We start from the raw sequence: 57,273 nt of genomic DNA, 5'->3' as shown, positions 1-57,273 counted from the left end.
GTGCAGGCCGCGCTGCTGGTGTGCGGCGTGCTGCCGCTGCTGGCCGGCGTGGTGCGCGGCGCGGGGCGGCCCGGCACCGCCGCGATCGCGGTGCTGACCGCCGCGGTCGGCGCCGCCGTCCTCTCGCTGCCCGGCCCCGCGCACTGGCTCGGGGCGCCGCCGTCGGGCCCGGTGCTGGCCGCCGCGCTCGGCCCGGCCGTGCTGCTGGCCGGGCACGCCTGGCCGCTCACCACCCGGCCGGGCGCGTACTCCGACTTGTCGATCAGATCTCGTTGCCCGGCCGGTGCCGGGCCTGATGGAAGGACTTGGGCCCGATGAGGGTGCTGCTGCTGGGAGCCGACGGGTTCATCGGCCGGCGGGTCGCCGACCGGCTGCTGGCGGAGGAGGGGCTCCAGGTGACCGTGCTGGGCCGGAGCGATTCCGCCGACATCAGGTTCGACCTGGCCTCGGGGAGTCCGGGCGCGCTGGCCCGGTTCCTGGACGCGGTCGCCCCGCAGGTGGTGATCAACTGCGCGGGGGCGACCTACGGGACGTCCCGGGCGCTGATCCGGGCGAACACGCTGGCGGTGGCCACGGTCTGCGAGGCGATCCGGCGCAGCCGGGAGCCCGCCCGGCTGGTGCACGTCGGGTCGGCCGCGGAGTACGGTCCGGCCCAGCCGGGCGGGCCGATCCCGGAGGGCGCGGAGCCGCGTCCGGTCGGGCCGTACGGGGTGTCGAAGCTGGCGGGCACCGAGCTGGTGCTGAGCTCGGGCCTGGACGCGCTGGTGCTGCGGGTGTTCGACGTGGTCGGCCCGGGGTCCCCGACGGCCTCGCTGTTCGGGCGGCTGGCGGAGGGCCTGCGGCGGGCGCTGGAGCAGGACGAGGCCCAGGTGCGGATGCCGGACCTGTCCGGCTACCGGGATTTCGTGGACGTCCGGGACGTGGCGCGGGCGATCCAGGCGGCGGCGGTGTCCGCGGCCACCGGGGTGATCAACATCGGCAGCGGCCACGCGGTGCGGGCCCGGGAGGCGGCACACCTGCTGGTCAGGGCGTCCGGTTTCGAGGGGACGATCAGCGAGGACGCCCGCCAGGTGGTGCTGCCCGCGCAGCAGACGGCCGCGGAGGGCGTCCGGGCGGCCGAGGCGCGGGCGGCCGCCGAGCCGGTGCACTGGCGGCAGGCGGACGTCCGGACCGCCCGGGACCGTCTCGGATGGCGGACACAGGTGCCGCTGGAGGAGTCGCTCGGGGACGTCTGGTTGGAGACCGCCTGCCGGGTCTGATCCGGTTGGGCGCGGCTTGACCAGGGGGTTCGGCGCGGGGTGCGAAGTCTCGCCATCCGGCGCCGGCCATCTCAGCAAATGGACCTGCTGTCTTGGAATACCCCCGGCGCGTGACACTGTTGGCGTAGTCGAACGAGAAACTGACGACCATCGGAGTCCCCGTGTCGCTGCCACCCCTGGTCGAGCCGGCCGCCGAGCTCACTGTCGAAGAGGTCCGCCGGTACTCCCGCCACCTGATCATCCCCGATGTGGGTATGGACGGGCAGAAGCGGCTCAAGAACGCCAAGGTGCTCTGTGTCGGCGCCGGCGGCCTCGGCTCGCCGGCCCTGATGTACATGGCCGCCGCCGGTGTCGGCACGCTCGGCATCGTCGAGTTCGACACCGTCGACGAGTCGAACCTGCAGCGCCAGATCATCCACGGCCAGTCCGACATCGGCCGTTCCAAGGCCGAGTCCGCGCGCGACTCCGTCAAGGAGATCAACCCGCTGGTCAACGTGGTGCTGCACGAGGAGCGCCTCGACAACGACAACGTGATGGAGATCTTCTCCGGCTACGACCTGATCGTCGACGGCACCGACAACTTCGCCACCCGGTACCTGGTGAACGACGCCGCGGTGCTGCTCGGCAAGCCGTACGTGTGGGGCTCCATCTACCGCTTCGACGGCCAGGCCAGCGTCTTCTGGGCCGAGCACGGCCCGTGCTACCGCTGCCTCTACCCGGAGGCCCCGCCGCCGGGCATGGTCCCGTCCTGCGCCGAGGGCGGCGTGCTCGGTGTGCTGTGCGCCTCGATCGGCTCGATCCAGGTCAACGAGGCGATCAAGCTGCTGGCCGGCATCGGCGAGCCGCTGGTCGGCCGACTGATGATCTACGACGCCCTGGAGATGCAGTACCGCTCGGTGAAGGTCCGCAAGGACCCCAACTGCGCGGTCTGCGGCGAGAACCCGACCGTCACCGAGCTGATCGACTACGAGTCGTTCTGCGGTGTCGTCTCGGAGGAGGCCTCGGCCGCCGCGATCGGCTCCACGATCACCTCCAAGCAGCTCAAGGAGTGGATCGACAACGGCGAGGACATCGACATCATCGACGTCCGCGAGGTCAACGAGTACGAGATCGTCAGCATCCCGGGCGCCCGTCTGATCCCGAAGAACGAGTTCCTGATGGGCAACGCCCTGCAGGACCTGCCGCAGGACAAGCGGATCGTGCTGCACTGCAAGACCGGTATCCGTTCGGCCGAGGTGCTCGCCGTGCTCAAGGCCGCGGGCTTCGCGGACGCGGTGCACCTGGGTGGCGGCGTGATCGGCTGGGTCAACCAGATCGAGCCGGAGAAGCCCGTCTACTGACGCCACGCCCCGCGCTGACGCGCAGTCATCGAGCCGCCCGACCAGGGGAATTCCCCCGGTCGGGCGGTTTTGCGTGACCATGGGTGCGGAACAGCACCCCTGCGCCGGCCGTGGCGCGGGCGTTCGAGTTCGAGGGAGCGGGGGAGTCCGATGGGCAAGCATGTGGTGGTCGGGGCCGGGCCGGTCGGTTCGGCCACCGCGCGGCTGCTCGCCGAGCGCGGCGAGGAGGTCGTGGTGGTCACCCGCACCGGCGCCTCCGCCGCCCCGCTGGAGGGCGTGCGCCGCCTGCAACTGGACGCGTCCGACCCGCAGGCGCTCGGCTCCGCCGCCGAGGGCGCCGCGGTCCTCTACAACTGCGCCAACCCGCCGTACCACCGCTGGCCCGAGGTGTGGCCGCCGCTCGCCGCGTCGCTGCTCGCCACCGCCGAGCACGGCGGCGCGGTGCTGGCCACCGTCTCCAACCTGTACGGCTACGGCGCGGTGGACGGGCCGATGAGCCCCGACACGCCCCTGCGGCCGGTCTCCACCAAGGGCGAGGTGCGGGCCACGATGTGGCGCGACGCGCTGGCCGCGCACCAGGCCGGGCGGGTCCGGGTCACCGAGGTGCGCGGCTCCGACTACCTGGCCGCGAACGCGGTCGGCGCGCTCGACGACCGGGCGTTCTCCCGCGCCCTGGCCGGCCGCACCGTCCAGGTCCTCGGCGACCCGGACGCGCCCCACAGCTGGACGGACCCGCAGGACGTCGCCCGCCTGCTGGCCACCGTCGCCGCCGACGAGCGCGCCTGGGGCCGGGCCTGGCACGTGCCGAGCAACGCGCCGCGCAGCCAGCGGCAGGTGGTCGCCGAGCTGTGCGCCGCCGCCGGGCGGCCCGCCGCGAAGGTCACCGGCATCCCCCGCCCGGTGCTCGTCCTGCTCGGCCTGGCCGACCCGACGATCCGCGCCGCCCGGGAGACCGCCTACCAGTTCGAGCGCCCGTTCGTGATCGACGACAGCGCCACCCGCGAGACCTTCGGGCTGGCGCCGACGGCCTGGGAGGAGATGCTCGCCGGGATCGTCGCCGTGTACCCGAAGGGCTAGAGCGCACTCCTGCGCTGGAGGACGTTGTAGGCGATCCAGCCCGGGAGGACGGGGAGCCAGAAGGTCAGCAGGCGGTACAGGAACACCGCCGGGGTGGCCGCCGTGAGCGGGACGCCGGCCGCGGTCAGCGCACCGATCAGGGCGATCTCGACCGGGCCGATGCCGCCCGGGGTGGGGATCGCCGAACCGGCCGCGTTCGCGGTCAGGAACACCACGGCGACGGCCGAGTAGGTGACGTGCCCGCCGCCGCCGAACGCCTGCACCGAGGCGTCCAGGCAGGCGGTGAAGGACAGCGTCAGCAGCAGGATGCCGCCGAAGCCGGTGACCAGCTTGCGCGGGGTCTGCATCAGGTCGAGCATCCGCGGGATCACGCCGAAGAACAGCGAGCGGACCCGGGTCACCACGAACCGGCGCAGCGGGGCGACCGCGGCCACCACCAGGGCGAGCACCGCGGCGGACAGCACCCCGATGATCACCGCCCGGGAGGCGCCCAGGTCCCCGTTGGTCTGGGTGCCGGTGATCAGGCCGAAGGCGAACAGCAGCAGCAGGTGGCCGCCGAGCCCGGCCAGCTGGGAGGCGCCCACCGAGGCGGCGGCCTGCACCGGCCGGATCCCGGCCTTCTGCAGGTAGCGGGTGTTCAGCGCGATGCCGCCGACCGCCGCAGGCGCGACCAGCTTCACGAACGACCCCGCGACCTGCGCCGCGACCGTCCGGCCGAACGGCAGCTTCTCCGGGACGAAACCGGTCAGGCTCATCGCCGCGGCGACGTACGAGGCGGCCGCGGCGGCCAGCGCGGCCGCCGCCCAGGCCCAGTTCATCTGGGAGACCTTGAACTGGTCCGGCCGGATCGTGGTCAGCGCCAGGTAGGCGGCGAAGGTCAGCGCCACCAGCATGATCAGCGTCTTCGGCTTGAGGCGTTCCAGCTTGGCCGGGGCCAGCGGCGCCTCGGGGGCGATCTGCAGGATCTGCCCGCGCAGCTTGGACAGCAGGTCCTCGTTGGCCTGCGCGATGTCCTCCTCGGCCTGCTGCTGGGTGCGTTCGCCCGACGCGACCTGCTTGAGCGCCAGCGCCTTCGCGGCGGCCTTCCGCTCCTTGGTCATCCGTTTCAGGTCGCCGCGGGTCTGCCGACTCAGGCCGACCGGTTGCAGCAGCGGCAGCGCCTCGGCGATCCGGGTCGGGCCGAGCGCCTCGGTGGCGGCGGCCACCGCCCGCTCCGGGCCGGTGCGCAGCGCGAAGGTGGTGAGCAGCTGGGCGATGTCGATGCGCAGCGTCAGGTCGCCGGCCGCGATGTCGCCGCCGGACAGGTTGATCAGGCAGCCGGTGCGGTCGTCCACCACCAGCAGGGACTCGCCGGTGAGCCGGCGGTGGGCGATCCGGCGCTCGTGCAGGGTGGCCACCGACGTCCAGAACGAGGTCATCACCGCGTCGGTGACCTCCTCGTCGGCGAGCTCGTCCAGGGTGCGGCCGGCCACGTTCTCGTAGACCAGGATCGCGGCGTCCGGGCCGAGCTCGGAGGTGGCGACCAGTTGCGGGGCGCGGGCCCCGGAGGCGGCGGCCGCGTACGCGATCAGCGCCTCCTGTTCGAGTGCCTGGCGCAGCGACTGCGGGCTGCGGCGGACCGCGACCGAGCGCAGCCGCAGCCGCCGCCAGGCCCGGTAGAAGAAGCCGGAGGCCTGTTGCTCGCGGTCGATGATGTGCACGTCGAGCAGCGGCCCCTGTTGTTGCACGACCAGGTAGCGGCGGGTGCCGCCGGGGCCGTCGGGGGCGGTGTGCGCGGCGGACGGGGTGAAGCCGACCTTGCGCAGGCCGATCATCAGGTGCTGCCCGGTCGGCCGGATGTTCGGCGAGCCGATCGCGTACAGCGTGCCGTACGCCACCGACCAGCCGATCAGCACGGTGAGCAGCAGCGACAGCGGGGTGGTGTAGCCGTTGACCAGTTCGGTCGCGCCGGAGAGGATCACCACGATCCACAGCGCGACCCGCCAGCGCGGCCGGCTCGACATGCCGACGGCGGTCATGTACGCGATCACCGGGGCGAGGTAGCCGTGCACCGGATCGGTGAGTTGCTCGCCGTCGCCCGGCGGGAACTGGGTCAGCGCGTTGCGGATCTCCTCGGGGGCGCTGGCCGCCACCCACCAGTCGACGCCCAGTGAGACGCCGTACGCGAGCACCGAGGCGAGCACGCCGTCGGCGACCCGCAGGCCGTCGCGTTTGATCAGCCGCTCGACCGCGAACGCCAACGGCACCGCCAGCACCGCGACCGAGGAGACCAGCGCGGCGATGGTGGACAGCAGGTCCGGGATCCGCTTGGCATTGATCGTGATGTCGCTCTCGATGCCGCTGGTGGTGGAGACCGCCACCTGCGCCAGCACGAACACCGCGACGATGCCGAGCAGCCCGGCGAGGAACCGCAGCAGGTCCGAGGGCCGGTGGGCGCGCGGCGGCAGCAGCGGTTCGTCGACCGCCAGGTACTCGCCGCCCGGCTCGCCCGCCTCGGGCTGCTCGTCGTCGGGTCGCTCGTTGTCGGGCTGCTCGTCGTCGGGTCGCTCGTTCTGTCCGTTCCCGTGCTGGTCCGGTCGCTCCGGCGGCCGGTCCGGTGTGTCCGGACGGTCCGACCCGTCGTCCGGCGGCAGCTGAGCGGCCACCGCGTCCTCCCCCGTGTGGTGCGCGTCCCGCGCCCGGTGGCGCAGGTCGACCGGTGGTGGGGCGTCCTTGCCCCGCGGGGCGGAACCGTCGGTGGCGGACTCCTCGGAGCCCTTGTCCACGTTCAATTCAGCCGTCCCGGTCATCTGGTCTTGTTTCCTCGCGTGTCGCACTGCCCCGAAGATGCTGCCATGCCCGGAACCCCGGTGCGGTCCAGGGGCGGTATCCCGCGTGCCGCATCGCTCGCACGGGGTGCTGGAAATCGACCGGATGGGGAAGAATACGTCGGATGACCGAGCCGGACGAGGTGCCCGAGATCCCGCCGTACGCGGAGGCGGTGCTCGACCTGACCGAGCGGATCCCGCCGGGCCGGGTGATGACCTACGGTGACGTCGCCGAGTACCTGGGCCGCGGCGGCCCCCGCCAGGTCGGCCGGGTGATGGCGATGTACGGCGGCTCGGTGCCCTGGTGGCGGGTGATCCGCGCGGACGGGCGGCCGCTGCCCGGCCACGAGCACCGGGCGCTGCCCGAGTACCGCGCCGAGGGCACCCCGCTGCGCACCGTCGCCGGCGAGCCCAGGGTCGATCTGCGGGCCGCCCGCTGGGACGGGACAGCCGCACAGCCCTGACCGGGGAACGTGCGCGGGAGGGGTCTGTGGGTGCAGGATCGTAGGCTCGATGCGGCGGGCCCCACTCTCCCCACCGCCCGCCACTGAACCGCCGTACGACCCTGGACCGCAGTGACCTCACCGTTCCGCCTGGTGCGCAGCCCCCTCGCGCAGCCCGACCCGCCCGTGCTGGACGACTTCCAGCAGGCGGTGGTCGAGCACGCGTCGGGGCCGCTGCTGGTGCTCGCCGGGCCCGGCACCGGCAAGACCACCACGCTGGTCGAGGCGGTCGCCCGGCGGATCGCCGACGGCGCCGCCCCCGAGCGTGTGCTGGTTCTCACCTTCAGCCGCAAGGCCGCGATGGAACTGCGCGACCGGATGACCGCCCGGATCGGCACCACCGCCCCGCAGGCCACCACCTTCCACTCGTTCTGCTACGCCCTGCTGCGCGCCCACCAGCCGGCCGAGGAGTACGCCGAGCCGCTGCGGCTGCTGTCCGGCCCCGAGCAGGACGTGATGGTCCGCGAGCTGCTGGCCGGCGGCGCCGAGGACGCCAAGGCGGGCACCGCCACCATCCGCTGGCCGCTCGACCTGCGGGCCTGCCTGACCACCCGCGGCTTCGCCGACGAAGTCCGCGCGGTGCTCGCCCGCAGCCGCGAACTCGGCCTCGGCGAGCAGGAGCTGCTGCGCTTCGCGGAGGGCGTCCAGCGCCCCGACTGGGCCGCCGCCGCGCACTTCCTGGCCGAATACCTGGACGTGCTCGACCTGCGCGGCGTCCTCGACTACGCCGAACTCGTCCACCGCGCCGTACTGCTCGCCGAACGCGAGGACGTCGCCGGGCAACTTCGCGACCGCTACGACGTGGTGTTCGTCGACGAGTACCAGGACACCGACCCGGCCCAGGTGCGGCTGCTGCAGCGGCTGGCCGGCGGCGGCCGCGACCTGGTCGCGGTCGGCGACCCCGACCAGTCGATCTACGCGTTCCGCGGCGCCGACGTGAACGGCATCCTGGAGTTCCCCGACGCCTTCCGGCAGGCCGACGGCCGGCCCGCCGAGGTCAAGGTGCTGCGGGTGTCCCGGCGCTCCGGCGCGGTACTGCTGGCCGCCTCCCGGGAACTCGCCCGCCGGATGCCGATGGGCCGCCTCCCCGCCGACAAGCTCGCCGCGCACCGCGCCCTGCTGCCCTCCCGCGAGGGCGGCGCCGTCGAGGTGTACACCTACCCGACGCCCGGCGCCGAACTCGACTCGGTCGCCGACCTGCTGCGCCGCGCCCACCTGGAGGACGGCGTCCCGTGGGGTCAGATGGCGGTGCTGGTGCGGGCCGGCTCCCGGTCGATACCGGCCGTGCGCCGCGCGCTGGCCGCCGCCGGCGTCCCGCTGGAGATCGACGGCGACGACCTGCCGCTGCGCGAGGAACCCGCCGTCACCCCGCTGCTGCTGGCCCTGCGGGTGTGCGCCGAGGGCGAGGGCGCGCTCACCGCCGACCTCGCGCACACCCTGCTCACCGGCCCGCTCGCCGCCCTGGACGGCTCCGACCTGCGCCGCCTCGGCCGCACCCTGCGCGAGGAGGAACGCCGGGCGCTGGCCGAGGAGGGCGTGGCCGGCGTGGTCCGCCCCGCCGAGGAACTCGTCCGCGAGGCGCTGGAGCAGCCCGAACTGCTCGCCCTGCTGGACGCCCCGTACGCCCGCCGCGCCTACGAGTTCGGCGTGCTGCTGCGCAAGGTCCGCGAACTGCTGGCCGGCGGCGCGTCCGGCGAGGACGCGCTGTGGGAGCTGTGGGACGGCTCCCGGCGCTGGCGCGAACGGCTGGAACGGGCCGCGCTGCGCGGCGGCGCGGCCGGCCGCAACGCCGACCGCGACCTGGACGCGCTGTGCGCCCTGTTCGAGACCGCCGCCCGCGCCGAGGAACGGGTCTCCGGCCACCGCGGCGCGCTCGACCTGCTCGCCGAGGTCGAGGCCCAGGACATCGCCGCCGACACCCTGCGGGTGCGCGCCGTCCGCCCCGACGCGGTGCGGCTGATGACCGCGCACCGCTCCAAGGGCCTGGAGTGGCGCCTGGTCGTGGTGGCAGGCGTCCAGGAAGGGCTCTGGCCCGACCTGCGCCGCCGCGGCTCGCTGCTGGAGGCCGACCGGATCGGCCGCGACGGCCTCGCCGAACCGCTGTCGGCCGCCGCGCTGCTCGCCGAGGAACGCCGGCTGTTCTACGTCGCCGCCACCCGCGCCAAGGAACGCCTGGTGGTCACCGCCGTCAAGGCCCCCGCCGAGGACGGCGACGAACCCTCCCGGTTCCTGCGCGAGCTGTACCGCGAGACCCTCGACCCCCGCACCGGCCGGGTGCTGGAACGCGTCCCGCAGGTGAAGGTCGCCGACATCACCGCCCGCCCGCGCCGCCCGCTCGCGGTGCCCGCGCTGGTCGCCGAACTGCGCGCCGTCACCGTCGACCCCACCCGCCCCCCGCAGCTGCGCCGGGCCGCCGCCGAACGCCTCGCCACCCTCGCCGCCGCCGTCGACGAGGAGGGCCGCCCGCTGGTCCCCGCCGCCCACCCCGACCAGTGGTGGGGCCTGGTCGACGCCACCGCCGCCCCGGAGCCGCTGCGCGAGCCCGGGCTGCCGGTGCGGCTGTCCGGCAGCGGCCTGGAGCAGCTGGAGTCCTGCGCGCTGCAGTGGTTCCTGGAGAAGGACGTGAAGGCCGGGCACACCGCCTCCGCCGCCCAGGGCTTCGGCAACGTGGTGCACGCCCTTGCCGACGAGGTCGGCTCCGGCCGCACCCCCGCCGACCTGGCCGTCCTGATGGAGCGCCTGGACACCGTGTGGGACGCCCTGGCCTTCGACGCGCCGTGGAAGTCCCAGCAGGAGAAGACCGAGGCCCGCGCCGCCCTGGAACGCTTCCTGCGCTGGCACGTGCTGGAACGCGAGCGCACCACCGTCGCCACCGAGCACGGCTTCGACCTCACCCTGGACGTCGGCGGCGTCGCGGTGCGCATCCGCGGCTCGATGGACCGGGTCGAGGCCGACGCGGTCGGCCGCGCCTACGTCGTCGACTTCAAGACGGGCAAGCAGGTCCCGACCGACAAGTCGCTGCCCGAACACCGCCAACTCGCCGTCTACCAGCTGGCGGTGCGCGGCGGCGCGCTCGACGGCCTGCCCGGCTTCGAGCACGGCGCCGTCCCGGGCGGCGCCGAACTGGTCCACCTGCGGGAGCCCGCCAAGGGCGAGCCGGACGCCCCGAAGGTGCAGCGGCAGCTGCCGCCCGACGGCGACCCGTGGATCGAGAACCTGCTCGCCGACACCGCCGGCCGGGTGCTCGCCGAGCGGTTCACCCCCACTGCGGGCGAGCGCTGCGGCCGCTGCGCGTTCCGCGGCAGCTGCTCCGCGCAGCGGGACGGTCGGCATGTCGTCGACTGAGCTGCTCGAACACCCGGACCAGCTCCGCGAACTCCTCGGCATCCCGTTCAACACCGAGCAGTTGGCGGCCATCGGCGCGCCCATGGCCCCCGGCGTGATCGTGGCCGGCGCGGGCTCCGGCAAGACCACCGTGATGGCCGCCCGGGTGGTCTGGCTGGTCGGCTCCGGCGCGGTGCGCCCCGAACAGGTGCTCGGCCTGACCTTCACCAACAAGGCCGCCGGGGAGCTCGCCGAACGCGTCCGCGCCTCGCTGCTGCGGGCCGGCGTGCGCGAGGACGACTCGCTCGGCGACCCGCAGATCTCCACCTACCACGCCTTCGCCGGCACCCTGCTCAAGGAGCACGGCCTGCGCCTGGGCATCGAACCCGACGTCCGGCTGCTCGCCGACGCCACCCGTTTCCAGCTCGCCGCCCGGGTGCTGCGGCAGGCCCGCGGCCCCTACCCGGCGCTCACCGGCACCTTCTCCGCGCTGGTCGCCGAACTGATCGCGCTCGACTCCGAACTCGCCGAACACCTGGTCGAGCCGTCGCAACTGCGCCACTGGGACGAGGAGTTGCTCGACCACCTGGCCACCGTCAAGCTGAGCAACGAGGACCTCCGGGCCGTCCCGAAGGCCGCCCGCGGCCGGCAGGAGCTGCTGCACCTGGTCGAGGACTACCGGGCCCGCAAGCAGAAGCTCGGCCTGCTCGACTTCGGCGACCAGATCGCCGCCTCCGCCCGCCTCGCCCAGCAGCGCCCCGAGGTCGGCCGGCTGCTGCGCGAGCAGTACCGGGTGGTGCTGCTGGACGAGTACCAGGACACCTCGGTCGCCCAACGCCTCATGCTGGCAGGCCTGTTCGGCGGCCCCGACAGCGCCGGACACCCTGTCACCGCGGTCGGCGACCCCTGCCAGGCGATCTACGGCTGGCGCGGCGCCTCGGTCGCCAACCTGGACGACTTCCCGCAGCACTTCCCGCAGGCCGACGGCAGCCCGGCGCACCGCTTCGCGCTCAGCGAGAACCGCCGCAGCGGCGGCCGGCTGCTCGCCTTCGCCAACGAACTGGCCTTTGATCTACGCGAGATGCACGAGGGCGTGGAGGCGCTGCGGCCCGCGCCCGGCGCCGAACTCGACGGGTACGTGCGCACCGCGCTGCTGCCCACCCACGCCGAGGAGGTGGACTGGCTGGCCGATTCGATCGCCCACCTGGTGCGCACCGGCACCGCGCCCGGCCGGATCGCCGTGCTCTGCCGGGCCGGCACCGCCTTCCCCGACATCCACGCCGCGCTGGTGGCGCGGAGCGTCCCGGTGGAGGTGGTCGGCCTCGGCGGACTGCTCCAACTCCCGGAGGTCGCCGACCTGGTGGCCGTCTGCGAGGTACTCCAGGACCCGACCGCGAACGCCGCCCTGGTACGCCTGCTGATCGGCCCGCGCTGGCGGATCGGCCCGCGCGACCTGGCCCTGCTCGGCCGCCGCGCCGCCGACCTGGTGCGCACCGCCCGGCTCGGCGACCAGGACCCCCTCGCCGCCGCCGTCGCCGAGACCGACCCCACCGAGGTGGTCTCGCTGGCCGACGCGCTGGAGACCTTCGTCGACGCCGAACAGCCCGACGAGCTGCCGTTCTCGCCCGAGGCCCGGGTGCGCTTCGCCCGCTTCGCCCGGGAGATCCGCGACCTGCGCCGGGCGCTCGCCGAGCCGCTGATGGACGTGCTGCACCGGGTGCTGACCGTCACCGGCCTGGAGGTCGAACTGTCCGCCTCCCCGCTGGCACTGGCCGCCCGCCGCCGGGAGACCCTGCACTCCTTCCTGGACATCGCCGCGTCCTTCGCCGACCTGGACGGCGACCCCGGCCTGGCCGCCTTCCTGGCCTTCCTGCGGGCCGCCCAGGAGTACGAGCGCGGCCTGGATGCCGGGCTGCCGGGCGGCGAGGACACCGTCAAGGTGCTCACCGCGCACAAGTCCAAGGGCCTGGAGTGGGACGTGGTGGCCGTCCCCGGCCTGGTCAAGGGCGGCTTCCCGTCCGGGCAGGGCCGGGAGCGCTGGACCTCCACCCGCAAGGTGCTGCCGCACGCGCTGCGCGGCGACGCCGCCACGCTGCCCGCCGACCCGGCGTGGAACGCCAAGGGCATGGGCCTGTTCAAGAAGGAGATGGCGCACCACGCCGAGGTCGAGGAACTGCGGCTCGGCTACGTCGCGTTCACCCGCCCGCGGTCGCTGCTGCTGGCCTCCGGCCACTGGTGGGGGCCATCGCAGAAGCGGCGGCGCGGGCCGTCCGAGTTCCTGCTGAAGCTGCGCGCGCACGCCGAGCGGCCCGGCAACGGCGAGATCGAGCACTGGGCCGAGGAGCCTGCGGGCGATGCGCAGAACCCGGCGTTCGACGTGTCCGTGGAGACCCCCTGGCCGCTGCCGCTCGACCCGTCCGCGCAGCGCGCCCGCCGCCGGGTCGCGGACGTGGTCCGCCGCCGGCTCGCTGGGGCGCCCGCGCCCGAGGCCGAGCAGATGGGCGTCGAGGACCAGCGGACGGTGGCCTCCTGGGACCGCGATCTGAGCGCGCTGATCGGCGAGTTGGAGCGCTCCCGGCGCACCGTCCGGGAGGTCGAGCTGCCCGCCTCGCTGTCCGCCACCGAGCTGATGCGGCTGGCCGCCGACCCGGACGGCTTCGCCCGCGAACTCGCCCGCCCGATGCCCCGCCCGCCCGCACCCGCCGCCCGCCGCGGCACCCGCTTCCACGCCTGGGTGCAGGCCCGGTTCGACCAGCCGCTGCTGCTCGGCCCGGACGCGCTGCCCGGCCTGGACGTCGACATCGACGAGATCGAGGACGAACGCGACCTGGAGCGCCTCAAGGAGGCCTTCCTGCGCGGCCCGTACGCCGGCCGCACCCCCTACCGGGTCGAGGCGCCGTTCCAACTGGTGCTGGCGGGACGGGTGGTGCGCGGCCGGATCGACGCGGTCTACCGGGACGCGGACCGTGGCGCAGGGTCACCGCGCTACGAGGTGGTGGACTGGAAGACCGGCCGGGAGGACAGCGGCGACCCGCTGCAACTCGCCGTCTACCGCCTCGCCTGGGCCGAGCAGGCGGGCGTCCCGGTGGAGCAGGTCACGGCCTCGTTCTGCTACGTGCGCAGCGGCCGGATCGAAACACCGTCAGGACTTCCCGGCCGAAAAGAGTTGAGCGATCTTCTGATCGGGAATAGGTAGAAAAGAGTCACTCAGAGCATTCAACCCGTCACGAGATCAAGTGAAACCTGTGCGCCCTGCACGTTTCGTGCCTATTGTGGGGTCGGTAACCGGTCATCCTCCCGTACTCCGGCCGCCGTCAGGGCCCCGACCCCCTGACCTCCCGTCAGACCCGCAGGTGCCGAGCAGCACCCGCACCTTCCGCTGGAGAGACCGACGTTGAGCGCGACCGGATGGATCAGGGACGTCCTCCACGGCCCCACCCCAGGGCCGGTACCCAACACCGTCACCGGTACATGGCCCAAGACCTCGCACGCCCTGCCGCTGATCGGCATGGCGCTGGTCGTCTCCCTCGACCTGCTGACCAACAGCCACGTCACCGTCGAACCCGCACTGACCGCCGTCCCCGCCCTCGCCGCCGTGGTCTCCCGGCGGACCTGGTACCCGCTGCTGACCGGCGCGCTCGCCGAAGTGTGCGCCTTCGGCATGGCCTGGTACAACGGTGTGCTCGGCCAGTCCGTGCACACCGCCACCGTCGCCGCGATCGTGCTCATCGCCGGCATCGGCCACCTCAGCGCCACCCTCCGGCTGCGCCAGGAACTCGCCCTCGCCGAGGCCCAGTTGGTCGCCGAGGTCGCCCGCCGGGTGCTGCTGCGCCCGGTGCCCGAACGGGTCGGGCCGGTACGGGCCGCCGTCCGCTACGCCGCCGCCGCCGCGCACGCCTCGATCGGCGGCGACCTGTACGAGGTGGTCAACACCCGGCACGGGGTGCGCGCCGTGATGGGCGACGTACGCGGCAAGGGCCTGGCCGCGGTGGAGACCGCCGCCGCCGTGCTCGGCGCGTTCCGCGAGGCCGCCCACCAGGAACCCGCGCTGGACCGGGTGGCGGGCTGGCTCGCCGTCAGCCTGGACCGCGCCCTGCACGAGAACGACCACCCCGGCGTCGAGGAGGAGTTCGTCACCCTGGTGCTGATCGGGGTCCGCCCCGACGGCGCCCTGGAGATCGCCAACTGCGGCCACCCCGCGCCCGTCCTGCTGCGCGGCGAGGACGCGCCCCGGCTGCTGACCGCCGACGAGACCGTCCCGCCGCTCGGGGTGCTCGACCCCGTCGACGTCTGCCCGCCGCTGCAACTGCTCATCACCGAACCCGGCGACCGCATCCTGCTGTACACCGACGGCGTCATCGAGGCCCGCGACCACCTCGGCGCGTTCTACCCGCTCACCGACCGGCTGCCGCTGCTCGCCGACAGCGGCCCGGTCGAGGTCCTGCACCGCCTGCACGAGGACGTCGTCCGGCACGTCGGGCACAAGCTCGGCGACGACGCCGCCATGCTGATGCTCCAGTTCGATCCGGTGCAACTGCCCGCGCAGCAGCAGGCCGAGGCGCCGGTCGGGCACATCCTCTGAACGCCTAGACGTCGATCTCCACCACCAGCGGCCGGTGGTCGGACACCCCGGTGCGCGGCGCCGACACCGAGCCGACCGTGCTGCGCGGCACGCCGATGCCCAGGATGTGGTCGAACTGCACGGTCGGCCGGTGCGCCGGGTAGGTGGGGGTGCGGGCCAGGTCGTACCAGCCCTGCAGGCGGGTGCGGCGGGCGGTGCGGACCCGGTCGCGGGCCGCGGTGCGCTGGATCGCGTGCGCCGAGCCGAGCACGGTGCGCGGCACCGCGCCGATCAGGTTGAAGTCGCCGAGCACCAGGTACGGCTGCGGCAGGTCGGCGATCCAGCGCCGGATCGCGGCCAGCTGCGCGACGTTCCAGCCCGGCACGAACGACAGGTGCGCGGCGACCACGGTGAACTCCCCGGCCGGCCCGGCCAGTACCGCCGCCAGCGCGGCCCGCGGCTCGTCCGGCACCGCCGTCAGCCCCCGCCGCCCGGCCACCCGCAGCGGCAGCCCGAACGGGGCGGGCGCGAACCGGCGGGCCCGCCAGTGCAGCACCGGCAGCCTGGTCAGCAGCGCGGTGCCGTACGACGGGCGGTCGGCGCCGTCGTCCGCCTCGGCGGGCCCGTACACCTGGAGGCCCGGGACGGCCGGGTCGGTGACCCAGCCGGCCGACCGGGCGGGGGTGCCGTGCAGGGCGGCGGCGAAGCGCCAGTCGGCGGCGCCCATCGCCTTGGCGGCGACGGCGGCCTGGTCGGTGCGGCCGGAGCGCTCCTGGCCGCGGTCCACCTCCTGGAGGGCGAGGACGTCGGCGTCCAGCGCGGCGACGGCCTCGGCCAGCGGGCCGCCCGGCTCGACCGGGTAGGGCGCGGGGCTGCCGTCGGCGGCGAGCGGCTGGCCGTGCAGCAGGTTGTACGTGGCGATCCGCAGAGTGGTCACGGAGCCGACGGTACCGGGTGGGTGTGACCGGGGTGGCGGCTTGAGCAGGTCAGGCCATACCGGGTATACATACTCAGTATGTCGATCCGTCACGGCCTGCTCGCCCTGCTCGACCAGGGCCCGCGCTACGGCTACCAGCTGCGATCCGAGTTCGAGGCCCGTACCGGGGCGACCTGGCCGTTGAACGTCGGCCAGGTCTACACCACCCTGGGCCGACTGGAGCGCGACGGCCTGGTCGAGTCCGCGGGGGAGGACGACGAGGGCCACCAGTTCTACGCCGTCACCGACGAAGGACGCGCGGAACTGCTCCGCTGGTTCGACACCCCGGTGCCGCGCACCAACCCGCCGCGCGACGAACTGGCCATCAAGCTGGCGATGGCGGTGACCGTCCCGGGAGTGGACGTCACCGGCGTCGTCCAGGGCCAGCGCCGGCACAGCATGCAGGCGCTGCAGGACTACACCCGGCTCAAGGGCCGGGCGCTGGCCGCCGACACCGGCGACGGCGCGGACCTGGCCTGGCTGCTGGTGCTGGAGCAGCTGATCTTCCAGACCGAGGCGGAGATCCGCTGGCTGGACCACTGCGAATCCCGACTCGGCAAGCACGCCGAGCGACAGGCCGCTGCCACGGCCGAACCCGCCGCCGCGCCGCCCGCGCGCCGCGGCGTCAAGAGCCGCGCCCGCGGCCGCCTCTGAAACTCCTGGGGGAGCGATGACCGAACAACTCAAGCCGGCCCAGCCCGTGCTGCACCTGGACCGGGTGAGCCGCGTGCACGGCCACGGCGCCGCCGAGGTGCACGCGCTGCGCGCCGTGGACCTGAAGGTGTACCCCGGCGAGCTGGTCGCCGTGATGGGGCCCTCCGGCTCCGGCAAGTCCACCCTGCTGACCCTGGCCGGCGGCCTCGACAGCCCCAGCGACGGCCAGGTGCTGGTCGAGGGCATCGTGCTCGGCAGCCTCGACCGCAAGAAGCTCGCCGCGGTCCGCCGCCGCTCCGTCGGCTACGTCTTCCAGGACTACAACCTGATCCCGGCGCTCACCGCCGCCGAGAACATCGCGCTGCCCCGCGAACTCGACGGCATATCCGCCCGCGCCGCCCGCAAGGAGGCGCTCGCCGCGCTCGAGGAACTCGGCATCCCAGAACTCGCCGACCGCTTCCCCGACGACATGTCCGGCGGCCAGCAGCAGCGCGTCGCCATCGCCCGCGCGCTGATCGGTGAGCGCCGCCTGGTGCTCGCCGACGAGCCCACCGGCGCCCTCGACTCCACCACCGGCGAATCCGTGCTCGCCGTCCTGCGCGCCCGCTGCGACGCCGGCGCCGCCGCCATGATGGTCACCCACGAGGCCCGGCACGCCGCCTGGGCGGACCGGGTGGTGTTCCTGCGCGACGGCCGGCTGGTCGACGAGACCGCCCGGCAGGACGCCGGCACCCTGCTGGTCACCGCCGCCGCCAACGCGCTGAAGGGCGAGGACCAGTGAGGCTGACCGCCTGGCGGGCAGCCCTGCGGATCGCCCGCCGCGACGCGATGCGCGCCAAGGGCCGCAGCGCCCTGGTGGTGGCGATGATCGGCCTGCCGATCCTCGGCGTGGCCGGCGTCGACGTGGTCGCCCGCAGTGCCCAGCTGGAACCGGGCGAGAAGGTCGCCCGGGTGATGGGCACCGCCGACGCCCGGATCGCGGTGAGCCAGCGCGGCGACATCGTCCTGCAGGCGCCCAACCCCGACGACGAGACCCAGACCGGCGGGCCCGGCCCCGACGGAAAGCCGCGGGCGAAGACGCCCGAGGAGCAGCGCAGCGCGAGCACCGAGCCCGCCGACCTGATCAAGGAACTGCTCCCGGCCGGCACCAAGCTGGTGCCGATGCCCGCCGGACCGCGCACCACGGTCACCACCAAAGAGGGCCGGATGACGGTCGAGGCCGTCGAGGTCGACCTGTCCGACCAGGTCTGGCACGGCATGGTGAACAGGATCCGCGGCACCGCCCCGGCCCAGCCGAACGAGATCGCCGCCACCCAGGAGTTCCTGAACCAGTCCGGGCTGCGGCTCGGCGACTCCACCGCGATCCACGGCCTGGAGTCCAAGCCGTTCACCATCACGGCCGTCGTCGAGCTCCCCGCCGAGCTCAAGCGCGCCGAACTGTTCGCCCGCCCCGGCAGCGTGATCGCCCCGCTCGCGCAGGCCGACCCGGACCGGGCGGTCGTCCCGGAGAGCCGCGACAGCTGGCTGGTCCAACTGCCCGCCGGAGCGGCCGCGCTGGACTGGCCGAAGGTGCTGGAGCTCAACAAGTACGGCTTCGCGGTCGCCTCCAAGGCAGTCCTGATGAACCCGCCCGCCCGCTCCGAGGTGCCGCTGTACCAGCAGCCCGGGCGGCAGGACTACGGCGGCATCGACAAGGTGACCGTCGCGATCGTCGGCACCGTGGTCGGCATGGCCCTGCTGGAGATCGTGCTGCTCGCCGGACCGGCCTTCGCGGTCGGCGCCCGCCGCTCGCGCCGCCAGCTCGGCCTGCTCGCCGCCGGCGGCGGCGACCGCGGGCACGTGCGCGCCGTGGTGCTCGGCGGCGGAGTGGTGCTCGGCGTGACCGGCGCGCTGACCGGCCTGGTGCTCGCGATCGTGCTGGTCGCGGTGTTCCGCGACAACGCCGAACAGTTCGCCGGACGCCGCTTCGGCCACTTCGACCTGCAGCCGCTCGACCTGTTGGCGATCGTCGTGGTCGGCCTGGTCACCGGCCTGCTCGCGGCCGTGGTGCCCGCCGTTCAGGCCTCCCGGCAGGACGTGGTGGTGGCGCTCACCGGACGCGGCGGCAGCAAGCCCCCCAGCCGGATCGTCGCCGTGCTCGGCCTGATCATGATCGGCGGCGGCGCCGCCCTGGCGCTGGCCTGCGCGGCCACCGGCACCGCCGTGGTCTACGGCCTGCTCGGCGGCTCGGTGATCGCCGAGATCGGCATGCTGATGTGCACCCCGATGCTGATCGGCCTGTTCGGCCGGCTCGGCCGTCACCTGCCGCTCAGCCCGCGCCTCGCGCTGCGCGACTCGGTGCGCCACCGCGGCCGCACCGCCCCGGCGGTGGCCGCGGTGATGGCCGCCGTGGCCGGTGCCGTCGCCGTGGGCATCTACACCACCAGCAGCACCGAGCAGCAGCGCCGCGAGTACATGCCGTCGGCGCCCCCCAACACCGTCGCGCTGTTCGCCGGCTGGGGGCCGACCGCCGACCAGAACCGGCTGCCGATGATGCGCGAGGTGATCGAGGGCAACATCCCCGACCTCGGCGAGCGCGCCGACGTGTGGGACGCGACGCCGACCGCCAAGTGCAACCCCGGCGCGCCCTGCGGCTGGGTCCAGGTCGTGCTGCCGGAGTCCAAGCGCTGCCCGGCCGACGCGGCCCGCTCCTCCGAGGAGTACGAGCGCCTGCACACCGACCCCCGCTGTGAGGTGAACCGGAACCGGGAGTCGCGCCGGAGCACCATGTTCGGCGAGACCCTGGTCGGCGACGCGGCCCTGCTGCACACCCTGTTCGGGGTGCGCGACCAGGCCGCCGAGAAGGCCCTCGCCGACGGCAAGATCCTGGTGTTCCGGCCCGACTACGTGGAGAACGGCAAGGTCGACCTGCTGGTCACCGACCCCTTCGACCAGAAGAAGATGCGCGAGGACAACAACTACCGGCCGGCGGAGCGCCACCTGCTGGCGGACGCGGTCGAGGTGCCCGTCCAGGCGCCGTTCGGCAACGCCATGATGACCCGCCAGACCGCCGAGAAGATCGGCCTGGGCGCCCGGGCGGCCGGCTCGCTCTGGATGCCCACCGCGGAGCCGTCCGACAAGGCGTACCAGAAGGCCAACGGCGCGCTGGCCAAGCTGGACGACAACGCGATGATCACGGTCGAGCGGGGCTTCCACCCGGACGTCGACCTGATCACCGTCGGCCTGACGGTGTTCGCCGGACTGGTGGCGCTCGGCGCGGCCGGCATCGCCACCGGCCTGGCCGCCGCGGACTCCCAGCAGGACCTCGCCACGCTGGCCGCGGTCGGCGCGAGCGGCGGCATCCGGCGCCGGCTGTCCGGCTTCCAGTGCGGCGTGATCGCCGCGATGGGCGCGGTGCTCGGCCTGTTCTGCGGTGCCGTCCCGTCCATCGCGCTGCGCATCTTCCAGGCGCAGGACCAGGCGAAGTGGGCGATGCCGGGCCAGCCCGCTCCCGAAGCGGTGATCGCGATCCCGTGGGGCGAACTCGCGGCGATGGTGATCGGCCTGCCGGTGCTGGCGGTGCTGCTCGCGGCGGCGCTCACCCGCTCCAAGATCGCCATGGGCCGCCGGGCCGCCTGAGGCCCGGCAGAGGCAGGGTGACCGTGCTCACGGCTGAGGGAGGCCGTGGGCACGGACCCATCCGGGCGAACTAAAGTCGTCCGCATGACGAAAACCCCGGACAGCGCCGTCCGCTCCTTCATCGACCAGCACGAGGACACCTTCCTGGCCGACCTCGCCGACTGGCTGCGCATCCCCTCCGTCTCGGCCGACCCCGGCCGGGCCGGAGAGGTCCGCCGCTCCGCCGAGTGGCTGGCCGACAAGCTGCGCGCGACCGGCTTCCCGGTCGCCGAGGTGTGGGAGACGGACGGGCTGCCCGCGGTGTTCGCCGAGTGGCCGTCCGGCGACGAGGGCGCGCCGACCGTGCTGGTCTACGGCCACCACGACGTGCAGCCCGCCGCCAAGGAGGACGGCTGGGACACCGAGCCGTTCACACCCACCGTGGTCGGCCGCCGGCTGTACGCGCGCGGCGCCGCCGACGACAAGGGCCAGGTCTTCTTCCACACCCTCGGCGTGCGCGCCCACCTCGCCGCCACCGGCCGCACCGCGCCCGCCGTCAACCTCAAGCTGCTGATCGAGGGCGAGGAGGAGTCCGGCTCGCCGAACTTCGCCGCCCTGGTGCGCCGCGAGGCCGACCGGCTCGCCGCCGACGTGGTGATCATCTCCGACACCGGCATGTGGTCCGAGACCACCCCGACCGTGTGCACCGGCATGCGCGGCCTGGCGGACTGCCAGATCGACCTGTACGGCCCGGACAGCGACATCCACTCCGGCTCGTTCGGCGGCGCCGTCCCCAACCCGGCCGACGTGGCCGCCGCGCTCGCCGCCGGCCTGCACGACGCGGACCGCAAGGTCGCGGTGCCCGGCTTCTACGAGGGCATCGTCGAACTCACCGACGAGGAGCGGGCGCTGTTCGCCGAACTGCCCTTCGACGAGGCGCAGTGGCTGAAGGTCGCCAAGTCGTACGGCACCCAGGGCGAGGCCGGCTACACCACCCTGGAGCGGGTCTGGGCCCGTCCGACCGCCGAGGTCAACGGCATCTGGGGCGGCTACACCGGCCCCGGCGGCAAGACCATCGTCCCGGCCGAGGCGCACCTCAAGCTGTCCTTCCGGCTGGTAGCCGGCATGGAGGTGGAGAAGGTCCGGGAGGCCGTCGCCGCCTGGGTTTCCGCGCAGGTCCCGGCGGGCATCCGGTACGAGATCGTCTTCCCGGGCGCCACCCGCCCGTGCCTGACGCCGCTGGACCACCCCGCCCTGCAGTCCACCGTCCGGGCGATGGGCCGGGCCTTCGAGCAGAAGATCCTGTTCACCCGTGAGGGCGGTTCCGGCCCGGCCGCCGACCTGCAGGACGTGCTGGGCGCGCCGGTGCTGTTCCTCGGCATCTCGGTGCCCTCGGACGGCTGGCACTCGATCAACGAGAAGGTGGAACTCGACCTGCTCCGCAAGGGCGTCGAGACCTCCGCGTACCTGTGGGGCGACCTCGCGGAGAACTTCCGGCCGTGAGTGCGCGTCCCGAAGCGGCGAAGGCGCCGTACCTGCCGTACCGAAGCGAACGGGGATGGACGAGTTGAGCAGCGCCCCTGACACCAAGCACCTCGCGCTGACCCGCGCCGGGGTGGACCGGTCGGCGCACCGCCGACTCGACGAGCCGTGGCTGGCCGCGGCCTGGAGCCACCCCACCACCAAGGTGCTGCCGATCGCCGGCGGCGAGGCGTTCGTGGTGGACACCGGCAGCGGCACCGAACTGGTGCTGCTGCCCTCCTTCGAGGCCCCGCAGAACGGCTCCCGCTACTTCCTGGGCACCGACGACGACGGCGTCCACTACTTCGCGCTGGACTGCGAGTCGCTGCCCGGCCGACTGGACGGCGACGCCCGCCCGGCCGGGCTGCGCGAGGTCGGCGGCTCGCTCTCCGACCGGGACTCCGGGCTGCTGGTGCACGCCGTCGCCCTGGAGCACTGGCACCGGCTGCACACCTTCTGCTCCCGGTGCGGCCACCGCACCGAGAAGGCCGGCGCCGGCCACCTGCGCCGCTGCACCTCCTGCGCGGCCGAGCACTACCCGCGCACCGACCCGGCGGTGATCATGCTGATCACCGACGGCGAGGACCGCTGCCTGCTGGGCCGGCAGGCGCTCTGGCCGGAGGGCCGCTGGTCGACGCTGGCCGGGTTCGTCGAGCCCGGCGAGTCGATCGAGCAGACGGTCGGCCGCGAGGTGCTGGAGGAGGCGGGCGTCCGGGTTGCCGAGGTCGAGTACGTGGCCAGCCAGCCCTGGCCGTTCCCGTCCAGCCTGATGCTCGGCTTCCTCGGCCGGGCGCACCCCGACGGCACCGGGATCACCGTGGACGGCGAGGAGCTGTCCGAGGCCCGCTGGTTCACCCGGGAGGAAATGCGGGCGGGCATGGCGGCCGGCGAGATCCTGCCGCCGTCCGGCATCTCGATCGCCCGGCACCTGGTCGAACTCTGGTATGGCGAACCGCTTCCGGCGGCCGCCCGCTGGTGAGCGAAAAGCGGTACCTGTAGGGGCGTGCGGAGCACTCCGCACGCCCCTGCGGTGCATCCGACCGACCCGGGGGGCCGGCCGGGTCCCGCTCCGCCGAGCGGAAATGTTCGAATCTCCCGGGGCGGAATCGCCAGGGTTTCCCGAACAGACCCGCGACCATGGCTGCCCGGTTCGGCTGAAATGCCACAAAAGGCCTGACTACATTCGCTCGCGTGACGATCCCCCGCGCCGCCGCGACCCCGCCCAAGTACCAGCGCATCGCCGCCGACCTGCGCCGCCGCATCGACTCCGGCGAATGGGAGGACGACGGCCGGCTCCCCGTCGAGAGCGAACTGGAGGAGCAGTACCGGGTGGCCCGCAACACCGTCCGCCTCGCCGTCGACGTCCTGGTCAACGAGGGCCGACTGGTGCGCGTCCAGGGCAAGGGCACCTTCCTGCGCCGCCGGGCCCGGCACGACCACCGGGTCTACCCCCGGCCGCACCGCCGCGGCGCCCTGCCGGCCGGCGGCGAGACGTACGCCGCCGAAGCCCGGGCAGCCGGACTGGACCTCAGCTTCGAGTACGAGGTGTGGGCCGTCCGGGCCCGCCGCGACATCGCCGACTGGCTCGGACTCCAGCCCGACGACAGCGTCATGATGCGCCGCCAGCTCTGCCGCGTCGCCCAGGAGCCCTACGCCATCGAGGACAGCCACTACCGGCCCGGACTGGCCGCCGGCACCCCGCTGATGGAGGACCTGCCCGCCCCCGGCGGCGACGAACGGACACTGGCCGACCTCGGCCGCACCGAGACCGCCGCCACCGACCACCTCACCGCGCGGATGCCCGACCCCGCCGAGGCCGCCTGGTTCGGACTCGGACCCGGCGTGCCACTGCTGGTCAACACCCGCGTCACCCGCGACCGGCGCGGCCCGATCCGGGTGGTGGAGACCCGCTACGCAGCCGACCGGGCCCGGCTGCTCTACGAACTCGGCGACCCGGCCCCGGCCGGCTGACCGGGGCCCGGGCGCCCAGTGGTCAGACCAGCGCGGCCTGGACCTGGCGCAGGCTCGGGTTGGTCATCACGCTCTGCTCGCCGGAGGCGCCGACCACCACGACCGTCGGGACCGTCTGGTTGCCGTCGTTCACCGACTCCACGTAGGACGCCGAGGCCGGGTCCTGCTCGATGTTGACCTCGGTGTAGGCGATGCCCTCGCGGTCCAGCTGGCTCTTGAGGCGGTTGCAGTAGCCGCACCAGGTCGTGCTGTACATCGTGACGGTGCCGGACATGGTGAGGGACTCCTTCGGTCGACGAACGGGGCGTGCAGCCCACGGAACAAACGTCCGGCGGGCCGCCCCCATTCCAGGACGGGTAACAGTGGCACGATCCGATCATCCGAGCGGGCCTGTGGACAACACCGTCCGGACTGTCCGGCGCGCCTGCGAGGATGGAAGGCATGCAGGATGACCTCCCCGGCCTCGGCGGCCCCAGCCAGCAGCACCGCCCCGGCGGCTTCGCCCCCCTCGGAGCGGACGCCGTGCTGGCCGGACTCGACCCCGAACAGCGCGCCGTGGCCACCGCCCTGCACGGCCCGGTCTGCGTGCTGGCCGGCGCCGGCACCGGCAAGACCCGGGCCATCACTCACCGGATCGCCTACGGCGTGCGCAGCGGCGTCTACCAGCCCGCCCAGGTCCTCGCCGTCACCTTCACCGCCCGCGCCGCCGGCGAGATGCGCGGCCGGCTGCGCCAGCTCGGCGCCGAGGGCGTCCAGGCCCGCACCTTCCACTCCGCCGCGCTGCGCCAGCTCCAGTACTTCTGGCCGCGCGCCATCGGCGGAGACGTCCCCCGGCTGCTGGAGCGCAAGGTCCAGCTGGTCGCCGAGGCGGCCGGCCGCAGCGGCCTGCGCGTCCAGCGCACCGAACTGCGCGACCTGACGGCCGAGGTCGAATGGGCCAAGGTCACCCAGGTCGTCCCCGACGACTACCCGACCGCCGTCGCCAAGTCCGCCCGCGAGGCCCCGCGCGACCCGGCCGAGATCGCCCGGGTCTACGCCGCCTACGAGCAGACCAAGCGCGACCGCGGCCTGATCGACTTCGAGGACGTGCTGCTCCTCACCGCCGCCATCCTGGAGGACCGCCCGGAGATCGCCGACCGGGTCCGCGCCCAGTACCGGCACTTCACCGTCGACGAGTACCAGGACGTCTCCCCACTCCAGCAGCGCCTGCTGGAGCAGTGGACGGGCGGCGACGGCGGCGCCAGCCTCTGCGTGGTCGGCGACGCCAGCCAGACCATCTACTCCTTCACCGGCGCCACCCCCGACTACCTGCTGAACTTCCGTCAGCGCCACCCCGAGGCGACGGTGGTCAAGCTGGTGCGCGACTACCGCTCCACCCCGCAGGTGGTGCACCTGGCCAACGGCCTGCTCGCCCAGGCCCGCGGCCAGGCCGCCCAGCACCGCCTGGAGCTGATCTCCCAGCGCGAGGCCGGCCCCGAGCCGGTCTACCGCGAGTACCAGGACGAGCCCACCGAGGCGGAGTCCACCGCCCGGCTGATCCGCGACCTGCTCGGCACCGGCGTGCGGGCCAGCGAGATCGCCGTGCTGTTCCGCACCAACAGCCAGTCCGAGGTGTACGAGCAGGCGCTCGCCGACCTCGGCATCTCCTACCAGCTCAAGGGCGCCGAGCGGTTCTTCGAGCGGCCCGAGGTCCGGGAGGCCGGGGTGCTGCTCAAGGGCGCAGCCCGGGCCGCCGACGACCCGCTGACCGCCGGCGCGCCCGACCTCGCCGCCCAGGTCCGCGCGGTGCTCGCCACCCGCGGCTTCTCCGCCACCGCCCCGGCCGGCTCCGGCGCCGTCCGCGAGCGCTGGGAGTCGCTGAACGCGCTGGTCCGCCTCGCCGAGGAGTTCGAGACCGCCCGCACCGCCGCCGGCGAGCGCGCCGACCTCTCGGCCTACGTCGCCGAACTCGACGCCCGGGCCGCCGCCCAGCACGCCCCCGCCGTCGAGGGCGTCACGCTGGCCTCGCTGCACGCCGCCAAGGGCCTGGAGTGGGACGCGGTGTTCCTGGTCGGCCTCACCGAGGGCACGCTGCCGATCATCTACGCCAAGACCGACGAGCAGGTCGAGGAGGAGCGCCGCCTGCTGTACGTCGGCGTCACCCGGGCCCGCCGCTTCCTCACCCTCTCCTGGTCGCTGTCCCGCTCGCCGGGCGGCCGCGCCTCCCGCAAGCCCACCCGCTTCCTGGACGGCCTGCGCCCCGGCTCCTCCAGCTCCGGCCCGCGCACCCGCGGCGGGCGCGGGGGCATCGAGCCCGGCGCGGAGCGCCCGGCCGCGCGCCGGGTGCGCGGCCCCGTTAAGTGCCGGGTCTGCGACCGCACCCTGACCGAGGGCCGCGAGCTCAAGCTCCGCCGCTGCGAGGGCTGCCCCTCCAACATGGACGAGGCGCTGTTCGAGCGGCTGCGCGAGTGGCGCCTGGCCAAGGCCAAGGAACAGGGCGCCCCGGCCTACGTGGTGTTCACCGACGCCACCCTGGAGGCCATCGCGGAGGACGTGCCAGGCAGTCTCGCGGAGCTCTCCCGGATCTCCGGGGTGGGGGCCATGAAGCTGGACAAGTACGGCGCCGACGTGCTCTTGTTGTGTGCGGGGGAGAGTCCGGAGCTCGTGGGGGAGCCCGACGGGGAGCAGGTGCAGGACTCACCCGGGGACGAGGCCGCCGAGCAGGCCGAGAACTCACCGGAAAACTCGCCGGAAAAATAGTTTGCGCGCCGCGCGTACGGCGCAATAGCCTGCCGGAGCGGTCAAGGGGACGAGACCGCAACGCTCGCAGAGGGCTTGTTTCTGCGTGCGCTGACCATCAACCAGATATCGGAGCCCGGGGGACTGGGCACCGCGAGACGCCGAGAGGAGGCGAGTTCAGTGTCGACGAAGACGATCACCAAAATGATTGACCCGATGTCCACCCTCGCCATGCCCGCGCGCGTCCTCGTGCCGGGTCTGGGTCTCGACGTGGCCGGCGGCAACGCCGGAGTCCTGCTGATTGCTGAGCACTGCCTTGTCAGTGGTCGTGGCAATGCTGAGGGCACCAGTGTCGAGGCGGGTCCGTCCCGTGACCGGTCCATGTTTATCGATGGCATCACGCTGTCCGATGAGCGACCGACCAAGGCACCGAAGGCAGTAGTGGCAGAAGCGGCCCATGGTCGCTATGCGGCCGTCGTCGGTGCCGGAGTCAAGCAGCAGAAGCAGCAGAGCATTCTGGCCACGGCCGCCGTTCACGGCGCCGGAGCCGTCCGGAAGCAGGCTTTCCGCGGGCCTGGACCCTGGAGCGAACGACCCTGACGCAACCCGTCAGGGCGGTGCCTCCAGGGCCGCGGAAACCCAGCAACCGGGTTCCGCGGCCCTTCTGTTTTGTCCGGTACGCACGACCCACCCAGGCCCCACGCGGGCCTCCGGCCGAACTCGAACAACGAGCCCGGCCGGACCCATCAAAAGACGAGGAAGACGCCCACAGTGTCCACGGTCATCACACCGCCGCCCCTCCCGTCCGTACCCGACAAGACCATCAAGGCCGACCAGGCCGACCCCCCGGAGGTAACACTCATGCAGCTCACCGCCATCGACGAGGCTGACTCGCTCGGGCTTCCCATTCCGTGCCGGGCCTTCGACCCGGAGGTCTTCTTCGCGGAGACGCCCGCCGACGTCGAGTACGCCAAGTCGCTGTGTGGCACCTGCCCCGTCAAGGCCTCCTGCCTGACCGGCGCGCTCGAGCGCCGCGAGCCGTGGGGCGTCTGGGGTGGCGAGCTCTTCGTCCAGGGCGTCGTCGTCGCCCGCAAGCGTCCCCGTGGCCGTCCGCGCAAGACCGAGGTCATGGCGTGAACCCCGCAGCCCGTTCCCGCACCGAAGCCGCAGCCGTCCGCAGGGGAGAGCAGCCCCCGCTGGACACCGCACTGCGCGACTCGGTACGCCTCGCGGCCGCCAAGGCCGACTCCGAACTGACCCGTCCCTTCCCGACTACGCACCACGAGCAGGACCACCACATGAACCCCGCCGGCATCGATCCGACCGTCCGCTCCGAGCAGACCACCGAACTTCAGATCCAGAACAGGACCCTCGAGATGAATCTCCTCCAAGAATCCCTGGCGCGTGCGCATATGCAGGAACGCCTCCACGAGGCCGAGGAGCAACGCCTCGGCCTGCGGGTGATGCGCGCGACGCGACTGCGTCGTAAGGCCGAACAGGCCTCCCTGCGCGCCCGCAAGGCCCTTGCCGTCGCCCTGATGTGACGGACGCTCCACCCCCGCCGACCGGGCCCGTGCCCACGTCGGTGACCAACCCCTGAACGCCGATGGCCGACTCCTCTCCCGGGAGCCGGCCATCGGCGCGTCCAGTCGTTTCCCCGTCCAACTCCGCAGGGTCGTACTGTCGTTCGTCGCTCGAACGTGACGTGCGAGGATGTGCCGCATGTGGTCCTCCCTTCCGCTCGGCGAGCGGCTGCGTGCCGAGCTCGGTTCGCCGCGCAAGGTCCGCCGCCTGGCCAGCAGTCCGCGCTCCCGGGTCTGGCGGGCCGAACTGTCCGGCGCCCCGGTGGTGGTGAAGCAACTGGTCGACTCGCCCGGCGCCGACGACCGCTACGCCCGCGAGGCGGCCGCACTGTCCCTCGCCTCCCGGCGGGCCGGCCGCGCCGGTCGCCCCGTGGTGCCCACGCTGCTCGGTACCGACCCCGACGCGCGCATGGTGGTGCTGGAGCGCCTGGAGAACCGCACCCCCGGCCCCGGCTGGCAGATCGACTACGCCGTCGCGCTGGCCGGGCTGCACGCGAGCGCCCCCGCCGACCTGGACGACCTGGCCGGGACGGCCCCCGGCACCGCGCTGCCCGCCTGGACCGGACCGACCGGCCGCGACCTCGGCTGCTTCCTCGCGCTGGCCCGCGCCCTCGACGTCCCCGCCCCGCCCGGCGCCCGCGCCGAGGCCGAGGCACTGCTCGCCCGGCTCTCCGCCACCCCCGTCCGGCACGCGCTGCTGCACGGCGATCCCTGCCCCGGCAACGACCTGCACACCGCCGAGGGCGTCCGGTTCATCGACTTCGAGCAGTCCTCGCTCGGCCCGGGCGCGGCCGAATTCGCCTATCTGCGAATAGGTTTCCCCACCTGCTGGTGCTCCACCGCCCCGCCCGCCGACGTACTCACCGAGGCCGAGGCCGCCTACCGCACCGCCTGGCGAGCCGCCACCGGCACCGCGGCCGCCACCGACGCCGAGCTCGCCGACGCCTGCGCCGGCTGGCTGCTGCGCGGCGACGCCCTCGTCCCCAAGGCCGAACGCGGCCTCGCCGACCAACTCGCCCGCGTGCACCACGCGGACTGGACCTGGGGCAACGCCACCGCCCGCCGCCGCCTGGCGCACCGCCTCCGGGCCGTCGCCGCCCTGGCCGGCGAGGACAGCGCCCTCCCGGTCTTCGGCCGCTTCTGCGCCACCCTCGCCACCCGCGTCCGGACCGCCTGGCCGGCCGCCGGGCCGCTGCCGAGCGAACGCTCCTGACCCGCCGTCGGCTCCCGCCCGCCGGGCGCTCCCCGGCGGACCGTCAGGCGCGGACCACCCGCACCTTGCGGTACTCCATCGCCCTGGCCAGGAACTCCGGGTAGCTCCGCCCCGCGGGCAGGTCGGTCTCTTCCGCCAACTCCCGCTCCGTCGCGGCGAAGTCGTGCCAGACCAGGGTGAACGGCGGGACCGCGCCGAAGCCGCCGCCCAGGCAGTCCTCGAAGCCCATCGACTCCCGCCCGTAGTAGCCGCCCGGGCCGTTGATCGCCTCGCCCAGGGCGCAGTGCAGGCCGGTCTCGTCCTCGACGCCCGCGCCCGCCAGGTGGTACTCGCCGCCGGAGCGGTCCGGCTCGGGATCGCGCCGATTCAGCGCCAGCGACTGCCACTCCTCCTTGGCGGCGACGCTCAACCCGCGCCAGCTGCCCGGCTGCTGCGGCGGCCCGGGCTGCCACTGCCGCCAGACCTCGCGGGCGGCCGAGCCGGGCAGCAGGCCGGGCGAGACCGACAGATCCACGTCCAGCAGGCCGCCGCGGAGCACCGACGGCGAGGTGCCGTCGATGCTCAGCCCGGTGGGGACGCGGGCCATGACCCGGCCGGTGTCGTCCAGTGCCCACAGCTCGGTGTAGGCGGGCCAACGCTGACTCCCGCTGTCCAACTGCGCCCGCAGCGGCTCGGTGGGCTCGAAGCCGATCAGCCGCACCGGCAGCGACGTGCACCCGGGCCGGCTCTTCAGCAGCCCCGCCACCAGCACGCACGTCGTCAGGGGCTCGTCCTGGCTGCCCACCAACTCGAAGCTCTCGCACGGGTCCTGGGCGAAGCGGAAGTCCTCCACCTTGCCGATCGCCGCCGAGACCACCAGGTTGACCAGCGCCGGATCAGCGGAGTACGGCCCGACCACGAGGACTTCCGCGTCCAGCAGCTCCCACCAGTGCTCCCGCCCGGCGTCCGACCGCCCCCTGATCACGGCCGACCCGAGCCATCCCGCCGTCACGCCCGGCGTGCAGCCGCGCAGTACCAGGACCTCGCGCGGTGGCGGCGGCGGGTCGGCGAACAGCCCCTCGACGGCGGCGCACCGGCCGAGCAGCAGGTCCACACCGATCGCGTCCTCGTCGTCGCGCTCGCCGACGATCAGGAACCGCACCGGGAACGGCTGTTCCCACCGGGTGTGGTCCGCCACCTGCATGCCCGTGCCCTCTTCCGTCCGTGCGGCCGGCGTCTATTCGGGCTCGGCGAAGCCGGGCAGCCAGTGGAGGAGTTCCTCGTGCAGGCGGACAGTGGCGCCGAGCTGGCAGAGCACACCGATGGTGGAGAGCGTAACGCGGTGAATCAGCAGGTAGGAGGGCGGGAGGTTGAGCTGCTTGCCGAGGTTGTAGGCGGGGGAGCGCGGGTCGGCGATTCGGGCGGCCTGGGTGCGCATCCACTCGCGGCTGAAGGTGAACTGCTCGGCACGGGTGGGTTCGATGATGGGCACCAGGTAGTCGAGCACCGCGTCCGGATCGAGCGAGATGGTGGGGCGGACGAAGCCCTCCTGCTTGAGCAGGTCGTAGACGGCGCCTGCGTCGCCCGCCAGGGCGAGCCGCAGGGAGGTGCCGATCGGGCGGGGCAGACCGCCGGGGAGGCGGTCGACGGTGCCGAAGTCGAGCACGCCGAGCTGCCAACTGGAGGCGGCCCGGCCGGTCTTGACGAGCCGGAAATTGCCGGGGTGCGGGTCGGCGTGCAGCAGGCCGGTGCGGGCCGGGCCGGCGAACAGGAAGCGGGCGAGCAGCTGCCCGGCCCGGTCGCGTTCGGTCCGGGTGCCGTCGGAGATGACCTGGGACAGCGGCTTGCCGTCCAGCCACTCGGTGACCAGCACCCGCCCGGACTGGGCGACCACCCGGGGCACCCGGATGTCGGCGTCGTCGGCGAACTCCTGGGCGTGCAACTGCTGCGACTCGGCCTCCAACTGGTAGTCGAGCTCCTCGGTGACCCGCTCGCGCAGTTCGGCGATCAGCGGCTTGATGTCCATGCCCGGGATCAGCGGGCCCAGCATCCGGGCCAGCCGGGCGAGTTGGCCGAGGTCGCTGAGCAGGGCGTCGCCCGCGCCCGGGTACTGGATCTTGACCGCGACGTCCCGCCCGTCCTGCCAGACGGCCCGGTGCACCTGGCCGATGGAGGCGGCGGCGGACGGCTGGTCGGAGAAGGAGCGGAAGTTGGCGGCCCAGCCGTCGCCCAGGTCGGCGGCCAGCACCGAGTGCACGGTGCGGGTCGGCATGGCCGGGGCGGAGTCCTGGAGCTTGGTCAGTGCGGCCCGGTAGGGGCCCGCCACGTCCTCCGGGAGGGCCGATTCGAAGACCGACATGGCCTGCCCGAACTTCATCGCACCTCCCTTCAACTTGCCGAGCGTGGCGAAGAGTTGCTCGGCGGTCTGGGCCTGGAGCTCGGCCGCGACCTCCTCCGCCGGACGCCCGCCGAGCCGCTTGCCCAGGCCGAGCGTGGCACGGCCGGCGAAGCTCAGCGGCAGCGCCGCCAGCCGGGCCGTACGGGAGACCGCCTTGCGCGGCATCTCAGACATCGGCCGTCTCCGTTCGGACCGTGCGGTCAACAGCGGCCGTCGCCGTCGCCAAACCAGCCGTCGCCACATGCCGCCGGGCCGCCGCCGGGCGCGGGTGGGCGACCGGTCGCGCCGTGCCGGTCACTGCCTTGCGCGGTAGATCGCTCACCGGACCTCCAGATCAGCCGGACCGACCGGCGGCCCCCCGCCGGCGGTGGTGCGTGGACTCCCGGGGCCCGCCCGGCGCTCCTCCCCGCCGGGCCGCGCGCTCCGGAGGTGTGCACCGGGCAGGGCGTGCGGTGGATCGGCTGGGTCTCGCCGGACGGACCCGAAGGCATGTCCTATGCCATTGTGCCCGCTTGGGCGGGTGTGACGGACTGCCACAGGCAACCGCAGTCGGGGTGACTGCGCAGCCGCAGCCTCCGCACCATGCCGTCGGCCGCGGACAGTTCGCACCAGCCGTCCACGCTCGGTGGCAACACCCCGTCCAGGTACAGCTGGACGTGCAGGGCGGCGAGCCCGGCGATGGAGGCGGCGACCGCGCCGTCGCAGGCCGGGGCGCGGGGGCGGCCGGGGCCTTCGTCGATCAGCTGGGCGAGCAGCCGGGGCCAGGCCTCGTCCTCGTCCCGCCGGGCCAGGGTGGCGCAGCTGCCGCAGGCGGAGGCCCCCGGGACGACCAACGGGCCGACCACACCGAGGTGTTCGAGCACCCCGGTGTACAGGTGCGGAATGCCGGCCCGCATCAACTCCTGGGCGTCGACGGCGGCGCCGGTGTACGCGGCGGAGCCGTCCCGCGGGGCGAGCACCACCAGGGTGGGCGGTGGGGGAGTGGCGGGCGGCCGCTTGTAGCGCTCGCCGACCGGGGCACCGATGGCGCGGTGCACCAACTCGCGGGCGGCGGTGGCACGCAGCCGCCCGACGTCTCCCGGCGGGAAACCGCCGGGTGCGCAGTCCCGGACGGTGACCCGGCCGCGGTCGAGTACGGCGACCTCGCCGATGCCGCCGGCGGCCAGCGCGGTGCCGACGGCCGCGCCGACCCGCCCCGCACCGCGCACCTCGACCCGGGCCGCGGCACGGCTCTGCACCACGGCGGCGGCCTCCTCGGGCGCGGGGTGCACCAGGGAGAGCGAGGCGAGGTCGGGCCCGAGCAACTCCCGGCGGGCCGGCGGGTGCAGCTCCAGCACGTTGGCCAAGGCCTCGGTGTCGTCCAGCAGTTCACTCCGGGCGAGCGAGTCGAGCATGCCCTGGCAGTACTCGGAGCTCAGGCCGATCCGCTTCCCGGCGGCGACCAGCGCGGGCCCGTCCCGGGTGCCGTCGATCAGTTCCAGGAACATGGCGAGCTTGCGGTCGACGCCTTCGATCAGGCGGGCGTGCCGCCGGACGGTGCCGAACTGCAGGGTCTGCTTCTCCCGCCAGAGCCGGGACAGGGCGGGCTTGATCACGGGGCGCATGTCGGTCCTCCAAGCGTCGGTCTCCGGCGTCCCGGTCGAGGCGTCGGATCAACTGGTGACCGCAGCATGCCCGCGACCTTCCGTACACGAAAGCGCGTTGTCCACAGGCCCGTACTGACAATCCGGTCATCACCGTGCACAGCCTGTGGACAACGCGCCCGGGTGGTCCCCGGGGCCGCGCCGTCCCGGTGCCGGACTTCTGTCGCGAGGACGGGGTAACGTCCATGCCATGGCAGCCGAACGCGACTCCCATCGGTCGGCGTCGCGTAGGCGTGCCCGGGCGGCCTCCGGGTCCACGGCCGCGGCGCCCGGTGCGCATGCCAGCACCGAGGCCGACCGGGCCCGCGGCCCCGAGCGGGGCATCGACCGCAGCAAGGTCGAGGTGCGCCGCAGCGCCCGCCGCAGCCGCACCGTCTCCGCCTACCGCGAGGGCGACCGCACCGTGGTGCTGATCCCGGCCCGGATGTCGCACGCCGAGGAACAGCGCTGGGTGGCGCAGATGCTCGACAAACTGGCCGCGCAGGAGAAGCGCCGGGTGCTCGGCGACGAGGCCCTGCAGGCCCGGGCCACCGAGCTCTCCGAGCTGTACCTGGGCGGCCGCGCCGAGCCCGACCAGGTCCGCTGGGTGACCAACCAGAACTCCCGCTGGGGCTCGTGCACCCCCAGCGAGCGCACCATCCGGCTCTCCCACCGTCTCCAGGGCATGCCCGAGTACGTGGTGGACTACGTGCTGCTGCACGAGCTCGCCCACCTGCTGGTGCCCGACCACGGCCCCCGGTTCTGGGCGCTGCTGGACGCCTACCCGCGCACCGAGCGGGCTCGCGGCTACCTGGAGGGCGTCGCCTCCGCCGCCCGGCTGCCGCACATCCCCGGCGCCCGGAACACCTGACGGTCTCCCGGACGCGCGACGCCCCCCGGACGCGCGACGACCCCCGCCGGACCCGTCAGGGCCCCGCAGGGGTCGAAAGCGAGTGGCCTCGGAAGCGAGTGGCCGCGAGTGGCCTCAGACCAGCGCCCGGGCCCGCGCCACCAGGTCGCGCACCGAGTGGTCGGTGTCGGCCGGCAGCTGCTCCCAGCCGAACCAGCGCAGGTCCAGCGACTCCTCGCTGATCAGCTCGCGCGCCCCGGCCGGGGCGAGGGCGACGTACTGCACGTCCAGGTGGATGTTCTCCGGCCGGTCCTTGCCCAGGCAGTGCACGTGGTGCCGGTCCAGCTTCACCGGCGCGGTGCGCCCGCCGACCGCGAGCAGCTCCAGTTCGGCGATGCCGGACTCCTCGACGGCCTCGCGCAGCGCCGCCGCGGCCAGCGTCTCGTCCCCGGGCTCGCAGTGGCCGCCCATCTGCAGCCACCTGCCGACCTTGGGGTGCAGCGTCAGCAGCACCCGCCCCTCGGCCGGGTCGACCACCAGCGCGCTGGCGGTGATGTGGCCGGGCAGGCAGGCCCGCCACAGGCCGTCGGGGTGGGCCGCCAGGTGCGCCAGGTAGTCGCGGCGCAGCTCCTGCTGGCCGTCCTCGTCGGGCGCCCAGTCGGTCAGCGCGCGGACGGCATCGGTGTGCAGCGACGTCACTTGGTGTCGCCCTCCGTGCCGTCGTCGTCCTTGTCCGGGGCGGACTTGCCCGAAGCGGGCTTGTCGGAGTCGCCCTCGGTGGAGGCGTCGCCCTCGGTGGAGGCGTCGCCCTTGGTCAGGTCGGGCTTCCCGGCGCCGCCGCCCGCGGCCTCGCCGAGCAGCTTGTTCAGCGCGTCGAAGTCGAAGCCGCCTTCGGTCTCGGCGGTGGTGTCGCGGTGCACGAAGCCGTCCGGGTCGTCCAGGTCGGCGGCGGTGGGCAGCATGTCGGGGTGGCTCCAGAGCGCGTCCCGGCCCTCGACGCCGCGGGCGTCGGCGAGCGAGGCCCACAGGCGGGAGGCGTCGCGCAGGCGGCGCGGGCGGAGCTCCAGGCCGACCAGGGTGGCGAAGGTCTGCTCGGCGGGGCCGCCGGTGGCGCGGCGACGGCGGAGCGTCTCGCGCAGGGCGGCGGCGTGCGGCAGGTGCGGGGTGGCGGCGGCGTGCACGACGGCGTCGACCCAGCCCTCGACCAGGGCGAGCGCGGTCTCCAGCCGGGCCAGCGCGGCCTTCTGCTCGGGGGTGTCCTCGGGCTGCAGCAGGCCGCCGGCCAGCGCGTCCTGCAGGGCCTCGGGGTTGCTCGGGTCGAGCTGGCCGACCAGCTCCTCCATCCGCGAGGTGTCGACCTTGATGCCGCGCGCGTACGCCTCGACGGCGCCGAACAGGTGTGCCCGCAGCCACGGCACGTGGGCGAAGAGCCGCTGGTGGGCGGCCTCGCGCAGGGCCAGGTAGAGCCGGACCTCCTCGGCGGGCACGTTCAGGCCGTCACCGAACTCGGCGATGTTCTGCGGCAGCAGCGCGGCCTTCCCGGCGGGGGCGAGCGGCAGGCCGACGTCGGTGGAGCCGAGCACCTCGGCGGCCAGCGCGCCGAGCGCCTGCCCGATCTGGGTGCCGAACATGGCGCCGCCCATGGAGCGCATCATGCCCATCAGCGGCCCGGCCATGGCCTGCATCTCCTCGGGCAGCACGCCGCCCATGGCGTTGCCGACCCGCTCGGCGACCGGGTCGACCAGGTCCTTCCACACCGGCAGGGTGGCCTCGATCCACTCGGCGCGGCTCCACGCCACGGCCGCCGAGGAGGTGGACGGGAACTCGGTCGCCGAGTCCAGCCACAGGTCGGCAAGCCGGACCGACTCGACGACGGCGGTGCGCTCGGCGGCGCCCACCGAGCGGTCCTTGGTCTTCCCCTCGGGCTGCTCGGCGACCACGGTCTGCCGGGCGATGTTCTTGGCCAGCTCCCAGTTCACCGGGCCGCCCTCGAACGAGAGCATCTGCCCGAGCTGCTGGAACGCCGCGCCCAGGTCGTTGGGGTTGAAGCCGCCCATCATCGCGGCGAACGGGTTGTCGCCGCCCGCCCCGCCGGCGCCGCCCATGCCGAACAGCGCCCCGAAGGGGTTTCCGTTGCCGAAGCCGAACGGCTGCGGGGTCGAGTCGCCCTGCTCGCCGTCCTTCTTGCCCTTGTTCTTGCCGTCCTCGGGCTCCTCGGGGGGAACGCCGAATCCGAAGGGGAGGTCGCTCACGGGGTCCTCGATCTGATCGGCCGTCACGCGGGTGTGGCGGGAAATTCTGTTGCCCGGAGGCTCCGGGCAGTTTCAATAGTCTCGCGGCCAATGGTCTCGCGGCCGACCGCGCCGGGTGCACCGCTGGGGCCGAGCCTCGGGCAGGATGGACAGTGCGTGACACTCGTGCGTACGCACTTAAGCTAACCGTGGAGGATGGCCGGTGAGTTCCCCGCCTTCGGACGTTCGCTCTGGGCTGACCGAGGGCGAGGACGTGCCGGCCGACGCCGGTTCGCCGCCTCCAGCCTACGGCGGCAAACCGCTCACCGTGGCCGTCACGGGCGCCGCCGGCGTGCTCGGCGAGCGCGTCGCCCAGCGCCTGGTGGCCTCCCCGCACGTCCGCCGGGTGCTCGCGGTGGACGACCGCCGCGGCGAAGTACCCGGCGTGCACTGGCGGGTACTCGACGTGCGCGACCCGGCGGTGGCCGAGCGGCTGTCCGGCGTGGACGTGGTGGTGCACCTGGCGATGGACCTCGGCATGGAGTCCGACCCGCGCACCCGCAGCGCCTACAACGTGCGCGGCGCACAGACCGTGCTGACCGCCGCCGCGGCGGCCGGCGTGCACAGGGTGGTGCTGTGCACCTCCGCGATGGTCTACGGGGCGCTGGCCGACAACGAAGTCCCGCTCGCCGAGGACTCCGAACTGCGGGCCACCGAGGAGGCCTCGCTGGTCGGCGACCTGCTGGAGATCGAACGGCTCGCCCGCCGCGCCCCGCGCGCCCACCCCGGGCTGCAGATCACCGTGCTGCGCCCGGCCGTGGTGGTCGGCCCCGGCATCGACACCGTGCTCACCCGCCACTTCGAGGCCCCGCGCCTGCTGGTGGTGGCCGGCTCCCGCCCGTGCTGGCAGTTCTGCCACCTCGACGACCTGGCCTCGGCGCTGGAGTACGCCGCCCTCGGCCTGGTCGAGGGCGAGGTGACGGTCGGCTGCGACGGCTGGCTGGAGCAGGAGGACGTGGAGGAGCTGTCCGGGATCCGCCGGATGGAACTGCCCGCCTCGCTGGCCCTGGGCACCGCCGCCCGGCTGCACCGCCTCGGCCTGACCCCGGCCCCGGCCGGTGATCTCGCCTACACCATGTACCCGTGGGTGGTCTCCGGCAGCCGGCTGCATGAGGCGGGCTGGCGGCCCAAGCACACCAACGAGGAGGTGCTGGCCGAGCTGCTCGCCCAGGTGTCCGGCAAGCACGCGGTGGCCGGTCGCCGGCTGGGCGGCAAGGAGGCCGCCACCAGCCTGGGCGCGGCCGGTGCGACGGTGGCCCTGATCGGTACGGCGGCGCTGGTCCGCCGGGCCCGCAAGCACCGCCGGATCTGACCGTCGGGTTCGTCGCACCGCGGACGGCCGTTCCGCGGTCCGAAGCCTGCTGCCGGGGCCCGGGTCGGATACGGAATGATGAGGGGCATGTCCGAGAACCACGACCCGATCCGGCTGCTCGCCGTCCGCGAGACGCCGCTCTCCCTCGACGAGGTGCACGCGGCGGTCGGTGACGACGCGGCGGGCGGCACCACGCTGTTCGTCGGCACGGTGCGCGACCACGACGGCGGGAAGGCGGTCACGGCGCTGGAGTACAGCGCCCATCCGACCGCCGAGCGGGAGCTGCGCCGGATCGCGGAGAAGGTCTGCGCGGACTTCCCGGTCCGGGCGCTGGCGGCTGTGCACCGTACCGGACGGCTGGAGATCGGCGACGTCGCGGTGATCGTCGCGGTGTCCTGTCCGCACCGCGGCGAGGCGTTCGAGGCCTCGCGTCGGCTGATCGACGACCTCAAGCACGAGGTGCCGATCTGGAAACACCAGGTTTTCGCCGACGGCGAGGAGGAATGGGTCGGAGCGGGGTCCTGCTGACCGCCCGTGTCCGCTCCGCGTCCCGCTCGTTCCCCGTTCGGGGGTATCTCGGAACGGTGGGCACGCCACGCCGTCCCGTAACTCGGACACCGCACGCGCCGTTCCCCCAGTAGGCGGCTAATCTGCTGATACGCATGACGAGCCTGTGGGGAGTTCGAAGATGGCTGCGCTTGCCTGGTTGATCATTCCTGTAGTGGCCGGACTGCTGGCCTCCGTCTGGGCGGGATGGGCGGCACGACCGCCGCGCTCCATCACCGACCCGTCCTCGCTCGCCGAACACGAACGCTTCCGCGCCGCGATGGAGCGCAGCACCGGCAGCGAACGTTCCGGCGGCAAGTAGCGCCGCGGGAGGCGCTGGTAGGAGCACGACGACGGGCCGCAGAGCGGTGCATCGCGACCCGGACTTCCCGTACTGTCGTGCCATGCCACGCCGATCGGCGACGATGCTCGCCGCCACCCTGCTGCTGATAGGCCTGCTCTGTGCCTCGGTCCTGATGAAGGTGCCGTTCACCGAGATGAGCCCGGGGCCGACGTACAACACCCTCGGCGTGCAGGACAAGACCGGCACCCCGGTGATCACCATCACCGGGCGCGACACCTACCCGACCAGCGGTCACCTCAACATGACCACGGTCCAGGTCACCGGGGCGAACTACCAGCCCAGCCTGATCTCCGCGATCGTCGGCTGGATGCGGGGCGACGTGCTGGTGGTGCCGCACGACAACGTGTACCCGAAGGGCCAGACCGACCAGGAGGCCCAGCAGCAGAACGCGGAGGAGTTCGCCTCCTCCGAGGACAGCGCGAAGACCGCCGCGCTGAAGCAGCTGGACATCCCGGTCACCACCCAGATCATCGTCTCCTCGGTGACCTCCGGCGGCCCCTCGGAGGGCAAGCTGCACGCGGGCGACCAGATCGTCGCGGTGGACGGGACGGCGATCACCAGCCGGACCCAGGTCGCCGAGCAGGTGATGAAGCACAAGCCCGGCGAGACCGCCGTCTTCACCGTCGTCCCGCACGCCAAGACCGGCTCGACGACTCCGGATCCGGCGGACCAGCAGCAGGTTTCCATCACCACCGGCAAGGCACCGGACGAGGAGCGGGCCATCGTCGGCATCACGCCCGGCGTCGACCACGTCTACCCGTTCAAGATCGACATCGGCCTGCAGGACGTCGGCGGCCCCAGCGCCGGCCTGATGTTCGCCCTCGGCATCGTCGACAAGCTCACCCCCACCGACCTCACCGGCGGCAAGTTCGTGGCGGGCACCGGCACCATCGACGACACCGGCGCGGTCGGGCCGATCGGTGGCATTCAGATGAAGCTGATCGCGGCCCGCGACAAGGGCGCCGAGTACTTCTTCACCCCGGCGGACAACTGCTCGGAGGCGACGAAGGGGACGCCGTCCGGGCTCACGCTGGTGAAGGTCGACAATCTGGCGGGGGCGGTCAAGGCGCTCGACTCCATCCGGAGTGGGGACAAGGCGGCGCTGCCCAGCTGCAACAAGTAGTGGCTGTCCCGGAAAGGTCGCGACGGACGGCAAGTCATTGCCCCGCGTCGCGACCTTTCCGTTGGGTGCGTTCCCCGCGCCCTGGGTCTGCCCTTACTGGAACGTCGCGAGCAGGGCCTGGGTGAGGTTGGGGACCAGGTCGGGGCCGGTGAGGACCTCGCGGGCGATGTCCTTCTCGCGCAGGCGCAGGGCGACCTCGCGGGCGCCGTCGCGCAGGACGGCGGCGGTGATGCGGACTTCCTGGCGCTGGGGGTGGGTGGCCACCCAGTCGTTGATCTCCTGCTCGGTGGCGTTCTTCGGGCGGGAGGATTCGGCGCCGGGCGGGAGCATGAGCCGTTCGACGACCAGGGCGCAGCCGACCACGCCGTCGGGCCAGGCGATGGTGCCGAGGAAGCGGTCGAGTTCGGTGCCCGCGGGGATCTCCTCCTGCTCGACCGGGGTGAGGCCGGTCGGGTTCTCGTCCAGGCCGAGCTGGGTGGCGAGCCGCGGATTGGCCTTGCGCATCTGGGCGTTGTCGACCAGGGCGAAGAGGCGGGCGGGGTTGTCCCAGCCGAGGGTGGCGGCGTGCTCGTCGATCTCCAGCGCGGCCCGGGTGAGGGGGGTGGCGGCGGGCATGCCGGCGGCGGCGGAGGTCAGGTCAGGGGAGTCGGACATGGGGCCATCCTCACATGTCCGGGGGGGCCGTCTCCAACTCCGACGCAGTGTCCGGGAACTCCGGTAAAGACTGTTTAAGTTGCATTGGAGTCCGGTGTCCGCCCGTCCGCGGCGCGGCACTGTCATCCCCAACGACAACAACAGCTGAGGTGGCGTCTTGACCTTCCAGATGCCGGATCGTTCTGATCCGGGTTTCCGAGCGAGAGTCGGGCCGCCGCCGCGCCGGACGAAGGTGCTGCTGCTGACGGTCGGCGTGCTGGCGGTGCTGTTCCTGCTGTTCGGCATGTTCGCCGGGCTGTGGACCGACTGGCTGTGGTTCAAGTCGGTCAAGTACGGCTCGGTGTTCACGTCGCAACTGGGCGTGAAGGTCGGCCTGTTCGCGGTGTTCGGGCTGCTGATGGCGCTGGTGGTCGGGGCCAACCTGTGGCTGGCGTACCGGCTGCGGCCGCCGTTGGCGGCGATGTCGGTGGAGCAGCAGAGCCTGGACCGCTACCGGATGGGCGTGGCGCCGTTCCGCAAGTGGCTGCTGATCGGCCTGTCGGTGCTGGTCGGCCTGGCGGCCGGCGCGGCCGCGGGCGCGCAGTGGCGGACCTGGATGCTGTGGATCAACGGCACCTCGTTCGGGCAGAAGGACGCGCAGTTCCACCTGGACGTCTCGTTCTACGCGTTCCAACTGCCGTGGTACCAGTTCCTGCTGAGCTTCGCGTTCAGCGCGGTGATCGTGTCGCTGCTGGCGGCGACGGCGGTGCACTACCTGTACGGCGGTCTTCGGCTGCAGGGGCCGGGCCGTCGGGCGAGTGCCGGGGCGCAGGGTCATCTGGCCGTGCTGCTGGGCGTGTTCGTGCTGCTGAAGGCGGTGGCGTACTGGCTGGACCGGTACGCGCTGGCGGTGAAGAGCGAGTCGTACAAGGGCGTCGAGGGCTGGACCGGTCTGCGGTACGTGGACGCGAACGCGTTCCTGCCGGCCAAGACGATCCTGTTCTTCGTGGCGATCATCTGCGCGGTGCTGTTCTTCCTGACGCCGGTGCGGCGGACCTGGGCGCCGGCGCTGATCGGCTTCGGGCTGATGGCGCTGTCGGCGGTGCTGGTCGGCGGGCTGTACCCGGCGATCGTGCAGCAGTTCCAGGTCAAGCCGAACGAACAGGCCAAGGAAACGGCGTACATCCAGAAGAACATCGACGCGACGCGGCAGGCGTACGGCATCGCCGACACCGAGGTGAAGCAGTACACGCCGACCGACTCCACGGACGCGGAGAAGCTGAAGCTGGACGCGCAGACCATCTCCGACATCCGGCTGCTGGACCCGAACGTGGTGGCGCCGACGTTCCAGCAGAACCAGGCGCTGCGCCAGTACTACGCGTTCCCGAAGACGCTGGACGTGGACCGGTACGGCGACCAGGACACCGTGCTGGGCGTGCGTGAGCTGGACCTGACGGGCGTGCAGCAGCGCAACTTCATCAACGACCACTTCAAGTACACCCACGGGTACGGCGTGGTCGCCGCCAAGGGCAACCAGGTGGACGCCAACGGCAACCCGGTCTACACGCAGCAGTCGCTGCCGACCACCGGGTCGCTGGGCGACTACCAGGAGCGGGTGTACTACGGCGAGAAGTCCACCACGTACTCGGTCGTCGGCCCCGGCATGGACGAGATCGACTACACCCGGGACTCCGACCCCGACCGGACGTACCAGTACACCGGCGGCAGCGGCGTCTCGCTGGACAACCCGCTGACCCGGGCCGCGTACGCGGTGAAGTTCGCCGAGCCGCAGATCCTCTACTCCGGGGCGATCAAGGACGGCGCGAAGATCCTCTACGACCGCACTCCGAAGGAGCGGGTGGAGAAGGTCGCGCCGTGGCTGTCGATCGACGCCGACCCGTACCCGGTGGTGGAGAACGGCCGGCTGGTGTGGGTGCTGGACGGCTACACCACCTCGGACGGCTTCCCGTTCTCGTCCAAGACGGTGCTCGGCGACGCCACCAAGGACTCGCTGACCGACCAGCGCGGCCGCACCCTGAGCGCCGTCAACGAGGTCAACTACATCCGCAACTCGGTGAAGGCCACGGTCGACGCGTACACGGGTGAGGTGACGCTCTACCAGTGGGACGACGCCGACCCGGTGCTGAAGACCTGGATGAAGGCGTTCCCGGGCACCGTCCAGCCGAAGGCGGACATCCCGGCGGAGCTGCTGCCGCACCTGCGCTACCCGCAGGACATGTTCAAGGTGCAGCGAGACCTGCTCGGGATGTACCACGTGACGGACGCGACGGCGTTCTTCAACGGCACCGACATCTGGGAGGTGCCGGTCGACCCGACCGTCAACGCCGACGAGGTGCAGCCGCCGTACTACCTGACGCTGCGGATGCCGGACGCGAAGAAGGCCAACTTCTCGCTGACCACCTCGTTCGTGCCCTCGGGCCGGAAGAACCTGGCCGCATTCATGGCCGCGGAGGCCGACCCGGGGCCGGACTACGGCAAGCTGCGGATCCTGCGGATGACGGCCGAATCGGGCGCGCTCGGTCCGGCGCTGACCCAGGCGAAGTTCAACTCCGACACCGACGTCGCCCGCCAGCTGACCCTGCTGCGCAGCGGCAGCGACTCGGACCTGGTGTACGGCAACCTGCTGACCCTGCCGGTCGGCGGCGGCATCCTCAACGTCGAGCCGGTGTACCTGGTGGCGCGCGGCGCGAAGGTGCCGGTGCTGAAGAAGGTGCTGGCGGTGTACGGCGACCACAACGTCGCGCTGGAGGACACCCTGGACAAGGCGCTGGTGAAGGTGCTCGGCTCGGCCGGCGCCGGGGCCACCACCCCGACCGCCCCCGCCGACCCGGGCAGCGGCAGCACCACGCCCACCACCCCGACCCCGCCGGCGACGCCCAAGCCGGGCGACAACCCGGCGCTGGCCAAGGCACTGGCGGACGCCCAGAAGGCGTTCACCGACGGTCAGGCCGCGCTGAAGAACGGCGACTGGGTGGCGTACGGCCAGGCCCAGCAGGCGCTGCAGAAGGCGCTGGACGCCGCGCTGGCGGCCGAGTCGAAGAACGACTCGGTCAGTTCCTCGTCGGCGCCGCCGGCGACCGGTTGACCGGCTGAGCTGCGGGAACTGATTTGCTGTTCCACCCCGCGACCGTGCTACGGTTGTTTCACCGACGCGGGGTGGAGCAGCTCGGTAGCTCGCTGGGCTCATAACCCAGAGGTCGCAGGTTCAAATCCTGTCCCCGCTACTAAGTAGCGAAAGGCCCGGAGGCATCAGCCTCCGGGCCTTTGCCGTTCCCCGGGTTCCCGGGTCGCCGGGTCCTTGGGCCCTCGGAACGTGGTCATTGACGCCCCCATGATCGTGCTAGAGTGATCTCACCGACGCGGGGTGGAGCAGCTCGGTAGCTCGCTGGGCTCATAACCCAGAGGTCGCAGGTTCAAATCCTGTCCCCGCTACTCAGTAGCGAAAGGCCCGGAGGCATCAGCCTCCGGGCCTTTGCCATTCCTTGGTGCAGACCCGATTGACACCCCCAGTGGTCCAGTCCAATCTGGGTCGTGCCCATGACGGGCGGCCCCCACCGCCCGCCTCGTGGTGCTGCAACGCGTGCCCGCCACGGGCATCGATCGTGTTCTGCTCCCGTCTGCCGCTCCCCGACCGGGTGTCCGACGGTGTGTTCCTGCATCCCCACGTGACAGGAGAGGCACATCCGCATGCACCGCAACAACCGAAGGGTCTGGGCCGTCACCGCCGCGGCCGCCACCCTGCTCGCCGGGGCGATGTCGCTGCTGGGAGCCCCCGACGCGACCGCCGGACCGGCCAACACCACCGGCGCGCCCGCCACCAGCGGCGGGATGAAGGTCGCCTACTTCGACCAGTGGTCGATCTACCAGAACGCCTACTACCTGAAGAACGTCGACACCAACGGCATGGCCGGGAAGCTCGACTACCTGCTGTACGACTTCGCCAACATCGACCCCACCAACCTGACCTGCTTCGAGGCCAACTCGGCGGCCTCCCAGGACGAGAACAACCCGAACGCCGGCGACGGCGCGGGCGACTACTACGCCGACTACGCGAAGACCTTCGCCAACGGCAACAGCGTCGACAACTCCACCGACACCTGGAACCAGCCGCTGGCCGGCAACTTCCACCAGCTCCAGGAGCTGAAGGCCAAGTACCCGAAGCTCAAGGTGCTGATGTCGATCGGCGGCTGGACCTACTCCAAGTACTTCTCGGACGCGGCCGCCACCGACGCCTCCCGCAAGAAGCTCGTCTCCTCCTGCGTCGACATGTTCATCAAGGGCAACCTGCCCGCCCAGGGCGGCTACGGCGGCCCCGGCACCGGCAAGGGCATCTTCGACGGCTTCGACATCGACTGGGAGTACCCGGGCGGCGGCGGCCACCTCGGCAACCACTCCTCGCCGAACGACAAGCAGAACTTCACCGCGCTGCTCGCCGAGTTCCGCAACCAGCTCAACGCCCAGGGCTCCGCCGACGGCAAGACCTACGCGCTGAGCGCCGCGCTGCCGGCCGGCCAGGACAAGATCCAGAACGTCGAGACCGACAAGATCGCCCAGTACCTGACCTTCGCCGACCCGATGACGTACGACATGCACGGCGGCTGGGAGGCGCAGGGCCCGACCAACCACCAGACGCCGATCTATCAGAACCCCGGTGACCCGTCGAACAACATCCCGCCCGGCAACGCCAAGTACTCCATCGACGAGGCGATCAAGGCGTACACCGTCGGCGACCCCTCGTACAACATCCCCGGCGGCTTCCCGGCCAACAAGCTGAACATGGGCGTCCCGCTGTACTACCGCGGCTGGACGGGCGTGGCGGCCGGCGCCAACCACGGGCTGTTCCAGCCGGCCAGCGGGCCCGCGCAGGGAGCGCCGAACTCCGGCAACGTGGCCGGGGTGCGGATGTACAAGGAACTGCTGGGTGTCGTCGACAACGCCAACGACACCTACTGGGACCCGGCCTCGCAGGCCTCCTACTTCTACGACGGCACCAACTTCTGGTCCGGGGAGAACACCAGGTCCATCCAGGCCAAGATGGACTACGCGCACTGCAACGGGCTCGGCGGCTCCTTCGTGTTCTCGCTGTACGACGACCCGAACGCGGTGCTGCTGAACCCGCTGATGACGGCGACCTCCGGCTCGGCCGCCAACTGCCCGGCGCCGCCGACCTCGCCGTCGCCGAGCGCGAGCAGCAGCACCAGTAGCAGCCCCTCGCCGTCCAACTCGCCGAGCGGCTCCCCGTCCTCGTCGCCGAGCGGCTCGCCGTCCGGCAGCCCGTCCTCCTCGCCGAGCGGCCCCGGCGGCGGCGGGATCGTCGCCAACCCCGGCCTGGAGTCCGGCGCGCTCAGCCCGTGGACCTGCGCGGGCAGCGGCGGCAGCGTGGTCAGCGGCGGCCACACCGGCTCGTACGCGCTGCAGGGCAACGCCAGCGCCGGTGACACCGCGCAGTGCCAACAGACCGTCACGGTCAAGCCGAACACCACGTACACGCTGTCCGCGTGGGTGAAGGGCAACTACACCTACCTGGGCGTCACCGGCTCCGGGGCGGACAGCTCGACCTGGACCCCCGGTGGGAGCGCGTGGACGCAACTGTCCACCAAGTTCACCACCGGCGCCTCGGTCACCTCGGTGACCATCTGGGTGCACGGCTGGTACGGCCAGGGCGCCTACCAGGCAGACGACTTCAGCGTCAGCTGACACAGCGTCATCGGCTCCGCCGCGAAGGCTCGGAGGGGATCGCCCCTCCGGGCCTTCGCCCTTGTGTGCATCGAGTGTTGATCGACTCCGGTACGATGCGTGGCCGGGGTTTGTGGGGCTCAGTGTCGGGAAATCGACAAAGCGCTGAAGCAATCTCGCCGGGCTTCGGCCCCGCTTCGCCAAAACGGACGGAGCAGGTGTACGAGGGTTGCGGGTGATGCGACGATGGACCACGAGGGGGACGCGGCGCGGCCGTTGACAGGCCGTCCGATCCGGCGTGACCCCTGGGGGACCAGTCCCGGGCCGACGGCCGGGGGCGAATGCCGCGACACTCGGGGGGAGCTGGAGTCGGCATGAAACTCATCGGCAGGAACGGAACAGGAGAACGACTGGCGGCCAGCAGCACCACGGACAGTGACACCGGTGCCCGACGCGCTTGCCAGCCCGGCGGCAGCCTGCCCGGACAGCGCAGCACCGCCGGCCGCCTCGCCGCGTCCGGCTACGGCCCCGACAGTCTCGTCCACCTGACCGCCGACCAGGTCGTCGCCACCGCCTCCGCACGCGACCTGCTGGAGAGCGACGACGGCACCGACAGCTTCGAGACCGCCCTCGCCGCCCGCGAACAGGCCGCCCTCGAAGCCCGACACCGCGGCTCCGCCGACGCCGGCGACCCCGGCGCCGCCAGCCAGCTCGGCGCACTCCTGCTGCGCCGCGGCGACCTCCAGGACGCCGAACCCTACCTGCGCACCGCCGCCGCCGCAGGCCTGCGCGCCGCCGCCAACAACCTCGGCGTCCTGCTCCACCAGCAGGGCCAACGCGCCGAAGCCGGCCAGTGGTGGCGACAGGCCGCCGTCGCCGGCTCGGCACCCGCCGCGCACGCCCTCGGCCTGCAACTGCGCGACCAGGGCGAAGAAGAAGCCGCCGAATACTGGCTGCACTTCGCCGCCGAACAGGGCCACCCGCTCGGCGCCTACGCCCTCGGCGACCTGATGGAACACCGCCGCGACGTCCGCGCCGAACGCTGGTTCAAGGCCGCCGCCGACTCCGGCCACCGCGAAGCCGCCTACCGCCTCGCCCGGATGCGCGAAGCCGCCGGAGACAAGGACACCGCCGAAACCTGGTACCGCACCGCCGCCGCCCGCAGCCACGCCCGCGCCGCGCTGCGCCTCGGCGTGCTGCTCGAAGCCCGCGGCGACCTCGACGAAGCCGCCCGCTGGTACCGGCAGTCCGCGCAGAACGGGGAAGCCCGCGCCGCCTGCGCGCTCGGCTTCCTGCTCCGCGACGCCGGCGACCCCACCGCCGCCGCCGAATGGTGGCAGGAGGCCGCCGAAGCCGGCGACGGCACCGCCGCCAACGCGCTCGGCGCCCTGCACGCCGGCCGCGGCGAGAACGCCGTCGCCGAACGCTGGTACCGCGCCGCGCTCGACGCCGGCGACCACAACGGCGCCTTCAACCTCGGCCTGCTGTGCGCCGGCGCCGGCCGCGACACCCAGGCCGAACAGTGGTACCGCCGCGCCGCGTACGCCGGCCACCGCGAAGCCTGCAACGCGCTCGCCGTCATGCTGCTCCAGCGCGGCGACGAATCCGGCGCCGAACCCTGGTTCTCCAAGGCCGCCGAAGCAGGTTCCGTCGACGGCGCGTTCAACCTCGGCGTGCTGCACGCCGGCCGCGGCGAGACCCGGCAGGCCCAGGAGTGGTACGCCCGCGCCGCCGCCGAGGGGCACGGCGAAGCCGCGCTCCAACTCGCCGTCGTCCAGGAACAGCGCGGCAACCTCACCGGCGCGCTCGACCGCTACCGGCAGGCCGCCGAAGGCGGCTCCGCGGAGGGCGCGTTCCGGCTCGCCTCCCTGCTCGACCGGCGCGGGGACGCCGACGCGGACGCCGAACACTGGTACGCGGTCGCGGCGGACGCCGGACACCTGCGGGCCCAGGTCCGGATGGGCGTCCGGGCGGCGGAACGCGGCGCGCTGGAGATCGCCGAGAGCTGGTACCGCCGCGCCGCGGAGGGCGGCAGCCGCAGCGCGGCCTTCAACCTCGGCCTGCTGCTGGCCCGCCAGGACTCCGAGGCCGAGGCGATGCTCTGGTACACCCGCGCCGCGGACGCCGGCCACGGCCGGGCCGCGCTCAGGCTCGCGCTGCTCGCGCTGCGGCGGGGGGAGACGGTGCAGGCCGAGAACTGGTGCAAGCGCGCGATGGAGTACGGGCCTGCGGAGGTCGCGGAGCGGGCGGGGCGACTGCTGGGGGCGTTGAACGCGGAACTGTCAGCGTAGGCAGGCGGGCGCGAAACCAGGGGCGCTGGGGGTACCCCCAGGCGAAGCCGAGGGGGCGGAACTGCGCGACAAGCGCAAACCACGTCCGCAAGGTCGCGATCAAGTGCAGGTCATTCTCCTGCGTCGCGATCTTGCGGTGAGGTGCCTTCCGCTTCGCGCAGTTCCCCGCGCCCCTGGTTGCTCGCTCTCTAAATGCTCAGCGAGCGCAGAGTCGCTTCGTGGAGGATGCCGTTGGTGGCGACCGCGTCCGCGCCGGAGGGGCCGTCGATGCCGTCGAGGCCGGTGAAGCGGCCGCCGGCCTCCTGGACGACGATGCAGGGGGCGGCCATGTCCCAGAGGGAGAGTTCGGGTTCGGCGGCGATGTCGACGGCGCCCTCGGCCACCATCATGTAGGACCAGAAGTCGCCGTAGGCGCGGGTGCGCCAGCACATGCGGGTGAGGTCGAGGAAGGCGTCGAGGCGGGCGCGTTCCTCCCAGCCGCTGAGGGAGGAGAAGGAGAGCGAGGCGTCGGCGAGGCGGGAGACCTTGGAGACGTGGATGCGCTGGGCCTTGGAGAGGCTGCGGCCGGCGTACGCGCCGAGTCCCTTGGCGGCCCACCAGCGGCGGCTGAGGGCGGGGGCGGAGACGATGCCGACCACGGGGGCGTACTCGCCGTCGGGCTGTTCCTCGAGCAGGGCGACCAGGGTGGCCCAGACGGGGACGCCGCGGACGTAGTTCTTGGTGCCGTCGATGGGGTCGATCACCCAGCGGCGGGGGCCGGAGCCCTGCAGGCCGTACTCCTCGCCCATGACCGCGTCGCGGGGACGGGCTCGTTGCAGGACGGAGCGGACGAGTTCCTCGGCGGCCTTGTCGGCGTCGCTGACCGGCGTCAGGTCGGGCTTGGTCTCGACCTTGAGGTCGAGTGCCTTGAAGCGCTCCATGGTGACCGAGTCGGCCGAGTCGGCGAGGACGTGGGCGAGTCGGAGATCGTCGTGGTAGTCGGCCATGCCCCGAACCCTAGCGGACTCAGTGTCCCGAGCCGCTGAGCTGAAGTCCGATCACACCTGCGATGACCAGGCTCACCGAGACCAGCTTGAGGGTGGAGGAGGACTCCCCGAGGTAGATGATTCCGTACAGCGCGGTGCCGGCGGCGCCGATGCCGGTCCAGACCGCGTAGGCGCTGCCCACCGGGAGGGTTTTCAGGGAGAGGGTGAGCAGGCCGAAGGAGCCGAGGGCGAAGAGGCAGAAGCTGACGGTGGGCCAGAGCTTGGTGAAGCCGTGGCTGAGCTTGAGGTTGACCGCGAATCCCGTTTCCAGCAGACCGGCGAGGATCACCATGGCCCATGCCATCGGGTTGACTCCCTGTCAGATAGGACGGTGTGACCTTCCTATCGTTACCCAGTGGACAGGGCCGGGCGACTCGTCGGCTGCGGGACTCTCAGTCGTCCTCGTGGGCCTCCTTGGTGGCGAGCAGGCGGCGCAGCGAGTAGAGCCGGGCCGGGTCGGCGTGGCCGTCGGCGACCCAGGCGTCCAGTGCGCAGTCCGGTTCGTCGTGCGAGCAGGCGCGCGGGCAGTCCTCGGTGCCGGGCTCCAGGTCGGGGAAGGCGTGGATGACCCGGGACGGGTCGATGTGGGACAGGCCGAAGGACCGGAAGCCGGGGGTGTCGATCACCCAGCCCGGGTCGAGGGCCTTGCGGGAGCCGGGCTTCACGCCGGGCGGCGGGGGCAGCCGCAGGGCGAGCGCGGAGACGGTGGTGTGCCGGCCGCGGCCGGTGACGGCGTTGACGTGGCCGGTGCTCCGCTGCTGGTCCGGGACGAGCGCGTTGACCAGGGTGGTCTTGCCGACGCCGGAGTGCCCGATGAACACGGTGGTCCTCCCGCGCAGGTACTCCCGGACGGCCTCCGCGCCGGTGGTGGCCAGCTCGTCGTGCCGGGTCACCACGTAGTCGATGCCGAGCGAGGCGTACGACTCCAGCAGCTCGTCGGCCGGCGCCAGGTCGGACTTGGTGAGCACCAGCAGCGGCTCCATGCCGGCGTCGTACGCGGCGACCAGGCAGCGGTCGATCAGCCGGGGGCGGGGCTCCGGGTTGGCGAGCGCGGTGACGATGGCCAGCTGCTCGGCGTTGGCGACCACGATCCGCTCGTACGGGTCGTCGTCGTCCGCGGTGCGGCGCAGCACCGAGGTGCGTTCCTCGACCCGGACGATCCGGGCCAGCGTGTCGGGGGCCCCGGAGAGGTCGCCGACCAGGTTGACGATGTCGCCGACGACCACGCCCTTGCGGCCGAGTTCGCGGGCCTTCATGGCGGTGACCAGGCGTTCTTCCTTGGTTCCGCTGTCGACCAGGCAGGTCATCCGGCCCCGGTCCACGGTGAGGATCATCGCCTCGGCGGCGTCCTCGTGCTTGGGCCGGATGCGGGTGCGGGGGCGGGAGCCCCGGCGGCCCGGGCGGCTGCGGATGTCGTCCTCGTCGGCGTTCTTGTCGTAGCGGCGCATGCTCGTGATCCCCCGTCAGCCCTGGCCGAGGAGGTCGGCCCACATCTGCGGGAAGTCCGGCAGGGTCTTCGCCGTGGTCGCCACGTTCTCCACCAGGACGCCGTTCACCACCAGGCCGAGGACGGCGGCGGCGGTGGCCAGCCGGTGGTCCTCGTAGGTGTGGAAGACACCGCCGTGCAGCGGGCGGGGGCGGATCCGCAGGCCGTCCTCGGTCTCCGAGACGTCGCCGCCCAGGTCGTTGATCTCCTTGGCGAGCGCGGCGAGCCGGTCGGTCTCGTGCAGCCGCAGGTGGGAGATGCCGTACAGGTGGGACTCGGAGTCGGCGAGGGCCGCGACGGCGGCGATCACCGGGGTCAGCTCGCCGACGTCGTGCAGGTCCACCTCGATGCCGTGGATCTTGCCGGTGCCGGTGAACTCCAGCCCTTCATCGGTGAATTGGCAGGATCCGCCCATCGCGGTGTAGATCTCGCGGAGCTGGTCGCCGGGCTGGTACGTGTGCTTGGGCCAGTCCCGGACGACGACCCGGCCGCCGGTGGCGAGCGCCGCGGCGAAGAACGGGGCCGCGTTGGACAGGTCCGGCTCGACCACCAGGTCGCGGCCGAGCAGTGCGCCCGGGGTGACCCGCCAGATGTCCTTCTCGCCGCCGTCCTCGGGGGCGTCGACCTGGCCGCCGGCCTTGCGGATCATGTCGACGGTCATCCGGATGTGCGGCAGCGAGGGCACCGTGGCGCCCACGTTGCGGATCTCCACGCCGTTGTTGAAGCGGGCGCCGGACAGCAGCAGCGCCGAGATGAACTGCGAGGAGGACGAGGCGTCCACCTCCACCGGGCCGCCGTCCAGCGCGCCCGTGCCGTGCACGGTCAGCGGGAAGCCGCCGCGCCCGCCGTCGTCGATCCGGGCGCCGAGGGTGCGCAGCGCGTCGATCACGCCGTGCTGCGGGCGCTCGTGGCTGCGCGGGTCGCCGTCGAAGTGCACCGGGCCGTCCGCGAGGGTGGCCAGCGGCGGCAGGAAGCGCATCACGGTGCCGGCGTTGCCGACGTCCACCTGCGCCGGGCCGCGCAGGCGCTCGGCCGGGATGACCCGCCAGGCCTCGCCGCCGCCGGTGCCGCCGGACGCCGCGTTCACCGTCTCCTCGACCGTCACGCCCAGCGCCCGCAGGCCGTCCGCCATCAGCTGCGAGTCGCGGCTGCGCAGCGGGCGGCGCACCCAGCCCGGGCCGTCGGCGAGGGCGGCCAGCACCAGCGCGCGGTTGGTCGCGGACTTCGAGCCGGGGATCGTCACAGTCGCGTCCACGGCGGCGGTGGCGACGGGAGCGGGCCACAGGGAGTCGGTCATACCGCCCAGTCTATGAGGCCGCGCCCGGCTACCGGGGCAGCAGCCAGGCCGCCCCGAGCCCCAGGCAGGCCAGCGCCACCACCAGGAACAGCGCCACCCAGGCCGTCGCCGGCACGCCCGTCAGCCGGGCCAGCTGGTCGGCGTCCGAGCCGGTCGCCTCGCCGCGGCGCCGGGTGGAGAACAGCTCGACCAGCGGACGCGCCCCCGCCAGCAGGAGGAACCACACGCCCAGGTGGGCGAACGCGCCCTGCCACTCGGCGTCCCCGTACCAGGACACCGCGACGAACGCGCCGCCGGTGGCCAGCACCGCCAGCACCCCGAACAGGTTGCGCAGGGTGAGCAGCATCGCCGCCAGCAGCGCGATGCCGATCCACAGCAGCGCGGTGATCCGGCCCGTCTCCAGCAGCGCCGCCCCGCCCAGGCCGAGCAGCGACGGCGCCGGGTAGCCGGCCGCGGCGGTCAGCACCATGCCCGGCCCGGTCGGCCGGCCCGAGGAGACCGTCAGCCCGGAGGTGTCCGAGTGCAGCCGGATCCCGGAGAGCCGGCGGCGGGTCAGCAGCGCCATCACCCCGTGCCCGCCCTCGTGCGCGATGGTCACCACGGTGCGGCTCAGCCGCCACACCGGGCGCACCGCCACCGCCAGCAGCGCCGCCGCCGCGGCGGCCCACGCCAGCCAGTGCGGCGGGTCGGGCTGCACGGCCGTCATCCGGTCCCACAGTTGTGCGAAGTCCATTCCGGTGGGCCTCCGATCACCGTCGTTCGGGCGGGCAGCGTTTCACGGAAGGACGGGCGGCCGGTAGCCGCCGGTTCTGCCGGGCTGGCAAGCTGAACGGCATGTGCGGCCGCTTCGCCTCCTCCACCGACCCCGCCGAACTGGTCCGGCACTTCGGGGTCCGGCAGTGAGATCCCACCGAGACACTGGCCCCCAGCTGGAACGTCGCGCCCACCGCGTCCGCCTTCGTCGTACTGGACCGGGCGCCGCGCGGCGGGGGCCGGCCGGTCCGTCAACTGCGGGTGCTGCGCTGGGGGTTGGTGCCGGCCTGGGCGAGCAGCCCGGACACCGCGGTGAAGATGATCAACGCCCGGGCGGAGACCGTCCACGAGAAGCCGGCCTACCGGCAGGCGTTCGCCTCGCGGCGCTGCCTGATACCCGTCGACGGGTACTACGAGTGGCAGACCGCGCCGACCGGCGACGTCTCCCGGCCGCCCCGCCGCCCCTACTTCGTCTCCCGCGCCGACGGCGCCCCGCTGGCACTGGCCGGCCTGTACGAGTTCTGGCGCAACCGTGGCGTCCCCGCCGACCACCCGGACGCCTGGCTGGTCACCTGCACCGTCGTCACCACCGCCGCCGAGCCGCTGCTCGCCCCCGTCCACGAGCGGATGCCGCTGTACCTCGGCCCCGACCGCTGGGACGCCTGGCTCGACCCCCACGCCGAGAGCGCCGACCTCACCCCGCCCCCGCCCGGAGACCTGCGCATCCACCCGGTGCCCGACGGGGTCGGCTCGATCCGCAACAACCACCCCGGCCTGACCAGGCGACTCACCGAGGACGACCTCACCACCCTGTTCTGAGACGTTCTCCTCTATACGCTCGGCGCCATGCCGCAGATCATCGAGACCCCCACCGGCGACGCCCGGCTCCACTGGTTCCGGGCCGACGCCCCGCGCGCCGTCCTGCTGCTCGGCCACGGCGCCGGTGGCGGCATCGAGGCGCCCGACCTGCAGGCGATCGCCGCGGCCCTCCCCGCCGCGGGGATCACCGTGGTGCTCGCCGAGCAGCCCTGGCGGGTGGCCGGCCGCAAGCTCGCGCCCGCCCCCAAGACGCTCGACGCCGGCTGGCCCGCGCAGTACGCCGCCGCGGCCGGGGCGGGCCTGCCGGTGTTCGCGGGCGGCCGCAGCGCCGGCGCCCGGGTCGCCTGCCGCACCGCCGCCGGCCTCGGCGCGGCGGGTGTGCTGGCCCTCGCCTTCCCGCTGCACCCGCCGGGCAAGCCGGAGAAGAGCCGCGCCGAGGAACTGCTCGACACCGGCCTGCCGACCCTGGTGGTGCAGGGCGGCGCGGACACCTTCGGCACCCCGGAGGAGTTCCCGGACCTGCCGGACACCCACCGCCTGGTCGAAGTGCCGTACGCCTCGCACGGGTTCAAGGTCCCCAAGAAGGCGCCCCTGGGCCAGGACGAGGCGCTGGCGCTCATCGCTGACGCGGTCGCCGGCTGGCTCTGAATCCCTGTCCGGAGCCCGGGAATGTCTCGTCGCCGCGGGCGGTTGCACGAGTCGTCAGAACATGCCCCGGTGGAAAGGCAGCGTCCATGGTTTCGATCGCGTGCCGCGAACGGCCCGATGAGCGGGCGGCTGAGGCTTCGCTCGTGCCGGACTGGTCGCAGTGGGTTGCCGCGAGCGAGAAGACGGTCAGCCCGATATCCTCGCTTGCGGATCGGCCCGTGGTGGGCCGTGTTCAGCTGATCGAGGAGGTGGGTCCGGTCGTCGGGACCGATGACGCGGCCGCGTCGGGTGCTTCGAGCACCGACCAGGGCCGTCCGGAGGGCGAACAGCTCACCGGCGACGAACTGGCCGAGGTGATCGGCGAGGACACCTTCAGGGTGTCCGAGAGCGAGAGCGAGGAGGCCAGGCGCGAGCGTTTCGAGCGGGACGCCCTCGGTTTCCTGGATCCGATGTACTCGGCGGCGCTGCGGATGACCCGCAACCCGGCCGACGCGGAGGATCTGCTCCAGGAGGCGTTCGCCAAGGCGTACGCGTCGTTCCACCAGTTCCGTGAGGGCACCAACCTCAAGGCCTGGCTGTACCGCATCCTCACCAATACGTTCATCAACTCGTACCGCAAGAAGCAGCGCGAACCCCAGCGCACCGCGGCCGAGGAGATCGAGGACTGGCAGCTGGCGCGCGCCGAGTCGCACATGTCGACGGGGCTCCGCTCCGCCGAGGCGCAGGCGCTCGACCACCTGCCGGACAGCGATGTGAAGGACGCCCTGCAGGCCATTCCGGAGGAATTCCGGATCGCGGTGTATCTCGCGGACGTCGAGGGCTTTGCGTACAAGGAGATCGCGGACATCATGGGTACACCCATCGGTACGGTGATGTCCCGACTGCACCGTGGTCGCCGCCAACTGCGCGGCATGCTTGAGGATTACGCCCGCGAGCGGGGGCTGGTCCCGGCCGGTACCGGTGCAGGGCACGAAGCGAAGGGCGCTGGCTCATGAGCTGCGGCGATCCGCACGAGACCGAGTGCGGAGAGGTGCTCGACCACCTCTACGAATTTCTCGACAACGAGATGCCCGAGGGTGACTGCGCCAAGCTGCGGGTGCACTTCGACGAGTGCTCGCCGTGCCTGGAGAAGTACGGGCTCGAGCAGGCCATCAAGGCGCTGATCAAGCGCTCGTGCGGCTGCGACGACACTCCCACCGACCTCCGGGCGAAGGTGCTGGCCCGGATCGACTCGATCCGGCAGGGCCAGGGCCCGGGCGGCGGTTCGGTGGTCGAGGTGAGCTCGGTCAGCATGGAGATGACGGTCGAGGGTGCGACCGGTCACGGCTCCGCCGTCGCCACCGCGGAGTGATTACTCACTCGATCGGGTGAGCTGTCGCTGCTCCGGCTGCGGCAATCCGCGATCGTGCGTCCCGTCCGGGTGGCCGGGCCCTATTCTCTGACGAGTCCTCACGTCGGAGGGCCCGGTACGGGCTGGGGAGGCCGAGATCGCCAGCGAACGCGAGCGCATCGCCCTGCCGGGGCGGGCCGTGGCCTATCTGGCCGCCGTGCTGACTGCGGCGACGGCCGCGCTGCTGCCGCTGTGGGCGTCCTGGCCGACGCTCGACTGGCCCCGGATCGGGCTGCTTGCCCTGCTGCACCTGTGCCTGGAGTCGCTCGCGCAGGGCGCGCGCACCCCATGCGCCCGGGTGTGGCGGTGGCTGCGCGGCCGGTCCGGGCCGGAGCCCGCGGCGGACCCGCGCGGCAGCGGCTTCTTCCCGGTGCTGTTCGCCGGCGTGCTGATGCTGCCGCCCGCCGCCGCCGCCCTGGTCGCGCTGCCCGGGGCGCTGCTCGGCCCGGCCCAGCAGCCGCGCAACCTGCGCCGGGTGTGGAACGCCGCCCAGCTGGCGCTGGCCTCGGCGATCTCCGCCGAGGTGTTCCGGCTGCTCGGCGGCTCCCGGCTGCTGCTGGGCACCCGCTTCCCCGGTGCGGCGTTTGGCGCGCTCGCCGCGATCCTGACGTTCTGCCTGGTCAACGGGGCGCTGGTGGCCGCCATGGTGCGGCTGACCTGCGGCTCGGCCGGCCACGGCGTGATCCGCAAGCTGCGCCGGGCGGCGCCCGCGGCGCTGCTGCACGGCGCGGGCGGGCTGATGGTCGCGGTGCTGTGGCAGGGCCCGTACGGGGCGTTCGCCGCGGTGCTCGGGCTGCTGCCGCTGACCATCACCGCCTGGCTGTCCGCGCAGGGCCACCGCGAGCGGTCCGCGCACCGGGCCACCGTGCAGGCGCTGGTGCAGGCGGTGGAGATCAAGGACGCCTACACCCGCGGCCACAGCGAACGGGTCGGCCGGGCCTCGGTGCTGATCGCCCGCCAGCTGGGCCTCGCCGAGGACCGGATCCGCACCCTGCACTTCGCCGGCACCCTGCACGACGTCGGCAAGCTCGCGGTGGCCACCGAACTGCTGCGCCGCAACGGGCCGTTGACGGTCGCGGAGCGGCGCGCCGTCGAGGTGCACCCGGTGTTCGGGCACGAGCTGGTGCGGCAGCTGGACTTCCTCGGCGAGGGGCGGGACGGCATCCTGCACCACCACGAGCGGATCGACGGCCGGGGCTACCCGCACGGCCTGGCGGGGGACCGGATCCCCGAGTTCGCCCGGATCATCTCGGTCGCCGACGCCTTCGACTCGATGACCTCCACCCGTTCCTACCGGCGCGGCCGCCCCGTCCAGGAGGCCGTCACCGAACTGGAGCGGTGCGCGGGCAGCCAGTTCGACCCGGTGATGGTGCGGGCCCTGGTCGAGGCCGTCGCCGAACACGGCTGGCAGCCCGAACCGCCGCCGCCCGGCGGCTGGGACGGCGAGGTGCCGGACATTCCGCTCGGCGTGCCCGAACCGGCCCGGATGCCCCAGCAGTCCGGGCAGGGCCAGCCCGCCGGCGGGGCGACGTGACCCTCCGGCGGCCGGGGCCGGCCGACCTGCTGCACGGCGTGGCCGCCGCGCTCGGCGGCTGCGCGCTGGTGCACGCGCTCGCCGTCGGCACCAGCCAGCCCGAGGTGGCGC

47 protein-coding genes and 2 tRNA genes (2 of these 49 only partly in view) are annotated in these 57,273 nt (G+C 73.2%); 35 read left to right on the top strand and 14 right to left on the bottom strand.

Features of this window, described 5'->3' with window-relative positions; translation table 11 throughout:
- The 4 genes from ACFYST_RS25125 to ACFYST_RS25110 all read left to right on the top strand — a co-directional run.
- Positions 1–318, top strand: the final stretch of a protein-coding gene (locus ACFYST_RS25125; RefSeq protein ID WP_387637582.1) for a hypothetical protein. Its footprint begins 756 nt before the window's first position; the window shows 318 of its 1,074 coding nt (coding positions 757–1,074); its start codon lies beyond the left edge, outside the window; it ends in the stop codon at positions 316–318.
- Positions 315–1,259, top strand: coding sequence for an NAD-dependent epimerase/dehydratase family protein (locus tag ACFYST_RS25120; protein ID WP_387637580.1), 945 nt, complete (start codon positions 315–317; stop codon positions 1,257–1,259). The genes ACFYST_RS25125 and ACFYST_RS25120 overlap by 4 nt, the downstream gene beginning before the upstream one ends.
- 161 nt (positions 1,260–1,420) lie before the next feature.
- Complete coding sequence (gene moeZ, locus ACFYST_RS25115) at positions 1,421–2,599, top strand: adenylyltransferase/sulfurtransferase MoeZ (RefSeq protein ID WP_387865598.1); 1,179 nt, start codon at positions 1,421–1,423, stop codon at positions 2,597–2,599.
- 150 nt (positions 2,600–2,749) lie between these two features.
- Entirely contained in the window at positions 2,750–3,676 is a 927-nt protein-coding gene (locus ACFYST_RS25110; protein ID WP_387865596.1) for an NAD-dependent epimerase/dehydratase family protein, read from the top strand.
- On the opposite strand, the gene ACFYST_RS25105 is transcribed toward ACFYST_RS25110, so the two are convergent.
- Positions 3,673–6,465, bottom strand: coding sequence for a lysylphosphatidylglycerol synthase domain-containing protein (locus tag ACFYST_RS25105; protein WP_387865593.1), 2,793 nt, complete (start codon positions 6,463–6,465; stop codon positions 3,673–3,675). The genes ACFYST_RS25110 and ACFYST_RS25105 overlap by 4 nt on opposite strands.
- Before the next feature lie 143 nt (positions 6,466–6,608).
- On the opposite strand from ACFYST_RS25105, the gene ACFYST_RS25100 reads away from it, so the two are divergent.
- The 4 genes from ACFYST_RS25100 (at position 6,609) to ACFYST_RS25085 (ending at position 14,892) form a co-directional block, all read left to right on the top strand.
- The gene (locus ACFYST_RS25100; protein WP_387637571.1) at positions 6,609–6,947 is read left to right on the top strand and encodes an MGMT family protein; all 339 of its coding nucleotides are present in this window, start codon (positions 6,609–6,611) and stop codon (positions 6,945–6,947) included.
- Positions 6,948–7,058: 111 nt separating this feature from the next.
- Positions 7,059–10,331: an ATP-dependent helicase gene (locus ACFYST_RS25095; RefSeq protein WP_387865591.1), complete on the top strand. Its 3,273-nt coding sequence runs from the start codon at positions 7,059–7,061 to the stop codon at positions 10,329–10,331.
- Positions 10,318–13,506: a UvrD-helicase domain-containing protein gene (locus ACFYST_RS25090; protein WP_387865589.1), complete on the top strand. Its 3,189-nt coding sequence runs from the start codon at positions 10,318–10,320 to the stop codon at positions 13,504–13,506. The genes ACFYST_RS25095 and ACFYST_RS25090 overlap by 14 nt, the downstream gene beginning before the upstream one ends.
- Before the next feature lie 198 nt (positions 13,507–13,704).
- Positions 13,705–14,892 (top strand): PP2C family protein-serine/threonine phosphatase, encoded by a 1,188-nt coding sequence (locus tag ACFYST_RS25085; RefSeq protein ID WP_387637563.1) that lies wholly within the window; start codon positions 13,705–13,707, stop codon positions 14,890–14,892.
- Between the two features lie 4 nt (positions 14,893–14,896).
- On the opposite strand, the gene ACFYST_RS25080 is transcribed toward ACFYST_RS25085, so the two are convergent.
- Positions 14,897–15,808 (bottom strand): endonuclease/exonuclease/phosphatase family protein, encoded by a 912-nt coding sequence (locus tag ACFYST_RS25080; RefSeq protein ID WP_387637561.1) that lies wholly within the window; start codon positions 15,806–15,808, stop codon positions 14,897–14,899.
- Positions 15,809–15,886: 78 nt separating this feature from the next.
- Between ACFYST_RS25080 and ACFYST_RS25075 the strand changes: the two genes are divergently transcribed.
- From ACFYST_RS25075 to ACFYST_RS25050, 6 genes are all read left to right on the top strand, one after another.
- Positions 15,887–16,501, top strand: a complete 615-nt coding sequence (locus ACFYST_RS25075; protein WP_387637558.1) for a PadR family transcriptional regulator — start codon at positions 15,887–15,889, stop codon at positions 16,499–16,501.
- Positions 16,502–16,517: 16 nt separating this feature from the next.
- Positions 16,518–17,282 carry an ABC transporter ATP-binding protein gene (locus ACFYST_RS25070; RefSeq protein ID WP_387637555.1) on the top strand — a complete coding sequence of 255 codons (765 nt, stop codon included), beginning with the start codon at positions 16,518–16,520 and terminating at the stop codon, positions 17,280–17,282.
- Entirely contained in the window at positions 17,279–20,119 is a 2,841-nt protein-coding gene (locus tag ACFYST_RS25065) for an FtsX-like permease family protein (RefSeq protein WP_387865586.1), read from the top strand. The genes ACFYST_RS25070 and ACFYST_RS25065 overlap by 4 nt, the downstream gene beginning before the upstream one ends.
- Positions 20,120–20,203: 84 nt before the next feature.
- A complete protein-coding gene (locus ACFYST_RS25060) occupies positions 20,204–21,601 on the top strand; it encodes a dipeptidase (protein WP_387637550.1) in 1,398 nt (465 codons plus the stop codon).
- A 55-nt stretch (positions 21,602–21,656) separates the two neighbouring features.
- A complete protein-coding gene (gene nudC, locus ACFYST_RS25055) occupies positions 21,657–22,598 on the top strand; it encodes an NAD(+) diphosphatase (RefSeq protein WP_387637547.1) in 942 nt (313 codons plus the stop codon).
- Positions 22,599–22,810: 212 nt separating this feature from the next.
- Positions 22,811–23,590 carry a GntR family transcriptional regulator gene (locus tag ACFYST_RS25050; protein WP_387637544.1) on the top strand — a complete coding sequence of 260 codons (780 nt, stop codon included), beginning with the start codon at positions 22,811–22,813 and terminating at the stop codon, positions 23,588–23,590.
- A 22-nt stretch (positions 23,591–23,612) separates the two neighbouring features.
- Here the strand turns inward: ACFYST_RS25050 and ACFYST_RS25045 are convergent, their stop codons facing one another.
- Positions 23,613–23,864 (bottom strand): mycoredoxin, encoded by a 252-nt coding sequence (locus ACFYST_RS25045; protein WP_387637542.1) that lies wholly within the window; start codon positions 23,862–23,864, stop codon positions 23,613–23,615.
- Between the two features lie 158 nt (positions 23,865–24,022).
- On the opposite strand from ACFYST_RS25045, the gene ACFYST_RS25040 reads away from it, so the two are divergent.
- From ACFYST_RS25040 to ACFYST_RS25020, 5 genes are all read left to right on the top strand, one after another.
- Positions 24,023–26,329 carry an ATP-dependent DNA helicase UvrD2 gene (locus ACFYST_RS25040; RefSeq protein WP_387865580.1) on the top strand — a complete coding sequence of 769 codons (2,307 nt, stop codon included), beginning with the start codon at positions 24,023–24,025 and terminating at the stop codon, positions 26,327–26,329.
- A gap of 159 nt (positions 26,330–26,488) precedes the next feature.
- The gene (locus tag ACFYST_RS25035) at positions 26,489–26,908 is read left to right on the top strand and encodes a hypothetical protein (protein ID WP_387637536.1); all 420 of its coding nucleotides are present in this window, start codon (positions 26,489–26,491) and stop codon (positions 26,906–26,908) included.
- Positions 26,909–27,079: 171 nt separating this feature from the next.
- Positions 27,080–27,445, top strand: coding sequence for a WhiB family transcriptional regulator (locus ACFYST_RS25030; protein ID WP_387637533.1), 366 nt, complete (start codon positions 27,080–27,082; stop codon positions 27,443–27,445).
- Positions 27,442–27,852, top strand: coding sequence for a hypothetical protein (locus tag ACFYST_RS25025; protein WP_387637530.1), 411 nt, complete (start codon positions 27,442–27,444; stop codon positions 27,850–27,852). Before ACFYST_RS25030 ends, ACFYST_RS25025 begins: the two co-directional genes overlap by 4 nt.
- Before the next feature lie 178 nt (positions 27,853–28,030).
- A complete protein-coding gene (locus ACFYST_RS25020; protein WP_387865577.1) occupies positions 28,031–29,104 on the top strand; it encodes a phosphotransferase in 1,074 nt (357 codons plus the stop codon).
- Between the two features lie 43 nt (positions 29,105–29,147).
- Here ACFYST_RS25020 and ACFYST_RS25015 read toward each other — a convergent pair whose 3' ends face one another.
- From ACFYST_RS25015 to ACFYST_RS25005, 3 genes are all read right to left on the bottom strand, one after another.
- Positions 29,148–30,287, bottom strand: a complete 1,140-nt coding sequence (locus ACFYST_RS25015) for a hypothetical protein (protein ID WP_387865575.1) — start codon at positions 30,285–30,287, stop codon at positions 29,148–29,150.
- 33 nt (positions 30,288–30,320) lie between these two features.
- A complete protein-coding gene (locus ACFYST_RS25010; RefSeq protein WP_387865572.1) occupies positions 30,321–31,655 on the bottom strand; it encodes an ABC1 kinase family protein in 1,335 nt (444 codons plus the stop codon).
- Between the two features lie 320 nt (positions 31,656–31,975).
- The gene (locus tag ACFYST_RS25005) at positions 31,976–33,085 is read right to left on the bottom strand and encodes a ThiF family adenylyltransferase (RefSeq protein WP_387637521.1); all 1,110 of its coding nucleotides are present in this window, start codon (positions 33,083–33,085) and stop codon (positions 31,976–31,978) included.
- A gap of 229 nt (positions 33,086–33,314) precedes the next feature.
- Here ACFYST_RS25005 and ACFYST_RS25000 point away from each other — a divergent pair, with 229 nt between their 5' ends.
- Positions 33,315–33,974 (top strand): M48 family metallopeptidase, encoded by a 660-nt coding sequence (locus ACFYST_RS25000; protein WP_387637518.1) that lies wholly within the window; start codon positions 33,315–33,317, stop codon positions 33,972–33,974.
- Between the two features lie 114 nt (positions 33,975–34,088).
- On the opposite strand, the gene ACFYST_RS24995 is transcribed toward ACFYST_RS25000, so the two are convergent.
- Both ACFYST_RS24995 and ACFYST_RS24990 read right to left on the bottom strand, forming a co-directional pair.
- The gene (locus ACFYST_RS24995) at positions 34,089–34,652 is read right to left on the bottom strand and encodes an NUDIX hydrolase (protein ID WP_387637516.1); all 564 of its coding nucleotides are present in this window, start codon (positions 34,650–34,652) and stop codon (positions 34,089–34,091) included.
- The gene (locus tag ACFYST_RS24990; protein ID WP_387865570.1) at positions 34,649–36,205 is read right to left on the bottom strand and encodes a zinc-dependent metalloprotease; all 1,557 of its coding nucleotides are present in this window, start codon (positions 36,203–36,205) and stop codon (positions 34,649–34,651) included. Before ACFYST_RS24990 ends, ACFYST_RS24995 begins: the two co-directional genes overlap by 4 nt.
- A 202-nt stretch (positions 36,206–36,407) precedes the next feature.
- Here ACFYST_RS24990 and ACFYST_RS24985 point away from each other — a divergent pair, with 202 nt between their 5' ends.
- The 4 genes from ACFYST_RS24985 to ACFYST_RS24970 all read left to right on the top strand — a co-directional run bounded on the left by ACFYST_RS24985 (position 36,408) and on the right by ACFYST_RS24970 (position 39,589).
- Positions 36,408–37,556 carry an NAD-dependent epimerase/dehydratase family protein gene (locus ACFYST_RS24985; protein ID WP_387637512.1) on the top strand — a complete coding sequence of 383 codons (1,149 nt, stop codon included), beginning with the start codon at positions 36,408–36,410 and terminating at the stop codon, positions 37,554–37,556.
- 78 nt (positions 37,557–37,634) lie between these two features.
- Positions 37,635–38,084 (top strand): molybdenum cofactor biosynthesis protein MoaE, encoded by a 450-nt coding sequence (locus tag ACFYST_RS24980; RefSeq protein ID WP_387865567.1) that lies wholly within the window; start codon positions 37,635–37,637, stop codon positions 38,082–38,084.
- Between the two features lie 160 nt (positions 38,085–38,244).
- On the top strand, positions 38,245–38,424 hold the full coding sequence (locus ACFYST_RS24975) for a hypothetical protein (RefSeq protein WP_387637507.1): 180 nt from the start codon (positions 38,245–38,247) through the stop codon (positions 38,422–38,424).
- Between the two features lie 82 nt (positions 38,425–38,506).
- Complete coding sequence (locus ACFYST_RS24970) at positions 38,507–39,589, top strand: PDZ domain-containing protein (RefSeq protein ID WP_387637504.1); 1,083 nt, start codon at positions 38,507–38,509, stop codon at positions 39,587–39,589.
- Positions 39,590–39,682: 93 nt separating this feature from the next.
- Here ACFYST_RS24970 and ACFYST_RS24965 read toward each other — a convergent pair whose 3' ends face one another.
- The gene (locus ACFYST_RS24965; protein WP_387865564.1) at positions 39,683–40,243 is read right to left on the bottom strand and encodes a PPA1309 family protein; all 561 of its coding nucleotides are present in this window, start codon (positions 40,241–40,243) and stop codon (positions 39,683–39,685) included.
- A 169-nt stretch (positions 40,244–40,412) separates the two neighbouring features.
- Between ACFYST_RS24965 and ACFYST_RS24960 the strand changes: the two genes are divergently transcribed.
- The 5 genes from ACFYST_RS24960 (at position 40,413) to ACFYST_RS24940 (ending at position 48,210) form a co-directional block, all read left to right on the top strand.
- Positions 40,413–43,328 (top strand): UPF0182 family protein, encoded by a 2,916-nt coding sequence (locus ACFYST_RS24960; protein ID WP_387865680.1) that lies wholly within the window; start codon positions 40,413–40,415, stop codon positions 43,326–43,328.
- 65 nt (positions 43,329–43,393) lie between these two features.
- Positions 43,394–43,467, top strand: a tRNA-Met gene (locus ACFYST_RS24955).
- A gap of 134 nt (positions 43,468–43,601) precedes the next feature.
- Positions 43,602–43,675: transfer RNA gene (locus ACFYST_RS24950), tRNA-Met, on the top strand.
- 255 nt (positions 43,676–43,930) lie between these two features.
- The gene (locus ACFYST_RS24945) at positions 43,931–45,940 is read left to right on the top strand and encodes a glycosyl hydrolase family 18 protein (protein ID WP_387637499.1); all 2,010 of its coding nucleotides are present in this window, start codon (positions 43,931–43,933) and stop codon (positions 45,938–45,940) included.
- A 353-nt stretch (positions 45,941–46,293) separates the two neighbouring features.
- Positions 46,294–48,210: a tetratricopeptide repeat protein gene (locus tag ACFYST_RS24940; protein ID WP_387637496.1), complete on the top strand. Its 1,917-nt coding sequence runs from the start codon at positions 46,294–46,296 to the stop codon at positions 48,208–48,210.
- Positions 48,211–48,398: 188 nt separating this feature from the next.
- Here ACFYST_RS24940 and hisN read toward each other — a convergent pair whose 3' ends face one another.
- From hisN to ACFYST_RS24915, 5 genes are all read right to left on the bottom strand, one after another.
- Positions 48,399–49,196, bottom strand: a complete 798-nt coding sequence (gene hisN, locus ACFYST_RS24935; RefSeq protein ID WP_387865561.1) for a histidinol-phosphatase — start codon at positions 49,194–49,196, stop codon at positions 48,399–48,401.
- A gap of 19 nt (positions 49,197–49,215) precedes the next feature.
- A complete protein-coding gene (locus ACFYST_RS24930; RefSeq protein WP_387637492.1) occupies positions 49,216–49,539 on the bottom strand; it encodes a DMT family transporter in 324 nt (107 codons plus the stop codon).
- Positions 49,540–49,627: 88 nt separating this feature from the next.
- On the bottom strand, positions 49,628–50,683 hold the full coding sequence (gene rsgA / locus ACFYST_RS24925) for a ribosome small subunit-dependent GTPase A (protein WP_387637489.1): 1,056 nt from the start codon (positions 50,681–50,683) through the stop codon (positions 49,628–49,630).
- Positions 50,684–50,698: 15 nt separating this feature from the next.
- A complete protein-coding gene (gene aroA, locus ACFYST_RS24920) occupies positions 50,699–52,018 on the bottom strand; it encodes a 3-phosphoshikimate 1-carboxyvinyltransferase (RefSeq protein WP_387865558.1) in 1,320 nt (439 codons plus the stop codon).
- 28 nt (positions 52,019–52,046) lie between these two features.
- Positions 52,047–52,751 carry a M50 family metallopeptidase gene (locus ACFYST_RS24915; protein ID WP_387865557.1) on the bottom strand — a complete coding sequence of 235 codons (705 nt, stop codon included), beginning with the start codon at positions 52,749–52,751 and terminating at the stop codon, positions 52,047–52,049.
- Positions 52,752–52,936: 185 nt separating this feature from the next.
- Between ACFYST_RS24915 and ACFYST_RS24910 the strand changes: the two genes are divergently transcribed.
- The 6 genes from ACFYST_RS24910 to ACFYST_RS24885 all read left to right on the top strand — a co-directional run.
- Positions 52,937–53,590, top strand: a complete 654-nt coding sequence (locus ACFYST_RS24910) for an SOS response-associated peptidase (RefSeq protein ID WP_387865678.1) — start codon at positions 52,937–52,939, stop codon at positions 53,588–53,590.
- Between the two features lie 27 nt (positions 53,591–53,617).
- Positions 53,618–54,238: an alpha/beta family hydrolase gene (locus ACFYST_RS24905; RefSeq protein ID WP_387865554.1), complete on the top strand. Its 621-nt coding sequence runs from the start codon at positions 53,618–53,620 to the stop codon at positions 54,236–54,238.
- Between the two features lie 344 nt (positions 54,239–54,582).
- The gene (locus ACFYST_RS24900) at positions 54,583–55,233 is read left to right on the top strand and encodes a sigma-70 family RNA polymerase sigma factor (protein WP_387865675.1); all 651 of its coding nucleotides are present in this window, start codon (positions 54,583–54,585) and stop codon (positions 55,231–55,233) included.
- Complete coding sequence (gene rsrA, locus ACFYST_RS24895; RefSeq protein ID WP_387637477.1) at positions 55,230–55,589, top strand: mycothiol system anti-sigma-R factor; 360 nt, start codon at positions 55,230–55,232, stop codon at positions 55,587–55,589. Before ACFYST_RS24900 ends, rsrA begins: the two co-directional genes overlap by 4 nt.
- 178 nt (positions 55,590–55,767) lie before the next feature.
- On the top strand, positions 55,768–57,162 hold the full coding sequence (locus ACFYST_RS24890) for an HD-GYP domain-containing protein (RefSeq protein ID WP_387865552.1): 1,395 nt from the start codon (positions 55,768–55,770) through the stop codon (positions 57,160–57,162).
- Positions 57,159–57,273, top strand: partial view of an HD-GYP domain-containing protein gene (locus ACFYST_RS24885; RefSeq protein WP_387865550.1) — the start only. It continues 1,205 nt past the right edge of the window; the window shows 115 of its 1,320 coding nt (coding positions 1–115); its start codon is at positions 57,159–57,161; the stop codon falls past the right edge of the window. The genes ACFYST_RS24890 and ACFYST_RS24885 overlap by 4 nt, the downstream gene beginning before the upstream one ends.

Source organism: Kitasatospora sp. NPDC004614 (assembly GCF_042873675.1).
In the GTDB taxonomy this organism is placed as follows: domain Bacteria; phylum Actinomycetota; class Actinomycetes; order Streptomycetales; family Streptomycetaceae; genus Kitasatospora.
Note: the sequence above shows the minus strand (reverse complement) of the source record. Positions and strands in the feature narration are given on the sequence as shown.

Excerpts from the sequence above, each read along its gene's own strand:
- aroA (WP_387865558.1), bottom strand. The coding sequence starts at position 52,018 with ATGACCGACTCCCTGTGGCCCGCTCCCGTCGCCACCGCCGCCGTGGAC.
- ACFYST_RS25110 (WP_387865596.1), top strand. The coding sequence starts at position 2,750 with ATGGGCAAGCATGTGGTGGTCGGGGCCGGGCCGGTCGGTTCGGCCACC.
- rsgA (WP_387637489.1), bottom strand. The coding sequence starts at position 50,683 with ATGCGCCGCTACGACAAGAACGCCGACGAGGACGACATCCGCAGCCGC.
- ACFYST_RS25015 (WP_387865575.1), bottom strand. The coding sequence starts at position 30,287 with ATGCAGGTGGCGGACCACACCCGGTGGGAACAGCCGTTCCCGGTGCGG.
- rsrA (WP_387637477.1), top strand. The coding sequence starts at position 55,230 with ATGAGCTGCGGCGATCCGCACGAGACCGAGTGCGGAGAGGTGCTCGAC.
- ACFYST_RS25020 (WP_387865577.1), top strand. The coding sequence starts at position 28,031 with ATGTGGTCCTCCCTTCCGCTCGGCGAGCGGCTGCGTGCCGAGCTCGGT.
- ACFYST_RS24960 (WP_387865680.1), top strand. The coding sequence starts at position 40,413 with ATGCCGGATCGTTCTGATCCGGGTTTCCGAGCGAGAGTCGGGCCGCCG.
- ACFYST_RS25045 (WP_387637542.1), bottom strand. The coding sequence starts at position 23,864 with ATGTCCGGCACCGTCACGATGTACAGCACGACCTGGTGCGGCTACTGC.
- ACFYST_RS25120 (WP_387637580.1), top strand. The coding sequence starts at position 315 with ATGAGGGTGCTGCTGCTGGGAGCCGACGGGTTCATCGGCCGGCGGGTC.
- ACFYST_RS24905 (WP_387865554.1), top strand. The coding sequence starts at position 53,618 with ATGCCGCAGATCATCGAGACCCCCACCGGCGACGCCCGGCTCCACTGG.
- ACFYST_RS24930 (WP_387637492.1), bottom strand. The coding sequence starts at position 49,539 with ATGGCATGGGCCATGGTGATCCTCGCCGGTCTGCTGGAAACGGGATTC.
- ACFYST_RS24980 (WP_387865567.1), top strand. The coding sequence starts at position 37,635 with ATGAGGGGCATGTCCGAGAACCACGACCCGATCCGGCTGCTCGCCGTC.
- ACFYST_RS25100 (WP_387637571.1), top strand. The coding sequence starts at position 6,609 with ATGACCGAGCCGGACGAGGTGCCCGAGATCCCGCCGTACGCGGAGGCG.
- ACFYST_RS25105 (WP_387865593.1), bottom strand. The coding sequence starts at position 6,465 with ATGACCGGGACGGCTGAATTGAACGTGGACAAGGGCTCCGAGGAGTCC.
- ACFYST_RS24940 (WP_387637496.1), top strand. The coding sequence starts at position 46,294 with ATGAAACTCATCGGCAGGAACGGAACAGGAGAACGACTGGCGGCCAGC.
- nudC (WP_387637547.1), top strand. The coding sequence starts at position 21,657 with ATGGACGAGTTGAGCAGCGCCCCTGACACCAAGCACCTCGCGCTGACC.
- ACFYST_RS24945 (WP_387637499.1), top strand. The coding sequence starts at position 43,931 with ATGCACCGCAACAACCGAAGGGTCTGGGCCGTCACCGCCGCGGCCGCC.
- ACFYST_RS25010 (WP_387865572.1), bottom strand. The coding sequence starts at position 31,655 with ATGTCTGAGATGCCGCGCAAGGCGGTCTCCCGTACGGCCCGGCTGGCG.
- ACFYST_RS24970 (WP_387637504.1), top strand. The coding sequence starts at position 38,507 with ATGCCACGCCGATCGGCGACGATGCTCGCCGCCACCCTGCTGCTGATA.
- ACFYST_RS25075 (WP_387637558.1), top strand. The coding sequence starts at position 15,887 with ATGTCGATCCGTCACGGCCTGCTCGCCCTGCTCGACCAGGGCCCGCGC.
- ACFYST_RS24975 (WP_387637507.1), top strand. The coding sequence starts at position 38,245 with ATGGCTGCGCTTGCCTGGTTGATCATTCCTGTAGTGGCCGGACTGCTG.
- ACFYST_RS25000 (WP_387637518.1), top strand. The coding sequence starts at position 33,315 with ATGGCAGCCGAACGCGACTCCCATCGGTCGGCGTCGCGTAGGCGTGCC.
- ACFYST_RS25070 (WP_387637555.1), top strand. The coding sequence starts at position 16,518 with ATGACCGAACAACTCAAGCCGGCCCAGCCCGTGCTGCACCTGGACCGG.
- ACFYST_RS25040 (WP_387865580.1), top strand. The coding sequence starts at position 24,023 with ATGGAAGGCATGCAGGATGACCTCCCCGGCCTCGGCGGCCCCAGCCAG.
- hisN (WP_387865561.1), bottom strand. The coding sequence starts at position 49,196 with ATGGCCGACTACCACGACGATCTCCGACTCGCCCACGTCCTCGCCGAC.
- ACFYST_RS25060 (WP_387637550.1), top strand. The coding sequence starts at position 20,204 with ATGACGAAAACCCCGGACAGCGCCGTCCGCTCCTTCATCGACCAGCAC.
- ACFYST_RS24965 (WP_387865564.1), bottom strand. The coding sequence starts at position 40,243 with ATGTCCGACTCCCCTGACCTGACCTCCGCCGCCGCCGGCATGCCCGCC.
- ACFYST_RS25090 (WP_387865589.1), top strand. The coding sequence starts at position 10,318 with ATGTCGTCGACTGAGCTGCTCGAACACCCGGACCAGCTCCGCGAACTC.
- ACFYST_RS24915 (WP_387865557.1), bottom strand. The coding sequence starts at position 52,751 with ATGGACTTCGCACAACTGTGGGACCGGATGACGGCCGTGCAGCCCGAC.
- ACFYST_RS25005 (WP_387637521.1), bottom strand. The coding sequence starts at position 33,085 with ATGCGCCCCGTGATCAAGCCCGCCCTGTCCCGGCTCTGGCGGGAGAAG.